Here is a 57,671-nt window from a genome sequence, read left to right as displayed (position 1 = left end):
TCTTCGGGCTGATGGAGGCACCGCCGAACTGGACGTGAGTGTCCGTCTTCGGGCGCTTCTTGGGGTCGATGTTGGCCTTCTGGACCTTCTTGACCGAGTCCTCGAGCTCCTTGACCTTCCTCTTGTCGAAGGTCGTGTAGATCGAGTAGCCGCCCTTCTGCAGGTCGTCCTCAGTGATCTTCGTGTTGTTGACCAGATACGCCTTGGCCAGGTCGACGAGATAGCCCACCTGGCCGCTCAGCGCGGCGTTCGAACGCGGACTCTGGGTCTTGGGAAGCTCGGTGTACTTGGCCCGCGTCGCGGCATCCAGATGGTCGTACTCGACCATCTTGTCCAAGGTGTCCTGCATCTGGATCTTTGCGCGCCGCTTGTTCGCCTCGGCACTGGCCCCGACCGGGTCGATGGAGGGCGAACCCGCCGGGTCGTAGTACGTGGCGCCCTTGAGCGTCGCTGCCAGGAAGGCACACTCGCCTTCGTTCAGGTCGAAGGCGTCCTTGTTGAAGTACGCGCGTGCGGCCGCCTGGATGCCGTAGGCCCCGCGGCCGTAGTAGCCGGAGTTCAGGTAGCCGGCCATGATCTCGTCCTTGGAGAGCTTCGCTCCCACCTTGATCGAGACGAAGATCTCCTGGAACTTCCGGGAGACGGTCTGCGACTGGTCGTTGAGCATCGCGTTCTTGACGTACTGCTGGGTGATCGTGGATCCACCCTGCGTCTCGCCGCCCCTGGCCATGTTGAACACGGCCCGGCCGATGCCCTTCAGGTCGATGCCGTTGTCGGAGTAGAAGGTCTTGTTCTCCTGGGAGATGACCGCGTACTGCATCGCCTTGGGGATCTGCGAGAGGTTGACGATCTGGCGGTTCGTCTCGCCACCCGTGGAGACCATCTCGCTGCCGTCGGCCCAGTAGAAGACGTTGTTCTGCGCCTCGGCGGTCTTCTGGATGTCGGGGACGCCCACCATCGCGTAGCCGATGCCCGCCACGGCCACCAGGCTGCCGAAGAAGCCGATGCACAGGCCGGAGACGAGCTTCCAGGAGGGCACCCAGCGGCGCCACCCGTACTTACCGGCCCGGGGGTAGTCGACGAGCCTCTTCCGGCCAGGAGGAGCCGGTCGCCCTCTTCCTCGTCCAGGACCGTTCGGACCGCCGGGGAGGGCGCCTCGGCCGCCCCGGCCGGGGTCGGCCGCTCTGCGGCGGCCGCCTGTGCTTCTCTGGGCCGCACGCCGGGCCTCGGCGCGGCCGCCGTACGGCCGCTCCTCTGCTCCCGACCCGGAACCCGACCCGTACGAGTCGGAAGGAGACCCGGTTACGCCCCGCGGTGCCGCGCGGCGGCCGGTGGGCAAGCTGGACTGGCCGCGTCGGGCCGCGGCACGTCCGCCTCCCTGCGGCTGCGGCGGTTTGCGACGGTGCTCGCTCATCGAACGACTACTCCTAGGGCAGGCGCACCGTGGCGCGCCTGGAAACGGCGGCAGGTTTCCGGTCCCCCCGAAGTACGGATGTGGTCGGTCCTGCATTCACCCGTACTGCACCGGGGACGAGGACGCCCCCAGACGTCACTCGGTTCCCGGTGGTCTGCATGCCGCACAGACTACGCACCGTCAAAACCCACCTAGCGCCGAAGTTCACCCCAAAACCGGCAACTTACTTCCTACGAATCGGTGATGTGATCCCGTTCACCGTCCTCCCTCTTGTCCCATCCGGAAGGCCGTTCTATCGTCTGGATGTATCGAGTCGATACATCAGCTCGGCATAAGGACCGTCAGGGCGCCCGTCGCACGGGCCGCGGCAGAGAGGAGGCGACGATGAGCCGGCGTTCCGGGATCCTCGAGTTCGCCGTACTCGGCCTGCTTCGCGAATCCCCGATGCACGGATACGAGCTGCGCAAACGACTCAACACGTCACTGGGTGTGTTCCGTGCGTTCAGCTACGGGACGCTCTATCCCTGCCTCAAGACGCTGGTCGCCAACGGCTGGTTGATCGAAGAGCCGGGGAACACCACCGAGGACGCCCTCGCCGCGCCCCTCACCGGCCGCCGCGCCAAGATCGTCTACCGGCTGACGGCGGAAGGTAAGGAGCACTTCGAGGAACTGCTCTCGCAGACCGGGCCCGATGTGTACGAGGACGAGCACTTCGCCGCTCGCTTCGCCTTCTTCGGGCAGACGTCGCGCGACGTACGCATGCGCGTACTCGAGGGGCGACGCAGCCGGCTGGAGGAGCGCCTGGAGAAGATGCGCGCCTCTCTGGCGCGCACCCGGGAGCGCCTCGACGACTACACGCTCGAGCTCCAGCGCCACGGGATGGAGTCCGTGGAGCGCGAAGTGCGCTGGCTGAACGAGCTCATTGAAAGTGAGCGGGCGGGCCGGGACCTGAAGGGTCCCGCCCACGGAGAAGCCGCTCGCGACACCACAGAGGGAGCGCCGGGCGTCCTGCCCCGGCCCGGGGACGCCCCCGGGCCGGATACGCCCGGCGACACCACCACGTGAGACCCCTGCCAGGGCCTCACTCGTACACACAGGGAGCAACCGGAATGGGTTCGGTTCGCGTAGCCGTCGTCGGCGTGGGCAACTGCGCCGCGTCGCTGGTGCAGGGAGTCGAGTACTACAAGGACGCCGATCCGGCGTCGAAGGTGCCCGGCCTCATGCACGTGCAGTTCGGCGAGTACCACGTCCGTGACGTGGAGTTCGTCGCCGCGTTCGATGTCGATGCCAAGAAGGTCGGCCTCGACCTCGCGGACGCCATCGGCGCCTCCGAGAACAACACCATCAAGATCTGCGACGTGCCGAACACCGGTGTGACCGTCCAGCGCGGCCACACCCTCGACGGCCTCGGCAAGTACTACCGCGAGACCATCGAGGAGTCCGCCGAGACCCCGGTCGACGTCGTCCAGATCCTCAAGGACAAGCAGGTCGACGTCCTCGTCTGCTACCTGCCCGTCGGTTCCGAGGACGCGGCGAAGTTCTACGCCCAGTGCGCCATCGACGCCAGGGTGGCCTTCGTCAACGCCCTCCCGGTCTTCATCGCCGGCACCAAGGAATGGGCGGACAAGTTCACCGAGGCGGGCGTGCCGATCGTCGGCGACGACATCAAGTCGCAGGTCGGCGCCACCATCACGCACCGCGTCATGGCGAAGCTGTTCGAGGACCGCGGCGTCGTCCTCGACCGCACGATGCAGCTGAACGTCGGCGGCAACATGGACTTCAAGAACATGCTCGAGCGCGACCGCCTCGAGTCGAAGAAGATCTCCAAGACGCAGGCCGTCACCTCCCAGATCCGCGACCGCGACATGGGCGCGGACAACGTCCACATCGGCCCGTCCGACTACGTGGCCTGGCTGGACGACCGCAAGTGGGCGTACGTCCGACTCGAGGGCCGCGCCTTCGGTGACGTCCCGCTGAACCTGGAGTACAAGCTCGAGGTCTGGGACTCCCCGAACTCCGCCGGCGTCATCATCGACGCCCTGCGCGCCGCGAAGATCGCCAAGGACCGCGGCATCGGCGGCCCGATCCTGTCGGCGTCGAGCTACTTCATGAAGTCCCCGCCGGTCCAGTACTACGACGACGAGGCCCGCGAGAACGTCGAGAAGTTCATCCAGGGTGAGGTCGAGCGCTAAAGACCCAGGTCCAGCCCGATGGTGAGGGTCCCCGAGGCATTCCGCCCGGGGACCCTCCCCGTATGTGAGGCTGTGCCCCATGGCCGTCGTCCGTGACCTGCGCGTCCTCCTGCGCTTCCAGGGCTTCCGGCGCCTGCTCGCCGTACGCCTGCTGTCCCAGGGGGCCGACGGCGTCTACCAGGTCGCACTCGCTTCCTACGTCGTCTTCTCGCCGGAGAAACAGACGTCGGCCGCCGCGATCGCCTCCGCGATGGCGGTCCTGCTCCTGCCGTACTCCCTGGTCGGCCCCTTCGCCGGCGTCCTGCTGGACCGCTGGCGCCGCCGTCAGGTCCTCCTGTACTGCAGCCTGCTGCGCGCCCTGTTGGCGACGGCGACGGCCGCCCTGATCGTCAGCGACGTCCCGGACTGGCTGTTCTACGTCTCCGCCCTGTGCGTCACCGCCGTCAACCGCTTCGTCCTGTCGGGCCTGTCCGCCGCGCTGCCGCGCCTTGTCGACGCCGACCGGCTGGTGATCGCCAACTCCCTGTCCCCGACCGCCGGAACGCTCGCCGCGACCGCCGGCGGCGGCCTCGCCTTTCTCGTACGACTGCTGGGCGCCGACTCCGACGCGGCCGTGGTGCTGCTGGGCGCCGTGCTGTATCTGTGCGCCGGGCTGGCTTCGCTGAGCATGGCCCGCGACCTGCTGGGTCCCGACCGGGAGCTGGTCCAGCCCCGTCTCACCACCGCACTGTCCGGCACCGCACGCGACCTGGCGGCAGGTGTACGTCATCTCGCCGCGCCGCAGCGCCGGCAGGCGACGTGGGCACTGTGCGCGATGACGATGATGCGGTTCTGCTACGGCGCCCTGACGGTCATGCTGCTGATGCTCTGCCGGTACGCCTTCACGTCCACCTCGGAGGACGGACTCGCCCTGCTGGGACTGGCGTTGGGCATTTCCGGTGCCGGCTTCTTCGCGGCGGCGGTCCTGACGCCCTGGGCGGCGGGACGACTCGGCCCCGGCCGCTGGATCGTCGTGTGTGCCGCGGCGGCCGCGGTGCTGGAACTCGCCCTCGGCCTGCCCTTCGCCGCGGCTCCCATGCTGGTCGCGGCATTCGTCCTGGGCCTCAGCACGCAGGGGGCGAAGATCGCCACGGACACGATCGTGCAGTCCTCGGTCGACGACGGCTTCCGCGGTCGCGTCTTCTCCGTGTACGACGTCCTGTTCAACGCCGCCTTCGTCGGCGCCGCCGCGGTGGCCGCCGTGATGCTGCCGCCGGACGGCCGGTCGGCGGCGCTGGTGGTCACGGTGGCCGTTATCTACGGGGCAGTTGCCGCCACTATGGCCCGCTTTGGACGCCAGTAAGTGTCACATCAGTGCCACAGAGTCCCTGTCGGATACGGAGTTGTCAGTGGAGGCCGATAGCTTACGTGCGTCTTATTTCGACGCCATGTCCGCGTCACGCATCCTTTTCAGGGGGACCCCAGTGACAACTCCGCCGCCCCAGGGCCAGAACCCGTTCGCGCAGGGCCAGAACCCTTACGGCCAGCCGCAGGGCCAGGCTCCGTACCCGCCCCAGGGCGGCTATCCGCAGCAGCCGGGCCAGCCCGGCGTCCCCCAGCAGCCGGGCTTCCCGCAGCAGGGCGGCTCGCCCTACGCGTCGGTCCCGCCGCAGCCGTCCGGCCGCAAGCTCAGCTTTAAGACGATCAAGAACATCGTGATCGGCGTGGTGGTCATTGGCGTGATCATCGGCGGCTTCCTTGCCAGCCGGGATGACGCCAACAGCGCCGCGGTGGGCGACTGCATGCACCGCGGCAGCACCAGCAACAGCAATCCGGACCTCGAGGTCGTCGAGTGCGGCTCTGCGGACGCCCAGTACGTGGTGCTGGCCAAGATCGAAGGCTCGTACACCACTGACGCCGTGGCCAGCTCCAAGTGCGAGGCCAAGGCCAAGGACTTCCAGTACGTGTACACCGAGAGTGGCGACGGCAGTGACTTCCTGCTCTGCCTGAAGGACTACGCCAAGTAGGGCAGACATCGAGAGGGGCGATGTTTCACGTGAAACATCGCCCCTCTCGTGCGTTCTGAACGGGGTCATGTTTCACGTGAAACATGACCCCGTTCCACAACCTCAGCCCTGCTCGGCCCACCACTCCTTGAGTGCCGCCACCGCCGCGTCATGTTCCATCGGCCCGTTCTCCAGCCGAAGCTCCAGCATGTGCTGGTACGCACGCCCGACGACCGGCCCCGGTCCGACTCCCAGGATCTCCATGATCTGGTTGCCGTCGAGGTCGGGGCGGATCGCGTCCAGCTCCTCCTGCTCCTGGAGTTGAGCGATGCGGTCCTCCAGTCCGTCGTACGCCCGCGCCAGGGCCGCCGCCCGGCGCTTGTTGCGGGTCGTGCAGTCCGAGCGGGTCAGCTTGTGCAGGCGGTCGAGGAGAGGGCCGGCATCACGGACGTAGCGGCGGACAGCGGAATCCGTCCACTCTCCGGTGCCGTAGCCGTGGAAGCGGAGGTGGAGTTCGACCAGACGGGAGACATCCTTCACGAGCTCGTTGGAGTACTTCAGCGCCGTCATCCGCTTCTTGGTCATCTTCGCGCCGACCACTTCGTGGTGGTGGAAGGAGACCCGGCCATCGCTCTCGAAGCGACGAGTGCGGGGCTTGCCGATGTCATGCAGCAGCGCGGCGAGGCGGAGGGTGAGGTCGGGGCCGTCGTCCTCGAGCGCGATCGCCTGTTCCAGAACGATCAGCGTGTGGTCGTAGACATCCTTGTGCCGGTGGTGCTCGTCGCGCTCCAGTCGGAGTGCCGGGAGCTCCGGCAGTACATGGTCGGCGAGTCCGGTGTCGACCAGCAGCGTCAGCCCCTTGCGCGGGTGCGCGGCAAGGATCAGCTTGTTCAGCTCGTCCCGGACCCGCTCGGCCGAGACGATCTCAATGCGCCCGGCCATCTCGTTCATCGCCGTGACGACCTCGGGAGCCACCTCGAAGTCGAGCTGCGCGGCGAAGCGTGCGGCCCGCATCATCCGCAGCGGATCGTCCGAGAAGGACTCCTCCGGTGTGCCCGGAGTACGCAGCACACGCTCCGCGAGGTCCTCGAGTCCACCGTGTGGGTCGATGAACTCCTTCTCCGGAAGCGCGACCGCCATCGCGTTCACCGTGAAGTCGCGCCGGACGAGGTCCTCCTCGATGGAGTCGCCGTACGACACCTCGGGCTTGCGTGAGGTCCGGTCGTACGCCTCGGACCGGTAGGTGGTCACCTCGATCTGAAAGCGTCGATCAGAATCTCCGACGCGAGCGTCCTTCTGCACCCCGACGGTCCCGAAGGCGATCCCGACCTCCCACACGGCGTCCGCCCACGGACGCACGATCTTCAGTACGTCCTCGGGGCGGGCATCGGTCGTGAAGTCAAGGTCGTTGCCGAGCCGGCCGAGCAACGCGTCCCTGACCGATCCGCCGACCAGAGCGAGTGAGAACCCGGCTTTCTGGAAGCGGCGGGCGAGGTCGTCGGCGACAGGAGCGATCTGCAGCAGTTCACTCACCGCGCGGTGCTGCACCTGGCTCAGGGCACTGAGGTTGTCTTCGTTGGCGTTCGGCACAACAGAAGAGGGTACGTGGCCCGGGCGACCCCGAGCGCCCCCATTAAAAGGGGGAAGACATCACAGCCCAAAGCGGACGGACACCTCGCCTCCCTGATATGCGCACAAGATCTGTCCGTGCGGCGAGCGGAGACGCTCCTCCTTTATACGGGCACATACGGGACAGCCCGGTGCCGTCCACCGATCTTGTGGAGCGGTCCGCGGCACTTCCCCTCAGCGCGCATCGTTACCATGCGTGGGCGGACATTCCGACGACCACTGACGACGACGAGGGACGGACGAGCGCGTGGCCGAGGCGGCAGAATTCCAGGGGACCAGTCCCTCACCTGCCCGCCGGTGGCTGCGGCGCACGGCAGCACTGCTCGCCGGCGCGCCCCTGCTGACCGGGCTGCTCCAGCTGCCCGCCGCCACGCCTGCGGACGCCGCCGGACAGACTTCCCTGAAGGCCGCCTCCGGCTCGAGCACGGTGGCCATCGCCGTCGACTCGCTCACCCCCGTCGCCCCCGCCGAGGGCGACACCCTGACCGTCTCCGGCACGGTGACCAACAACGGCAAGCAGGCCGTCACCGGCGCCGAGGTCGATCTGCGTCTGGGCCCCCGGCTGACCACCCGCTCGTCCATCGACAGCGCCGCCCAGCGCACCGGCTACCAAGTGGGCGCCGACGGCTCACCGGTCGGCGGTGAGTACGTCGAGGAGTTCTCGAAGCTCACGCCCGGCGTCTCCGAGCACTTCAGCATCTCCGTGCCGGTCGACAAGCTGGATCTCGGCGCGGACGGGGTCTACCAGTTCGCCGTCTCACTCTCCGGCGAGACGTCCGCGCAACCGTGGGACCAGGTGCTCGGCATCCAGCGGACCTTCCTGCCCTGGCAGTCCGGCGAGGCCGACACCAGGACGAAGACAACCGTCCTGTGGCCCCTCATCTCCACGGTCCATATGACGGCGGAGACGGGATCGAACGAGCAGCAGACTCCGGTCTTCCTCAATGACGATCTGGCCAAGGAGATCTCCCCGGGCGGCCGGCTGAACCAGCTCCTGTCCCTGGGCAAGAACCTCGACGTCACCTGGGTGATCGACCCGGACCTGCTGGCATCGGTCGACGCGATGACGCGCGGCTACCGGGTGAAGAACGAGGACGGCACGACCACGGCCGGGGCCCATCAGGCGGTCGCGAAGAAGTGGCTCGCCTCGCTGCAGGAGGCGGTCGTCGACAAGGAGGTCGTCGCTCTTCCCTTCGCCGACCCGGACCTGGCCTCCATCGCCCACAGCGGCACCAGCGTCACCGGCTCGCTGAGCCACCTCAAGGAAGCCACCGACGTCGTCGCCGGCACCGTCGAGACGATCCTCCACGTGGAACCGGTCACGGACTTCGCCTGGCCCGTGGACGGCGCCGTCGACCCGTCGATCGTCAAGGTCGCCACCTCGGCCGGAGCGGACAAGGTGATCGCGCGCAGCGACAGCCTGGAGGAGACGGGCGGACTGCCGTACACGCCCTCGGCGGCGCGGCCCATCGGCGGAGGCATCACCGCGGTGGTCGCGGACACACGGCTGTCGACGGCCTTCCAGGGCGATCTGACGAAGGCCTCGGCCTCCACGCTGGCCGTGCAGAGGTTCCTCGCCCAGAGCCTCACGATGAACCTCCAGACGGACAAGCAGCGCAGCGTCGTCGTCGCCCCGCAGCGCATGCCGACGGCACGGCAGGCCCGGGCGATGGCCGAGGCGGTGACAGCGCTCCAGGGCGGCGCCTGGTCCGAGTCCCAGGAGCTCACGGCCGCCGCAGCAGCCGAGCCGGACGAGGGCGCCACCACGAAGGTGCCGTCGAGTTCCGCCTACCCCGCGTCCCTGCGGAAGCAGGAGCTGCCCCGGTCGGCCTTCCAGCAGATCGCGACGACGCAGGACAAGCTCGACAAGTTCAAGGTGATCCTCAACGACCAGTCCCGTGTCGTGACCCCCTTCGGGCGGGCAATGAACCGCGAGATGTCCACCTCCTGGCGCGGCCGGGCCGAGGAGGCGAAGAGCTTCCGCGAGGACGTGGAGAAGTATCTCGACAGCCTCGCCGGCCAGGTCACGCTGATCGACAAGTCCGAGACCAAGCTCTCCGGACGCAGCGCCACCATCCCCGTCACCGTGCAGAACAACCTGGTGCAGGGCGTCGACCACCTGGTTCTGCGGCTCACGTCGACAAGCCCGAACCGGCTCGAGATCGGCGGCGATTCCTACGAGGAACAGCCCGTCACGGTCTCCGGCGGCCACAGCCAGACGGTGAAGTTCACCACCTCGGCCAAGGCCAACGGCCGCGCGACGGTGATCGCCCAGCTGTACACGGAGGACGGCCAGCCGTACGGCTGGCCGGTCACCTTCGACGTGAAGGTCACCGAGTTCACGGCCACGGTCATGCTGGTCATCGGCGGTGGTGTCCTGCTGCTCGTCCTCGCCGGCTTCCGGATGTACACCCAGCGCAAGCGCGCCGCCGCCCGCGAGGCCGACGGAGACGGCCCCGACGAGGCGAGCGAAGGCGACGACACCCCGCAGAACCCCGAGGGCCCCGAAGACCGTCTCCAGGAGGAGTCCGGCACCCGGACCCGGGCAGGCGACCCGGAGCAGCCGAGTGACCCGGCACCGGACACCCCAGCGGAAAGCGCAGACCCGTCCGGCACGGGTGAGAGAGTGGACCGTTGAGGATGTCGTGGCCGGTGGGCCCGGGACGATGAGGTGGGGTAACCATGAACGCGCCGCACGACGGTGACCGCGGCCAGGCCGCGGGCAACTCGGGGCACCCCGAGGGCCCGCCGCCCGAGCACGGCCAGGTGCCGCCGCAGCCCCCCGCGGACATGTACCTCCAGGACGCCTACGACCAGGATCCCTACCGGGCGCAGGACCTGTCGGCCCAGGACCCGGTCGCCGAAGCGCTCTACGACCGCGCCGCGCACCCCCCGCCGCCCCCCGGCACCTATCCGCCGCCGCAACAGCTCTACGCCCAGCCGCCGCAGTCCCCGTACCCTCCCGACCCGCGCGTCTGGGCCCAGACCCCGCCCCCCGAACCGGACGGCCCGACGCAGTACCTGCCGTACGGCGACGATCCCCGCACCACCCAGTACGTCGGCGTCGACGACCTCGTCACCCACTCCTCCGAGGAGCGCCACGAGCCGGACGCCTTCGCGCATCTCTTCCGGGACCAGCAGCAGGGCAGCGGCCATCCGCAGTACGAGGCCGCGTCAGTACCCGGCCAGTACCCGGCGCAGGGACAGTACGGCCAGTACCCCGCGGCGACCCCGCCGCCGCCCGCGCCTGAGGCCCCCGCTCCCGCGCCCGCCGCGGCGGCGACCAAGAAGGGCGGCCGGGCGGGCGGTCTGCTGAAGTCCAGCGCCGTGATGGCGGCGGGCACGATGGTGTCCCGCCTCACCGGCTTCATCCGCTCCGCGCTGATCGTCTCGGCGCTGGGCGTCGGCCTCCTCGGTGACACCTTCCAGGTCGCCTACCAGCTGCCGACGATGATCTACATCCTCACCGTCGGTGGCGGCTTGAACTCCGTCTTCGTGCCGCAACTCGTGCGGGCGATGAAGGAGGACGACGACGGTGGCGAAGCGTACGCCAACCGACTGCTGACCTTGGTGATGGTGGCGCTGGGCGCGCTCACCGCGCTCTCGATCTTCGGCGCACCCCTGCTGATCCGGCTGCTGTCCGACTCCGTCGCCGGCGACCCTGCTGCCAACCAGGTCGGCGTCACCTTCGTCCAGTACTTCCTGCCCTCGATCTTCTTCATGGGCATCCACGTGGTGATGGGTCAGATCCTCAACGCGCGCGGGAAGTTCGGCGCGATGATGTGGACGCCGGTCCTGAACAACATCGTCATCATCATGACGCTCGGGATGTTCATCTGGGTCTACGGCACCGCCGAGCACTCCGGCATGACAGTCACCAACATTCCGCCGGAGGGGCAGCGCCTCCTCGGCATCGGCGTCCTCCTCGGCCTCGTCGTACAGGCGCTGGCGATGATCCCGTATCTGCGGGAGACCGGCTTCCGGCTGCGGCTGCGCTTCGACTGGAAGGGCCACGGCCTCGGCAAAGCCGTCACGCTCGCCAAGTGGACGTTCCTGTTCGTCCTCGCCAACCAGGCCGGCGCCCTAGTCGTCACACAGCTGTCCACCGCGGCGGGCAAGGAATCCCCCCTCGACGGCACCGGCTTCGCCGCCTACGCCAACGCCCAGCTGATCTGGGGCCTGCCGCAAGCGATCATCACAGTCTCGCTGATGGCTGCCCTGTTGCCGCGTCTCTCGCGTTCGGCCGCAGAAGACGACAGCGGGGCTGTCCGGGACGACATCTCCCAGGGCCTGCGGACGACGGCCGTGGCCATCGTCCCCATCTCCTTCGGGTTCCTGGCTCTGGGTATCCCCATGTGCACGCTGATGTTCGGCTCCTCGGGCACGAGCGAGGCCACGAACATGGGCTTCATGCTGATGGCCTTCGGCATCGGCCTGATCCCGTACTCCGTGCAGTACGTCGTCCTGCGTGCCTTCTACGCCTACGAGGACACCCGCACCCCCTTCTACAACACGGTCATCGTGGCCGCCGTCAACGCCGTCGCCTCGGCCGCCTGCTACTTCGTCATCCCGGCCCGCTGGGCCGTGGTCGGCATGGCGGCCTCGTACGGCCTGGCCTACGCGATCGGCGTCGGCGTCGCCTGGAACCGGCTGCGCAAGAAGCTGGGCGGGGACCTCGACGGGACTCGCGTGATGCGGACGTACGCCAGACTGTGCATCGCCTCGGTGCCCGCGGCGCTGCTCAGCGGCGCTGCCTGCTATGGCATCAGCCGCTCGCTCGGCCAGGGCGTCGTCGGTTCCTTCGCCGCGCTCCTCGCCGGCGGAGCCGTACTGCTGGGCATCTTCTACGTAGCGGCCCGTCGCATGCGCATCGAGGAGCTCAACTCGCTCGTCGGCATGGTCCGCGGGCGTCTGGGGCGCTAGGGCTGGGGTACGCGCACAACCATCGGCCCCCACCGTGTGTCGTGCATAGCGGCGGACTGTGGGCACAATTGGTTTCGGCGTCGGACGGCGCGCACGGCAGTCGAACGGCGCGCAATGGATGGGGAGGCAGGAACGACGGTGGCGGAACGGAGCACAGCTGCCGTCGACGTGGCAGACAACAGCGGCGACGAGCCGCTGACCGCTCAGGCGGACCAGTCCACGGCCGACGGGGTGGCCACGAATCGGGAGCTGGACACGGACATCGACGAGGCACAGGGGAGCGGCGGGACCGAGGATCCCGGAAAAGCCTCACCGCCCGAACTGCACAGCGGCCACAAACTCGCCAGACGCTACCGGCTTGAGGAATGCGTCACCCGTCTGGACGGATTCAGCAGCTGGCGCGCGGTGGACGAGAAGCTCCGTCGCGCGGTCGGCGTGCACATCCTGCCCGCGGACCACACCCGGGCGCGTTCCGTCCTGGCAGCGGCCCGCTCCTCCGCCCTGCTCGGCGATCCCCGGTTCGTCCAGGTCCTCGACGCCGTCGAGGAGAACGACCTCGTCTACGTCGTCCACGAGTGGCTGCCCGACGCCGTCGAGCTGACCGCGCTCCTCGCACCAGGGCCGCTGGAGCCGCACGACGCCTACCAGATGGTCAGCCAGGTGGCGGCCGCGATGGCCGCCGCCCACCGCGAGGGCCTCGCCCATCTGCGTCTGAACCCCAACGCCGTCCTGCGCACCTCGTCCGGTCAGTGGCGTATCCGCGGCCTCGCCGTGAACGCGGCGCTGCGCGGCATCAGTTCCGAGACCCCACAGCGCACCGACACGGAGTCCGTCGGCGCCCTGCTGTACGCGGCGCTCACCCAGCGCTGGCCGTACGAGAGCGACGCCTACGGCCTGTCCGGGCTGCCCAAGGACGTCGGTCTGATCGCCCCCGACCAGGTGCGCGCCGGCGTCCACCGCGGTCTGTCCGAGCTCGCCATGCGCGCACTCGCCAACGACGGCGCTACCGCCTCCCGGCACGAGTCCCCGTGCACCACGCCGGAGGAGCTGGTGAAGGCGATCGGCGAGATGCCCCGCATCCGTCCGCCGGAGCCTGCGTTCACGGCCCCGCCCGAGTATCAGCGCACGACCTACCAGCAGGGCACGTACGGCCGTCAGGCGCCGCACCCCGGAGCCACCATGCCGGTGCAGGCACCCCCGCCTCCGCTGCAGAGCCGCACCGGCAAGGCGTTGAAGTGGGCTGTCTCGGCTCTCCTGATCGCGGCCCTGGGCCTGGGTAGTTGGCAGCTCGCCGATGCGCTCATGGACCAGGGCAACAAGTCCGAGGACACCAACCAGACGCAGACGGAAGACAACGAAAAGAACGGCGACAAGACCAAGCCGGTCAAGCCGCTCGCCATCGAGGGTGCCGAGGAGTACGTGGCCGAAGGCGACGCCCAGCATCCCGGCGACGTGGACCTGACGTACGACAGCAGCACCACGACGGGATGGCGCACCAACAGCTACAACGACGGCCCTAAAATAGTGATCAAGCCCGGTGTCGGCATCGTCTACGACCTCGGCTCCGCCCAGGAGGTGTCCACCGCGACGCTCTCCCTCCGCTACGGCGGCCCTCACACCACCGTCAAGCTGTACGCGACCGACTCGCTGGGTTCGTCCACACCGCTGAGCTCGATGAAGGAGCTGGGCGAGGCGACCACGAGCGGCACCTCCGCAAAGGTGGCGGTCGACAAGCCGGAGAAGAGCCGCTACGTGCTGGTCTGGCTGACAGCGATGCCGTATTCGGGAGAGGATTCCGCCAACTACAGCAGCGCCGGTTACAAGCAGGCCATCACCGACGTGAAGTTCACCGGCTGACAGCTCACCGCATCTCAGGGGAGGGGGTCCGATGGCAGATGGCACCGCATACGGCGACGCAAGCGATCAGGACCTCCTCGCTCGCCATGTGGACGGCGACCCCGACGCCTTCGGCGAGCTTGTACGGCGCCACCGTGATCGGCTCTGGGCCGTGGCCCTGCGGACGCTCGGGGACCGCGAGGAGGCCGCTGACGCGGTCCAGGACGCCCTCGTCTCCGCCTATCGGGCCGCCCACACATTCCGCGGCCAGTCTGCCGTCACGACATGGCTCCACCGCATCACGGTGAACGCCTGCCTCGACCGCGCCCGCAAGGCGGCGTCGCGCAAGACCTCTCCCGTCGATGACACCGAGCGCCTGGAGCAGCTGCTGGAGCCGCATGAGTCGGCCTCGGCTCCCGCGGAGCGCAACGATCTGAACCGCCAGCTCCTCGAAGCGCTCGGTACCCTTCCACCCGACCAGCGCGCGGCCCTCGTCCTGGTGGATATGCAGGGCTACCCAGTCGCCGAAGCCGCCCGTGTCCTCGACGTGCCGACCGGCACGGTGAAGAGCCGCTGTGCCCGGGGCAGAGCCCGGCTTCTGCCCCTTCTCTCTCATCTGCGGCCCGAGAACGCCGACGACGACAGAGAAACCGGCCGGGGACGGAACCGTGCGCACGGGACATCCGTCCCACCGGCAGCGGATCCGCAGAATGCCGGTTCCCGCGATACAGGACCCAGTGATTCAGCTGCTGTGAAGGGCGGAGGTGGGCGAGCGTGACATCCACGACAGACACGGCCGGGCACCCGGACGTCGCCGAGATCTCCGACCTCACCGAGGGCCTGCTACCTCCGGACCGGACGGCGGGCGTACAGCGGCATCTGGACGAGTGCGAGCTCTGCGCGGATGTGCGCGCATCGCTCGAAGAGATCCGGGGCCTCCTCGGCACACTGCCCGGTTCACAGCGCATGCCTGACGATGTTGCGAGCCGTATCGATGCCGCCCTTGCCGCTGAGGCTCTTCTCCAGGCCACCGCACCCGACACCGGGGACGAGCCGGCACCGGTCGACGCTTCCACGCCCGACCACCGTGCTCATGTTTCACGTGAAACATCGGTCTCCGCAGCCCGTCCCGCAGGGCACGCCCGCACCGCGTCCACGGGCCCTGGCCGCAAGGAACGCAAGCGGGGCGTGCGCCGCAGGGCCACCGTCCTCGGCGCCGTTTTCGCAGTGGCCGCTCTGGGTCTCGGTTCCGTGCTGGTGGCGTATCTGAACGACGGCAAGCCGTCCGACGACACGACCGCCGCGTCCGACACGTTCTCCGAGGGGAAGCTGGAGAACCAGGTCGCCGATCTCCTTGCCGAGAATCAGAGCGCCGGCAAGGGCTCCCGCTCCCCGAACAGTCTCGGTATGGAGAAGACCCCCGACAGCGCGAGCCCCCGGGTCTTCAGGGAGCCCACGGTCCCGCCGTGCATCCAGCAGGGCATCGGCACCAACGACACGGCGATCGCGACCCAGAAGGGCACCTTCCAGGGAACGGACGCCATGCTCGTGGTGCTGCTCGACCCGGCCGACACCACTCGGGTCGTTGCCTACGTCATGGATGCCACCTGTGTCGCCCACCCGTCGTCCGGCACAGCCAAGGTCCTGCTGAAGGACTCCTACACGCGCTCCTGAGCCCGAACGCTTCGTTTCTGTCCTGCGTGGTATCCCGTACCGTGTCCACTCTCCGTGTGCCCGGGTACACCGGGAATGCACGCCCCTTAGGATCCGTTGGGTGGGGTGAGAGTTCCGAAAGGGCTCCACTGGCCGTACTGACGCAGTCCAGAGACGAGGAATCAAGCCGTGAGCGACGTCCGTAACGTGATCATCATCGGCTCAGGGCCCGCCGGCTACACGGCGGCGCTGTACACCGCACGCGCGTCGCTGAAGCCGCTGGTGTTCGAGGGCGCCGTCACGGCGGGTGGTGCCCTGATGAACACCACCGACGTGGAGAACTTCCCGGGCTTCCAGGACGGCATCATGGGCCCCGAGCTCATGGACAACATGCGCGCCCAGGCCGAGCGCTTCGGTGCCGAGCTCATCCCGGACGATGTGGTGGCCGTCGACCTGTCCGGTGAGATCAAGACCGTCACGGACACCGCGGGCACGGTCCACCAGGCGAAGGCCGTGATCATCGCCACCGGCTCGCAGCACCGCAAGCTGGGCCTGCCGAACGAGGACGCTCTCTCCGGGCGGGGCGTCTCCTGGTGTGCCACGTGCGACGGCTTCTTCTTCAAGGAGCAGGACATCGCCGTGATCGGTGGCGGCGACACCGCGATGGAGGAGGCGACCTTCCTCTCCCGCTTCGCAAAGTCCGTGACGATCGTCCACCGCCGTGACACTCTGCGCGCCTCCAAGGCGATGCAGGAGCGCGCCTTCGCCGACCCGAAGATCAAGTTCGTCTGGGACAGCGAGGTGGCCGAGGTCCAGGGCGACCAGAAGCTGTCCGGTCTGAAGCTGCGCAACGTCAAGACCGGCGAGCTCTCGGACCTGCCGGTGACCGGCCTGTTCATCGCGATCGGCCACGACCCGCGCACCGAGCTCTTCAAGGGCCAGCTCGACCTGGACGACGAGGGCTACCTGAAGGTCGACGCCCCCTCGACGCGCACCAACCTGACCGGTGTCTTCGGCGCCGGTGATGTCGTGGACCACACCTACCGCCAGGCGATCACCGCGGCCGGCACCGGCTGTTCCGCCGCTCTCGACGCCGAGCGTTTCCTCTCCGCCCTGGCGGACGAGGAGCAGGCCGAGCCCGAGAAGACCGCTGTCTGACCCCCTTCCGCCCCACGCACCAACCAGTTAAGGAGCCCGCCGTGGCCGGCACCCTGAAGCATGTAACCGACGACTCTTTCGAGCAGGACGTCCTCAAGAGCGACAAGCCCGTTCTGGTGGACTTCTGGGCCGCTTGGTGCGGTCCGTGCCGCCAGATCGCGCCGTCCCTCGAGGCGATCGCCGCCGAGTACGGCGACAAGATCGAGATCGTCAAGCTGAACATCGATGAGAACCCGGGTACGGCCGCCAAGTACGGCGTCATGTCCATCCCGACGCTGAACGTCTACCAGAACGGCGAGGTCGCCAAGACCATCGTCGGCGCGAAGCCGAAGGCCGCGATCGTCCGCGACCTCGAGGACTTCATCGCCGAGTAGTCGATGTTTCACGTGAAACACGAATGGGCCAGCCTCTGAGGGGGCTGGCCCATTCGCTTGTCGTAGAGGTCTCTACAGCGGCCGCAGCACCGGCTCCTTCTGAACCGCCCCCAGCAATCGGTCCAACGCCATTTCCACGTCTTCCTTCCAGGAGAGCGTCGTCCGCAGCTCCAGACGCAGTCGTGGATAGGTGGGGTGAGGCCGGACCGTCTTGAAGCCCACGGCCGTCAAATGGTCGGCAGGCAGCACGCAGGCCGGCTCCGACCAACGAGCGTCCCCGAAGGCTTCGATCGCTTTGAAGCCCCGGCGCAGCAGATCCTTCGCGACCGTCTGCACCATCACCCGGCCCAGCCCTTGGCCCTGGTAGCCCGGCATGATGAAAGCGGTCATCAGCTGGACGGCATCAGGGGAGACAGGGCTCGTGGGAAACGCCGTCGACCGGGGGACGTAGGCGGGAGGGGCGTACAGCACGAAACCCACGGGCACTTCATCGACGTACACGACTCGGCCGCAGGATCCCCAGTCCAGCAGGACGGCGGAGATCCAGGCTTCCTTCTCCAGCGCCGGGGTGCCCGCCTTTACCGCGGCTTCGCCACTGACTGGGTCCAGCTCCCAGAAGACACACGTGCGACAGCGCTTGGGAAGGTCCTGAAGGTTGTCCAGCGTGAGCGGTACGAGCCGGCGCCCCATGAAGGCTGTTCCTCGCTTCCTTCGCCTGCCGCGTCGCGGGCGGCCGTCAGGGCGCTTCGTTCCCGGAGCAGGCTGCCGACGAATCCGCCGACCGCGCCCAGCCCGAGGCCCGCGCTCACCAGTCCGGTGCGGCTCACCGTTCGCATGGCCTCTGCCTCCCCTGAGAGGTGCTGCCGGGTGGATGCGCCATACCCGAACGCATCGTATCCACGATTGCGATTCGATCGATACTGCCAAAAAGCAAAGAGCGGACCGTGTTCCGGTACACACCGGACACGGCCCGCTCTGCAGACCGCCCAAGGCACAACGACCGGGCGGCCGGAGGATCAGTCCTCGGAGTCCTCAGCGTCGTCCTCGTCCAGAAGACTCTTCTGCAGGACAGGACCCTCGCCGGGAGCAAGCGAGCCGAGGATGCGCTCAAGATCCTCTATCGAGGCGAACTCGACCGTGATCTTGCCCTTCTTCTGTCCCAGGTCCACCTTCACCCGCGTCTCGAAGCGGTCCGAGAGACGGGACGCCAGATCGGTCAGAGCCGGGGAGACCCGGGCTCCGGCCCGGGGTCCCTTGGAACGCTGGGCCTTCTGCGGGCGGGAGCCCATCAGGGTCACGATCTCTTCGACAGAGCGAACCGAGAGCCCCTCGGCCACCACCCGGTAAGCCAGCCTCTCCTGCTCCTCCGGGTCGTCGACGGACAGGAGCGCCCGCGCATGCCCGGCGGAGAGCACACCGGCGGCCACCCGATTCTGGACCTTCGGCGAGAGCTTCAACAGGCGCAGGGTGTTGGAGACCTGAGGGCGGGACCGGCCGATGCGGTCCGCCAGCTGATCGTGCGTGCAGTTGAAGTCCTTCAGTAGCTGATCGTAGGCAGCCGCCTCTTCGATCGGGTTCAGCTGAGCACGGTGCAGGTTCTCCAGGAGGGCATCCAGGAGGAGCTTCTCGTCGTCCGTGGCCCGCACGATCGCCGGGATCGCCTCGAGCCCCGCCTCACGGCAGGCCCGCCAGCGCCGCTCGCCCATGATGAGCTCGTAACGGGCAGGGCCGATCTGCCGTACGACGACCGGCTGAAGGAGACCGACCTCCTTGATGGAGGTGACGAGTTCCTGCAACGCATCCTCGTCGAAGACCTCACGCGGCTGACGCGGGTTCGGCGTGATGGCGTCGAGAGGGATCTCGGCGAAGTGGGCGCCCATGGGAGACGCGGGCGCCTCCGCCACGCCGTTCACCGACGGCTCCTCGGTTTCACGTGAAACAGGCGGCAGCGTGGCCACCTTGGCCGCGGCCACTCCACGGTCGCTCGTCAGCACCGGCACCGCTGTGGGGGACGCGGAAGCAGCGCCCCCCACCACTGGAGGCACCGTCTTCTCCGTCGGGGCTGCAGGGATCAGTGCGCCGAGACCACGGCCCAACCCCCTCCGTCGCTCGCTCACTGGATCCCCTCCACCATGTTCGGGTCGCTCTGAGCACCGATGTGGGCGTGCGTCGCTTCGTAGGTGACGCCCACGCCCTTCAGTGCGATTTCTCGTGCCGCCTCAAGATAGGACAGCGCACCGCTCGATCCGGGATCGTAGGTCAGCACCGTCTGTCCATAGCTCGGTGCCTCGGAGATGCGGACCGAGCGAGGAATGCTCGTCCGCAGCACCTCGCCCCCGAAGTGGCTGCGCACCTCGTCCGCGACCTGGGATGCAAGGCGCGTCCGGCCGTCGTACATGGTGAGCAGGATCGTCGATACATGCAGGGTGGGGTTGAGGTGCCCCCGCACCAGGTCGACGTTGCGCAGCAGCTGGCCCAGGCCTTCCAGCGCGTAGTACTCGCACTGGATGGGGATGAGGACCTCCGCGCCGGCCACCAGCGCATTGACCGTCAAGAGGCCGAGCGAGGGCGGGCAGTCGATGAGGATGTAGTCCAGCGGCTGCTCGTAGGCCTGGATGGCTCGCTGCAGCCGGCTCTCTCGTGCCACCAGGGACACCAACTCGATCTCCGCACCGGCGAGATCGATCGTGGCGGGTGCACAGAAGAGGCCCTCGACATCAGGGACCGGCTGAACGACTTCCGAGAGCGGCTTGCTCTCGACCAACACGTCGTAGATGGAAGGAACTTCGGCGTGATGGTCGATTCCCAGGGCGGTGGACGCATTGCCCTGGGGGTCGAGGTCGATCACCAGGACACGGCCACCATGCAGGGCCAGCGAAGCGGCAAGATTGACGGTCGTCGTTGTCTTGCCCACGCCCCCCTTCTGGTTGGCGACCACCATGACCCGGGTCTGCTCAGGCCGTGGCAGGCCCTCGCCGGCGCGGCCCAGAGCCTCCACCGCCAATTGGGCAGCACGACCGATGGGAGTGTCGTCCATCGGGGGCGGTGTTTCACGTGAAACATCGTCCCCCATCGACTCGGTACGGGGACCGGGGACCGGATCGGTCATCGGTCCCGCGATGTTGGCGTCGGACCGCAAGGATTCACTCTCCTCGACTTCAGGCTCGCAATGAACAGAGCCTCCCATGTCTTCGGGGTCGTGAACCAGTGAGGCCTGTTGTTCTGTGGAGAATTCCACCTCTGTGGACAACTCCGTGCCCCCCGAGGGGGACCGAGAGCCGCCGGAATCGGAAGCTGGCGCCTCACCGAGTGATCCGAGAGGCTTTCGGTCGCGAGGTTCGGCCGCGGCGCGGCCGCGACTGATGATGCCGTGCAGCAATGAGCGACGTTTCACGTGAAACACGATGCACAGCCGCCCTGGCCGGAGTGTCGCGACACTCCGGCCTGCGTAGGTTTGGCAGCTTGTGTGGAGTACGTGTCGTCGTCAGGACGGATCAGCGGCGCACCTCACGCACCCACTCATCTCAACGGCGTCGACGTGCCCGCCCCGTCCGCGCCGCCTTCGCACGCTTCGCCGCGAAGCGCACGCCTCCGGGGCTCTCTCCGACCTCTACGCGGACGACGGTGGACATCGGATCCACCACTCCCTCGCCCACATGGAGGATGGACGTCTCCACGGCCCCGAGCTTGCTCAGCGCCGTGGACGCGCTCTTGAGCTCCTCCTCGGCCGTATCACCCTTGAGCGCAAGCATCTCGCCGTACGGGCGCAGCAGCGGGATGCCCCACGTGGCCAATCGGTCCAGTGGTGCCACGGCCCGTGCTGTGACGACATGCACCGGCGTCAGCTTCCCCATGACTTCCTCGGCTCGGCCGCGCACCACCGTCACATGATCGAGCCCCAGCAGCTCCACGACCTCGGTCAGGAAGGTGGTGCGGCGCAGCAGCGGCTCCAGCAGCGTGATTTTCAGGTCCTCCCGGACGAGTGCCAGAGGAATGCCGGGCAGGCCGGCGCCCGAGCCGACATCGCACACGGTCACCCCCTCGGGCACGACCTCGGAGAGCACAGCGCAGTTCAGCAGGTGCCGCTCCCACAGCCGGGGCACCTCGCGTGGGCCGATCAGACCGCGCTGCACGCCCGCCTCGGCGAGCAGCTCGGCATAGCGCACGGCATCACCGAAGCGATCGCCGAACACCTCGCGCGCCTGCTCCGGCACAGGGGGAAGCTCCACTGCCTCCGTCACGGGGACCGTCCTTCCGTACCGCCTCGGCGCACCGAACGCCGACCACGAGAACCACCAGAACTATCAGGCTGACAAAGTTCGGCCCCGCCTGCCGGGCAGACGGGGCCGGAGAACCGCAGGGACCGATCAGGCGGGAAGTACAACGACGAACCGCTGCGGCTCCTCGCCCTCGGACTCACTGCGCAGACCCGCGGCCTTGACCGCGTCGTGCACGACCTTGCGCTCGAAAGGACTCATCGGCTTCAGCTTCATGGGCTCACCGCTGCTCCTGACCTCAGCAGCCGCCTTCGCGCCCAGCTCGGAGAGCTCCGCACGCTTCCTGGCCCGGTAGCCCGCGATGTCCAGCATCAGGCGGCTGCGATCCCCGGTCTCCCGGTGCACGGCCAGCCGCGTGAGCTCCTGGAGGGCCTCCAACACCTCACCGTCACGGCCGACCAGCTTCTGCAGGTCACGGGTCCCGGAGTCGCTGATGATCGACACAGCCGCGCGGTCAGCCTCGACATCCATATCGATGTCGCCGTCGAGATCGGCGATGTCCAGCAGACCCTCAAGGTAGTCCGCCGCGATCTCGCCCTCCTGCTCCAGGCGGGTCAGGGTGTCTGCGCCCTCGGCAGCGGCGGAGGTGGTGCCTTCCGTCACGGGATGGACTCCTTCTTACTTCTTGGTCGGGGACTTGGGCCGCTGCGGACCCTTGCGCTGCCCGGACTGGGCCTTGCTGCGGCCACCGCCACCGGGCTTCTGCGCGGCCTTCTTCGCGGCGGGCTTGGCGTCCTCGGGCTCATCGGACTTACTCAGTGACGTCTTCGGCTCGGAGGACTCGCCGGCCGCCTTTGCTGCGCCGCCCTGCCGCTGGGACTTGGACTGCCGCTTCGGCTGCTGGCGCCTGGGCGTGGCGGTCGTCGGCGTACCGTCCTCGCTCTGCACGACGGTCGCGGTCTCGCCCTTCACCACGGTGCCGTCAGCCTGAGCCGCGAGGCCCGCCTTGCTCAGGCCGTTGATGAACTTCCGCTCGTACTCGTTGCGGTCACGGCCCTTGGCCACGATGGCCTTGACGATGGCCTTCTCACCACGGCCACGCGTCTTGCCGTGGTGCGTGACGTGCTTGTACAGGCGCTCCAGGTACGCGGCCTGCGCCTTGGAACCCGGAGTCGGGTTGTTGCGGATGACGTACATCTGCTGGCCCATGGTCCACACGTTGGTGGTCAGCCAGTAGAGGAGGACACCGACCGGGAAGTTGATGCCGAAGACGGCGAACATGACCGGGAAGATGTACATCAGCATCTTCTGCTGCTGCATGAACGGCGTCTTCACCGTGGTGTCGACGTTCTTCGTCATCAGCTGGCGCTGCGTGTAGAACTGCGACGCCGACATCATGACGATCATGACCGCGGTGATGATGCGGACAGTGGTCAGCGAGGCGTCGAGGGCGGCGACGTCCGAGGCGCTGTCGGTGAACTTCGCGGCCAACGGAGCGCCGAAGATGTGTGCCTTCTGCGCGCTGTCCAGCAGGTTCTGGTTGATGGAACCGATGGTGTCGTTGTTCGCGATGCTGTTGAGCACGTGGTACAGAGCGAAGAAGAACGGCGACTGCGCCAGGATGGGAAGGCACGAGGAGAGCGGGTTGGTACCCGTCTCCTTGTACAGCTTCATCATCTCTTCGGACTGACGCTGTTTGTCGTTCTTGTAGCGTTCCTGGATCTTCTTCATCTCGGGCTGCAGCGTCTGCATCGCCCGGGTCGCCTTGATCTGCTTCACGAAGAGCGGGATCAGGCAGATACGGATCAGAATCACCAAGGACACGATGGACAGGCCCCAGGCCCACCCGGTGTCTTCGCCGAAGATGGCGCCGTACACCGTGTGGAACTGGACGATGACCCAGGAGACAGGTGTCGTGATGAAGCTGAAGAAGCTGGCAATCGTGTCCACTAATCATGCTCCTTGGGCATGGGACGGGGTCTCTGCGGCCGGGCTCGAAGGAGTCTGCCCCTCGGTGGCCGTTACGGCGGCGGAGTTCCCGCCCCTGCGTGTGCGCCAGGCGTCACGCAGCATTTCGTGCCACCGCGGGCGCTTGCGCGGCGGGACATGGTCCACACCGCCCAGCGACCACGGATTGCACCGCAGGATGCGCCAAGCGGTGAGTGCCGTTCCCTTGATCGCACCGTGCCGGTCGATGGCCGTATAGCCGTAGTGGGAGCACGACGGGTAGTACTTGCAGACCGGCCCGAGCAGCGGACTGATCGTCCACTGGTAGAGCTTGATCAGAGCCAGTAGCGGGTACTTCATCGTGCGCCCCCTCCCAGCAGCCGCCGCAGAGCGGCATCCAGGTCTTGGGCCAGTTGTCCATGGTCGGCGTCGCCCGCGCCGGGCAACGCTCGTACGACTACCAGGCTACCGGGGGGCAACAGGGCGACTCGCTCCCGCATCAGATGACGGAGTCTGCGCTTCACCTTGTTCCGGACGACCGCGCCGCCCACCGCCTTGCTCACGACGAAACCCGCACGCGTCGGGGGAGCGCTCTCCCCAGGCGCGTGCGGGTCCGTGGCACCGCTTCGAAGGTGGACGACGAGAGTCGGGCGACCGGCCCTGCGTCCTCGTCGTACCGCGGTCGCGAAGTCCTCGCGCCGCCTCAGCCGGTTCTCGGTGGGCAGCACGACGTCATGACCTGACCGGGATCAGGCGGACAGACGGGCGCGACCCTTGCCACGGCGGGACGCGAGAATCGCGCGGCCGGCACGGGTGCGCATACGCAGCCGGAAGCCGTGGGTCTTCGCGCGACGACGGTTGTTCGGCTGGAAGGTGCGCTTGCTCACTCGGGGGCTCCAGAAATCAATCGGTGGTGGCGGGTGCCGTCCTGGCTGTCACCGTGCGCCCACGAGTAGCTCGCATCACGCCCGAGTGCACCGCTTCCCGATCACCTTCAGCGATCTGTGCCCATCGGAGGCAGGCGGCAGCAGCCATCGACAACTCGACCTGGTCACGGTACGCGGGGCTACGCCATCCGGTCAAACCAACGGCCCACAGGAGACACTATCCACAGCCTGGGGACAACAACTTGAACCGCACCCGTCGCCCTGACTACCTTGGCTGGACTCCGATTCGCCCGTCCCATCCGATGTGAATCCCAATCCGTCCCACAACCACACGTTCGTGGGACCCACGAGAGAGCGTGCCCTGTGGCTGACGTACCTGCCGATCTTGCCGCAGTGTGGCCACGAGTACTGGAGCAGCTCCTCGGGGAGGGCCGCGGGCAGGGCGTCGAAGCGAAGGACGAGCGCTGGATCCGCCGCTGCCAGCCCCTGGCGCTGGTCGCGGACACCGCCCTGCTCGCCGTACCGAACGAATTTGCGAAGGGCGTACTGGAGGGCCGTCTCGCACCGATCGTCAGCGAGACGCTGAGCCGCGAATGCGGCCGCCCGATCCGTATCGCGATCACCGTCGACGACTCCGTCGGCGAACCCCCGGCCCCGCCCGCGCGCCCCCGGTACGAAGAGCCGGAACTCCCCTCCTCCCAGTACGAGGGCTACGGCCGCCACCGCGCCGACGACCGCTCCGGCACCCCGAGCGACCAGCTGCCCCCGCCCCGCACGGACCAGCTCCCGACGGCCCGCCCCGCGTACCCCTCGGAATACCAGCGCCCCGAACCCGGCGCCTGGCCCCGCGGATCCCAGGACGACTACGGCTGGCAGCAGCAGCGGCTCGGCTTCCCGGAGCGCGACCCGTACGCGTCGCCCTCACAGGACTCGTACCGGTCCCAGGACTCCTACGGCTCGCAGGACTCGTACTCCCCGCCGTCCCAGGACTCGTACCACCAGCCCTCCCAGGACTACCGTCCGCAGTCCATGGAGCGCCCCTCCTACGACACGCAGCGCTCCGACTACGACCAGTCCCGCTCCGACTACGACCAGCGTGACGTCCGCCGGGAGCGGCCCGAGCCGCCGTCCGGGTCCGGGCATGTGCATCGCGGCGGACCGGTCGGACCCACGCTCCCCACGACCGGCGCCCCTGGCCCACTGGCCGCGCAGCCCGCGCCGGCGACCGGCCCCGGCGAGCCGACCGCACGACTGAACCCGAAGTACCTCTTCGACACGTTCGTCATCGGTGCCTCCAACCGCTTCGCGCACGCGGCCGCGGTGGCCGTCGCCGAGGCACCGGCGAAGGCGTACAACCCTCTCTTCATCTATGGGGAGTCGGGGCTCGGCAAGACGCACCTGCTGCACGCGATCGGGCACTACGCGCGCAGCCTCTACCCGGGCACGCGTGTGCGGTATGTGAGCTCGGAGGAGTTCACCAACGAGTTCATCAACTCCATCCGCGACGGCAAGGGCGACAGCTTCCGCAAGCGGTACCGGGAGATGGACATCCTGCTCGTCGACGACATCCAGTTCCTCGCGGACAAGGAGTCGACGCAGGAGGAGTTCTTCCACACCTTCAACACGCTCCACAACGCCAACAAGCAGATCGTGCTCTCCAGCGACCGGCCGCCGAAGCAGCTGGTGACCCTGGAGGACCGGCTGCGGAACCGTTTCGAATGGGGCCTGATCACCGACGTCCAGCCGCCCGAGCTGGAGACCCGTATCGCCATCCTCCGCAAGAAGGCGGTGCAGGAGCAGCTCAACGCCCCGCCGGAGGTACTTGAGTTCATCGCCTCCCGGATCTCGCGCAACATCCGCGAGCTGGAGGGCGCGCTGATCCGGGTGACGGCGTTCGCGTCGCTCAACCGGCAGCCGGTGGACCTGGGCCTGACCGAGATCGTCCTCAAGGACCTCATCCCCGGCGGTGAGGACTCGACGCCGGAGATCACCTCGACGGCCATCATGAGCGCGACCGCCGACTACTTCGGTCTCACGGTCGAGGATCTGTGCGGCAGTTCGCGCGGCCGCCAGCTCGTCACGGCCCGCCAGATCGCCATGTACCTGTGCCGTGAGCTCACGGACCTGTCGCTGCCGAAGATCGGCGCGCTGTTCGGCGGCCGCGACCATACGACGGTGATGCACGCCGACCGCAAGATCCGCAATCTGATGGCCGAGCGGCGCTCCATCTACAACCAGGTGACCGAGCTGACGAACCGCATCAAGAACGGCTGACGACCACAGGGTCACGGCACCGAGGGCGCCCTCCGGAGGAGATCCGGAGGGCGCCCTTCGTTATGCCGCAGCCACCTGGTGTTCGATTACGTGCCGGGTTACGGCCACTCTCCACAGATTCGGTGATTTTCTGCCGTCCACACCCTGGGGACTGGGGAGTTGTCCAGATCCTGTCCACAGCGGACTCCGCTGACAGACCATCAAGCCAGCTCACGTGGTTGTGGATCGGTGGACGAACGATCTCCACAGACTGTGGACAGCGAAAAGATCCACAGGGTGTGTACGAAGTTGTCCACCGGCAACCCACAGACTGGGGCGAGTTGTCCCCAAGGATGGCCCGCTTCTCCACACCGCTGTCCACTGTTCGGCAACGCGACGCGCCTCCTCACCGGGACGAGTGAAAGGCGTCACATCAAGGTGCCAGGCAGGTCTGTGGGAAAGCTGCCCAAACCTGGGGACGGCACTGGGGAGAAGTCACCCCAGGCTGTGCATGGGGTGTGCAGAACTTTCCGTTCTCCACAGATTTGCTTGGTTGTCCACCGGTGTCACCCACAGGGTCCGTGGACAAAATCTCGCCGCTGACCTGGGAAAACAGGGTTATCCACGGTATCCACAGCCCCTACTACTACTCCCAACTAGAGAGAGAGCGGAATTCGCTTCGAAGGGGGTCCTGTGCACAACTCGCTCTTCGGCGCCCGACTGCCCCTCGTCACGACTTGACCCCGAGAGGCACCTACTGTCAGTGCCGTGCGTCAGACTGTTCTCCGGTGTCCTTCCCCTCACCGGGACCGACCACACCGAGACAGACGACGAAGCCAGGCAGGCCGAGAAGCGCCGGCAACAGCAGGAGGCGGCAACAGTGAAGATCCGGGTGGAACGCGACGTACTCGCGGAGGCAGTGGCCTGGGCGGCGCGCAGCCTCCCGGCCCGTCCGCCGGCGCCTGTCCTCGCGGGCCTTCTGCTGAAGGCCGAGGACGGCCAGCTGAGCCTGTCCAGCTTCGACTACGAGGTCTCCGCACGCGTGTCGGTGGAAGCCGAGGTCGAGGAGGAGGGCACGGTCCTCGTCTCCGGCAGGCTGCTCGCCGACATCTCCCGCGCCCTCCCCAACCGCCCGGTGGAGATTTCCACAGACGGTGTACGGGCGACGGTGGTCTGCGGCTCCTCACGGTTCACACTCCACACACTGCCTGTGGAGGAGTACCCGGCGCTGCCGCAGATGCCGTCGGCGACCGGCACCGTCCCCGGTGAGGTCTTCGCCTCCGCCGCCTCCCAGGTGGCCATCGCCGCAGGCCGTGACGACACCCTGCCCGTCCTCACCGGTGTGCGCATCGAGATCGAGGGCGACCGGGTCACCCTGGCCTCCACCGACCGCTACCGCTTCGCGGTCCGTGAGTTCCTGTGGAAACCGGAGAACCCGGAAGCGTCCGCGGTCGCCCTGGTCCCCGCCAAGACGCTCCTGGACACCGCCAAGGCGCTGACCAGCGGCGACAGCGTGATCCTGGCGCTGTCCGGCTCGGGCGCGGGCGAGGGCCTGATCGGTTTCGAGGGCGCCGGCCGGCGTACGACGACGCGGCTGCTGGAGGGCGACCTCCCGAAGTACCGCTCGCTGTTCCCGACGGAGTTCAACTCGGTCGCCGTGATCGAGACCGCCCCCTTCGTGGAGGCCGTCAAGCGCGTGGCCCTGGTCGCCGAGCGCAACACTCCTGTGCGGCTGAGCTTCGAGCAGGGCGTGCTGATCCTTGAGGCCGGTTCCAGCGACGATGCACAGGCTGTGGAACGGGTGGACGCCCAGCTGGAGGGCGATGACGTATCGATCGCCTTCAACCCGACCTTCCTGCTGGACGGCCTGAGCGCCATCGACTCCCCGGTCGCGCAGCTGTCCTTCACGACATCCACGAAGCCCGCGCTGCTCAGCGGCAAGCCGGCGCTGGACGCCGAGGCGGACGAGGCCTACAAGTACCTGATCATGCCGGTCCGCCTCAGCGGCTGACCGCGACCGACGAGAACACCGCAGGTCGGGGCATACGTTTGAGCGCGTATGCCCACAGGTGTGCGTGAGAGTCCGGGTTTAGGCTCGGACATGGGTACGAAGGTGCCTCACACGCCACACAGCAACCTAAGGAACAACTGATGGAGCTCGGTCTCGTCGGCCTCGGCAAGATGGGCGGCAACATGCGCGAGCGGATCCGCCGCGCAGGCCACACCGTCATCGGATACGACCGCAACCCGGATCTCGCCGATGTCCACAGCCTGGAAGAGCTTGTGGGCAAGCTCGCGGGCCCGCGCGTCGTATGGGTGATGGTCCCGGCCGGTGCGCCCACCCAGTCGACCATCGACGAGCTGGCCGAACTGCTGGAGCCCGGTGATGTCGTCGTGGACGGCGGCAACTCGCGCTGGACGGACGACGAGAAGCACGCGGAGGAGCTGGCCGCCAAGGGCATCGGTTTTGTCGACTGCGGTGTCTCCGGTGGCGTCTGGGGCCTGGAGAACGGCTATGCGCTGATGTACGGCGGCGACGCGGAGAACGTCGCCAAGGTGCAGCAGGTCTTCGACGCACTCAAGCCGGAGGGCGACTTCGGTGCGGTGCACGCCGGCAAGGTCGGTGCCGGCCACTTCGCGAAGATGGTCCACAACGGCATTGAGTACGCGATGATGCAGGCCTACGCCGAGGGCTGGGAGCTCCTGGAGAAGGTCGACTCCGTGACCGACGTCCGGGAGGTGTTCCGTTCCTGGCAGGAGGGCACGGTCATCCGCTCCTGGCTGCTCGACCTCGCGGTGAACGCCCTGGACGAGGACGAGCACCTTCAGAAGCTGCGCGGTTATGCACAGGACTCCGGGGAAGGCCGCTGGACTGTGGAAGCCGCCATCGACCACGCCGTGCCGCTGCCGGCGATCACGGCGTCCCTGTTCGCGCGGTTCGCCTCGCGGCAGGAGGACTCTCCACAGATGAAGATGATCGCGGCGCTGCGGAACCAGTTCGGTGGCCACGCGGTCGAGACGAAGTAATCCACAGGGCTGCTGAGCGGTCCACGACACTGGGGGAGGTCGGCGAACGACCATGCACGTCACGCATCTGTCGCTGGCCGACTTCCGCTCGTACGCCCGGGTCGAAGTTCCGCTCGACCCGGGTGTCACCGCCTTCGTCGGCCCCAATGGGCAGGGCAAGACGAACCTCGTCGAGGCGATCGGCTACCTCGCCACCCTGGGCAGTCACCGTGTCGCCTCCGACGCGCCTCTCGTCCGGATGGGCGCCGACCGCGCGGTCATCCGCGCGCAGGTCAAGCAGGGCGAGCGGCAGCAGCTGGTCGAGCTGGAGCTGAACCCGGGCAGGGCGAACCGCGCCCGCATCAACAGGTCCTCGCAGGTCAGACCCCGCGATGTGCTGGGCATCGTACGGACTGTGCTGTTCGCGCCCGAGGACCTCGCTCTGGTCAAGGGCGATCCCGGGGAGCGCCGCCGCTTTCTCGACGAGCTGATCACCGCCCGGTCTCCGCGTATGGCCGGTGTGCGCTCGGACTACGAGCGGGTCCTCAAGCAGCGGAACACCCTGTTGAAAAGTGCTGCGTTGGCTCGTCGGCACGGCGGTCGTTCGATGGATCTGTCCACCCTCGACGTCTGGGATCAGCACCTTGCGGCCGTGGGCGCCGAGTTGCTTGCTCAGCGCCTGGACCTGATAGCCGCGATCCAGCCGCTGGCCGACAAGGCGTACGAGCAACTGGCACCCGGTGGCGGCCCGGTGGCCCTGGAGTACAAGCCGTCGGCGCCGGGTGAGGCGCACACACGCGAGGACCTCTACACGCAGGTGATGGCGGCGCTCGCCGATGCGCGCAAGCAGGAGATCGAGCGGGGCGTCACCCTCGTAGGGCCTCATCGAGACGATTTGAATCTCAAACTCGGTCAGATGCCGGCCAAGGGATACGCGTCCCACGGTGAGTCCTGGTCGTTTGCGCTGGCGTTGCGGCTGGCGTCGTACGACCTGCTCAGGGCCGAGGGCAATGAGCCGGTGCTGATCCTCGACGATGTGTTCGCCGAGCTGGACACCCGGCGGCGCGAGCGGCTGGCCGAACTGGTGGCGCCCGGTGAGCAGGTGCTGGTGACGGCCGCGGTGGACGACGACGTACCGCACGTGCTGACGGGAACGCGGTACACGGTGTCGGACGGGACGGTGGAGCGCGCATGACGACCGACGATCCCAAGAAGGCAGCCGAGCAGGGGGCACCCGAGCCGTCCGGGGTGGACCTCGCGCGCGTGGCGTTGCGCGCGGCGAAGGAACAGGCACGCGCGCGTGGCGATGCCGTGCAGCAGAAGAAGCAGGCGCGTCGCGGTGGCCTGCGCTCCGGCGCGGGTGCCGATGGACGCGACCCCATGGCGCTCGGCGCCGCGATCAACCGCCTGATCACCGAGCGGGGTTGGGAGGCCCCGGCCGCGGTGGGCGGGGTGATGGGCCGCTGGCCGCAGATCGTCGGCGAGGACGTCGCCAAGCACTGTGTGCCGGAGCGGTACGACGAGGACGAGCATGTACTCGTCGTGCGCTGCGACTCCACGGCCTGGGCGACGAACCTGCGTCTGCTCGCCCCCACGCTGGTCGCCCGGCTCAACGAGGACCTGGGCCACGGGACGGTGCGGTTGATCAAGGTGAACGGCCCTGGTGGTCCCCCTCGCCGCTACGGTCCGCTGCGTGCTCCGGGCAGCACGGGTCCCGGCGACACCTATGGGTGACGGACATCACGTCCAGGGAAGCGATCAACGCGCGTCGACGTCCGCGAAGTACCGGCGGACGCGGTTGCGAATCGCGACCTGACTCCGAAGTAGCCATGGGTTGACAGCCGAAAGCGCTGAGTGCCGCTGTGAGCCTCTTGGAGCCCCGCTCCGTATATGGGGACCCGGCGGAGACCGATTCAGGGCGCCACATGAGGACTCAGGTACCGGCAAACCCCCATCACTGTCGGCGCTACCGGTAGACTGGAAGCTAATCCCGCCCCATCCGTGGGGACCGTCCGGGAAAAGCTGAGCAACGCTGATCAAGGCTTACCAACGCAACATGCCGCAGCCGCTCCGGCAACCTGCCGGCGAGCCTGGCTCGTGCTGTGCCAGAAAGGGCGCTTCGTGGCCGATTCCGGCAACCCCAACGAGAACATCCCGTCCACCGACGCCGGCGCCAACGGCGCGGTGATTTCGTCGAACGGCGAGGTCACCGCCTCGTACGACGCCAGCGCCATCACCGTCCTCGAGGGTCTGGACGCGGTCCGCAAGCGACCCGGTATGTACATCGGCTCGACCGGTGAGCGCGGACTGCACCACCTCGTGTACGAGGTGGTCGACAACTCCGTCGACGAGGCGCTGGCCGGCCACGCGGACACCATCGACGTGACGATCCTGGCCGACGGCGGCGTCCGCGTGGTCGACAACGGCCGTGGCATCCCGGTGGGGATCGTGGCCTCCGAGGGCAAGCCTGCCCTCGAGGTCGTGCTGACCGTGCTGCACGCGGGCGGCAAGTTCGGCGGCGGCGGCTACGCGGTCTCCGGTGGTCTGCACGGCGTGGGTGTCTCCGTCGTGAACGCGCTGTCCTCGAAGGTCGCCGTAGAGGTCAAGACCGACGGGTACCGCCACACGCAGGACTACAAGATGGGCGTCCCCACGGCGCCCTTGGTCAAGCACGAGGCCACGGACGAGACCGGCACGTCGGTCACCTTCTGGGCCGACGCCGACATCTTCGAGACCACGGAGTACTCCTTCGAGACGCTCTCGCGGCGCTTCCAGGAGATGGCGTTCCTCAACAAGGGTCTGACGATCAGGCTCACCGACGAGCGTGAGTCGGCGAAGGCCACCTCCGGGGCGGACGAGGCGGGCGCCGACGAGACCGCCGAGGTCAAGACCGTCACGTACCACTACGAGGGCGGCATCGTCGACTTCGTGAAGTACCTCAACTCCCGTAAGGGAGAGGCGGTGCACCCGACGGTGATCGACCTCGAGGCCGAGGACAAGGACAAGGCCCTCTCCCTCGAAGTCGCCATGCAGTGGAACAGCGGCTACAGCGAGGGCGTGTACTCCTTCGCCAACATCATCCACACCCACGAGGGCGGCACCCACGAAGAGGGATTCCGCTCGGCGCTGACGAACCTGATCAACAAGTACGCGCGCGACAAGAAGCTGCTCCGTGAGAAGGACGACAACCTCACGGGTGACGACATCCGCGAGGGTCTGACCGCGATCATCTCGGTGAAGCTGAGCGAGCCGCAGTTCGAGGGCCAGACCAAGACCAAGCTGGGCAACACGGAGGCGAAGACCTTCGTCCAGAAGGCGGTCTACGAGCACCTCAACGACTGGCTGGACCGCAACCCGAACGAGGCGGCGGACATCGTCCGCAAGGGCATCCAGGCCGCCACCGCGCGCGTGGCCGCCCGCAAGGCGCGCGACCTGACCCGCCGCAAGGGCCTGCTGGAGTCGGCGTCCCTGCCGGGCAAGCTCTCCGACTGCCAGTCGAACGACCCCACCAAGTGCGAGATCTTCATCGTCGAGGGTGACTCCGCCGGCGGCTCGGCCAAGTCCGGCCGCAACCCGGAATACCAGGCGATCCTCCCGATCCGCGGCAAGATCCTGAACGTGGAGAAGGCCAGGATCGACAAGATCCTGCAGAACCAGGAGATCCAGGCGCTGATCTCGGCCTTCGGTACCGGAGTCCACGAGGACTTCGACATCGAGAGGCTGCGCTACCACAAGATCATCCTGATGGCGGACGCCGACGTCGACGGCCAGCACATCAGCACTCTGCTGCTGACCTTCCTGTTCCGCTTCATGCGGCCGCTGGTCGAGGCCGGGCACGTGTACCTCTCCCGTCCCCCGCTGTACAAGATCAAGTGGGGCCGGGACGACCTCGAGTACGCCTACTCGGACCGCGAGCGCGACGCGCTGATCGAGATGGGCCGCCAGCGCGGCAAGCGCATCCGCGAGGACTCGATCCAGCGCTTCAAGGGTCTTGGCGAGATGAACGCCGAGGAGCTGCGCATCACCACGATGGACCAGGAGCACCGCGTCCTCGGCCAGGTCACCCTCGACGACGCCGCGCAGGCCGACGACCTGTTCTCGGTCCTCATGGGCGAGGACGTCGAGGCACGCCGCGCGTTCATCCAGCGCAATGCCAAGGACGTCCGCTTCCTCGACATCTGAGTCGGTCTCAGCTGACCGCACCAGGAAGGATCTTCACCAGCAATGGCCGACGAGAACACTCCCTTCACGCCTGAAGAAGGCGGCGACATCGCCCAGCGTGTCGAGCCCGTCGGGCTCGAGACGGAGATGCAGCGCTCGTACCTCGACTACGCGATGTCCGTCATCGTCTCCCGTGCGCTGCCGGACGTCCGGGACGGGCTCAAGCCCGTCCACCGCCGCGTCCTGTACGCCATGTACGACGGCGGCTACCGCCCCGAGCGCGGCTTCTACAAGTGCGCCCGCGTGGTCGGCGACGTCATGGGCAACTACCACCCCCACGGCGACTCCTCGATCTACGACGCCCTGGTCCGCCTCGCCCAGCCGTGGTCGATGCGCATGCCGCTCGTCGACTCCAACGGCAACTTCGGCTCTCCGGGCAACGACCCCGCGGCCGCCATGCGGTACACCGAGTGCAAGATGGCGCCGCTGTCGATGGAGATGGTCCGTGACATCGACGAGGAGACCGTCGACTTCACGGACAACTACGACGGCCGCTCCCAGGAGCCGACCGTCCTGCCCGCCCGGTTCCCGAACCTGCTGATCAACGGCTCGGCCGGTATCGCGGTCGGCATGGCGACGAACATCCCGCCGCACAACCTGCGCGAGGTCGCGTCCGGCGCCCAGTGGTACCTGGAGAACCCGGAGGCGTCGCACGAGGAACTGCTCGACGCCCTCATCGAGCGCATCAAGGGCCCGGACTTCCCGACCGGGGCGCTCGTCGTCGGCCGCAAGGGCATCGAGGAGGCGTACCGCACGGGGCGTGGCTCGATCACGATGCGCGCGGTCGTCGAGGTGGAGGAGATCCAGGGCCGCCAGTGCCTGGTGGTGACGGAGCTGCCGTACCAGGTCAATCCCGACAACCTGGCGCAGAAGATCGCCGACCTGGTGAAGGACGGCAAGGTCGGCGGTATCGCGGACGTCCGTGACGAGACCTCGTCACGCACCGGCCAGCGACTCGTCATCGTGCTGAAGCGGGACGCGGTCGCCAAGGTCGTTCTGAACAACCTCTACAAGCACACCGACCTGCAGACCAACTTCGGCGCCAACATGCTGGCCCTGGTCGACGGCGTGCCCCGCACCCTCTCCCTGGACGCGTTCATCCGCCACTGGGTGACGCACCAGATCGAGGTCATCGTCCGCCGGACGCGCTTCCGCCTGCGCAAGGCCGAGGAGCGCGCCCACATCCTCCGCGGCCTCCTCAAGGCCCTGGACGCCATCGACGAGGTCATCGCGCTGATCCGGCGCAGCGACACCGTCGAGATCGCGCGCGGCGGCCTGATGCAGCTCCTGGAGATCGACGAGATCCAGGCCAACGCCATCCTCGAGATGCAGCTGCGCCGCCTCGCCGCCCTGGAGCGTCAGAAGATCGTCCAGGAGCACGACGAACTCCAGGCGAAGATCAACGAGTACAACGAGATCCTCGCCTCGCCGGTCCGCCAGCGCGGCATCGTCAGCGCGGAGCTGGCCGCGATCGTCGAGAAGTACGGCGACGACCGCAAGACCATGCTGGTGCCCTACGACGGCGACATGTCCATCGAGGACCTCATCGCCGAAGAGGACATCGTGGTGACCGTCACACGTGGCGGTTACGTCAAGCGCACCAAGACCGTGGACTACCGCGCCCAGAAGCGCGGCGGCAAGGGCGTGCGCGGCGCGAAGCTCAAGGAAGACGACATCGTCGACCACTTCTTCGTGTCCACCACCCACCACTGGCTGCTGTTCTTCACCAACAAGGGCCGGGTCTACCGGGCGAAGGCGTACGAGCTGCCGGACGCCGGCCGTGACGCGCGCGGCCAGCACGTGGCCAACCTGCTCGCCTTCCAGCCGGACGAGGCGATCGCCGAGATCCTCGCGATCCGTGACTACGAGGCGGCGCCCCACCTGGTGCTCGCCACCAAGGGCGGTCTGGTCAAGAAGACGCCTCTGAAGGATTACGATTCGCCGCGTTCCGGTGGCGTCATCGCGATCAACCTCCGTGAGACAGCGGACGGTTCCGATGACGAACTGATCGGAGCCGAACTCGTATCGCCCGATGACGATCTGCTTCTGATCAGCAAGAAGGCGCAATCGATTAGGTTCACTGCCACGGACGACGCTCTGCGTCCCATGGGCCGTGCCACCTCGGGTGTCAAGGGCATGAGTTTCCGCGAGGGCGACGAGCTGCTCTCGATGAATGTTGTTCGACCCGGTACGTTCGTGTTCACTGCCACCGACGGCGGGTACGCGAAGCGGACCGCTGTCGACGAGTACCGCGTCCAGGGACGCGGCGGCCTCGGCATCAAGGCCGCCAAGATCGTGGAGGACCGCGGATCGCTCGTCGGTGCGCTGGTGGTCGAGGAGACCGACGAGATCCTCGCCATCACGCTGTCCGGCGGTGTGATTCGTACGCGAGTCAACGAGATCAGGGAGACAGGCCGTGACACCATGGGCGTCCAACTGATCAACCTGGGCAAGCGCGATGCCGTCGTCGGTATCGCACGCAACGCCGAGGCGGGACGCGAGGCAGAGGAAGTCGACGGCGACGTGGCCGTGGACGAGACCGCCGAGGGTGTCGCGACCACCGGCACGGACGAGGGCGAGGCGCCTTCGGACGAGTAAGCGAGGAGTGAGTCATCGTGAGCGGAGCCACGGGCGCCGGACCGACCGGTACGGACACGGACGGCGGCGGCAGTGGCTCCGCCGCGCGTGTGACGGACTCGCACACGACCAACCTGCAAGCGATCAAGTCGTCCCCGACCGACTCGCACTCGCCTGACACTCATGGATCCCAGGGGGGAACTGTGACGGACACCCGTGGCTCGCAGACCCAGCAGCACGCGGCTGGGGCGGGCTCGGCCGCTGCGGGCTCCCAGCCCCGGCCGTCGGACCGGCAAGCCGCCCAGGCGGCGCCGCAGCCGTCGGCCTCTCCGCTGCCGGGAGAGCGCCAGCCACAGCAGCCTGCCGGCCCGTACCACCCGCCGCAGGCCTACCCGGCGGCGGCGCCCGCCGGTGCCGTACGCCGGCCCCGCACGGGCGCGCGTACGACACCCCGCACCCGCAAGGCCCGGCTGCGCGTGGCGAAGGCCGACCCCTGGTCGGTCATGAAGGTGAGCTTCCTGCTCTCCATCGCCCTGGGCATCTGCACGATCGTCGCGTCGGCGGTGCTGTGGATGGTCATGGACGCGATGGGCGTCTTCTCGACGGTCGGCGGCACGATCTCCGAGGCCACCGGCTCGAACGAGTCGAACGGCTTCGACCTCCAGTCCTTCCTGTCCCTCCCGAACGTCCTGATGTTCACGTCGATCATCGCGGTCATCGACGTCGTCCTCGCGACGGCCCTGGCGACCCTCGGCGCGTTCATCTACAACCTGTCGGCGGGCTTCGTGGGCGGCGTCGAGCTGACGCTCGCCGAGGACGAGTGACATTAACCGGCAACGCCCTTTCAAACCTCGGGCGACGGTCCTCTGACTATCGATTTTGGGACTGCCCACGTCGTGCGCTAATCTTCAGGGGTCAGCGCGCGGGACATACACCGCAGAGCGCGGCGGGGCTATAGCTCAGTTGGTTAGAGCGCATCCCTGATAAGGATGAGGCCACAGGTTCAAATCCTGTTAGCCCCACAGCGGCACAGCGCCAGGTGAGAAGCCCGGTAGATCTCCAGGATCTACCGGGCTTCTGCGTGTGTGGGTCTCGGCACCTGCCGCTGTCCCGTGACGTGTTCGTGAGAAAGGCCCGGCCGCTCGAGTCGAGCGGCCGGGCCTTGGTCCGGGCGGTGCTGTACGCAAGTTCGCCGTTGCGGGATGGGGGAGGAAGAAGCGCGCCGGGGGTCAGCGCTGGAGGGGCGTGAGGGGCTCGGCCGGATCGCAGAGGGCGGCGGCTTCGAGTGCCGCGTCCGCAACCGTGTCCGTCTGCGGTCGGTGCCGGCAGCTGGGGGACTTTCCGTGGGCCTCGGCGCGGATGCGTTGCTTCATGGTGGGGGGCAGCGAGCGGGACCAGGCCCAGGGGATCGGCGGCGCCGTCACGTGCGTGACGCTGTTGCTCGCGGCCTCGGACTGCGGTACGGCCGCGTTCGCGGTCGTGGTGGCGAATCCGAGCGCCGTGCACAGCGCGAGGAAGGCGGTGACGATGGCGGTCCACAGCTTCATGACCTTGTTCCTGGCCATGGCCCCTCACTTTCGGGTTGGGCGATTTGCGTACTTTCCTCATGATGTTTATGTGGGTCACGAAGTGGTGGACCGACGCCCCTTGCGCGTCGATGTTCCGATCAACACCACACGAATGGGTGCAGAGCGGATGAAAAGTGCAAGGAGGGTCATAAAGTCGCCGTCCGTGTCGGTGTGATCACCCTCCGATCGGAGCGATGTCGTCCGCTTCTACTGCGGTGTTCCGGACGGGAGTTGGCTGCGGACGCAGGTCACCGATCGATATCGATCGGTGTGTATAGTCGGGCGGCAGAGGTCCCCTACGTCAAGGAAAGACGAGGTCGCGCGGTGAAGAAGCTTCTCCTGGTCGCACTGGCCGCCATCGGCGGGCTCCTCGTGTACCGCCAGATCCAGGCGGATCGCGCCGAGCAGGATCTGTGGACGGAGGCGACTGACTCCGTGCCCACGGGTTCGTGAGTATCGACATCGGATTCTGAAAACCCCGGCCGCCGAGCGGTCGGGGTTTTGTGTTGCGGGACATCCCCGGATGTGCGAGGGGGTGCGATGTGCCACCAGGTGCCTTCGAGGCGGGCGTTTCGGCCGCTCGTACGGATTGCGCGGATGACATACCCCCGAGCGGGGCAGGATGGGCCACGGTCCCGGGTCCGGCGACGACGAGGGGTGGCGTGTCATGGGGCGGCGGCGTACGACGTGGGGGCGTGCGAGGGGATGGCCCGGTCGTCGACCCTGTCCGCCGCGGTACGTGCGCGTGGCTGTCGTGGCAGCCGTCCTGTGCGCGGCGACAGCTCTGCCGGGGGGCGCGGCGCTCGCCGCAGGGGTGACGCCCGGCTCCAACTCCTTCGGAACGCCCGGCTCGTACGCCTTCGACGAGAACGCCCGGTCCGTCAAGGGGGCGGCAGTCACCACGGAGGCCGACCGGCTGGACGTGGCCACGACGTACCGCAGTTCCCTCCCCCAGGGCAGCAAGCTCTTCTACCGCCTCGAACTCGACGCCACCTCGGACGTGTACGTCTCCGTGACCGCCGTCCCGCGCGCGGGCACCACAGTGACCCCCACCGACAGCCTCAAGGTGTCGGTACAGGACGCCAACGGCCGCTCCTGTTCGTACGACACCGCCACCTTCGGGAGCCGCAGCCCGCACCCGATCGCCGCCTGGGGGGAGCGTGAGGCCGCCACGAGCGACTCCTCCTGCGAAGGCGCGGGCACCTATTACGTGGTCGTCGAGCGCGTCGACCGGAGCGGTTCCTCACCCGACGCCTGGGACCTGGAGCTGGTCCCCGTCTCCGAACCACGGCTGAGGCAGACCGGTGCGACCGAGACCGAAGCACCCAAGGGCTGGAACTCCGCCTCGCCCACACCACTGCTGAGCGAGGCCGAGGACCGCGACGGCGGCGGCGGCTTCACCCGGGCCACATCCATCGGTCAAGGCGTCTGGCGCGACGACCTGCGGCCCGGGCAGACCCTCTTCTACAAGGTGCCGGTCGACTGGGGACAGCAGCTCTACGCCACCGCCGAGCTGGGCAGTACGAGCAGCGACGGCAGCCTCGTGGCCGCCGCCCTGGACATGTCCCTCTACAACCCCGTACGCGCCCAGGTCGACGACGTCAGCCTGCACTACAACGGCAGCCAGAAGGCGGAGTCGATCGATCCGCTGCCGCCGGTCGCCTACGCCAACCGCTACGCCAGTCCCTCCGACCCGGTCAGCGGCATGCGGTTCGCCGGCTCGTACTACCTCGTCGTCCATCTCGCGGAGCAGGTGGCCGGACAGTTCGGCGACGGGCCCTTCGGACTGACGCTGCGGATCCGTGTCAGCGGTGCGGCCGAGGCCGAGCCCGGTTATGCGGGGAAAGCCGAGCCACCGAACCTCATCGACGTCACGGCCCAGGACCAGGAGGCCGTCATCGGGGGCGGCTCCGGGGTGTCCGGGAGCGGCGACGCCGCGATGACGGTGATCGCCGTGGGCGGGATCGGCGCGGGCACGGTGCTGGTGGCGGTGCTCGGGGTGTGGACGCTCGTGGCGCGGAGGCGGGCCGGGGCCTGGTAGAGCGGCTGTGCCCGCGGGCCGGGGCTCAGATGCGGGTCAGCGCCCAGAACCCCACCGCGTAGCAGGCCAGCGCGAGCAGCAGCAGCGGGACGGCCACCTTCGCCGGCGGGCCGGGACGGCGGGGTCGGCGTGCTGCCCGGTGACGCGGCTGCGAAATTGCCTGCGCGGAAGGTGGAACCTGTGGGTCCTGAGCGGTGTACGAAGCAGTAGAGGCATCGGCGCGGTGATGCGATGCCGGTGTCAGGGCCTGAGTGGAGTGGCGCGGCGGCGTGGGCGGCTGGGGGGAGGACAGGACATGCGTGGAGTCGTAGGGGGAGAAGAGGGCGGGGCTGTGGTGGCTGCCCTCGGGTGGCGGGGGCTGCGAATGTGGGTGCTGGTGCAGTTGGGGATGCGGCTGAGCTTGCGCTTGTGGCGGCTGCTGGGGGCGCCGCTGGGCTTGGGCATCCACCTGCTGCGGCCGAGGGGAGGAGCCGGTGGGCTGAGGGGGCGGCAGATGGAAGCTGCCGGTGTCCGACATGCTGGGCGGCTGCGACCCCGTCGGCTGCCGTGGATCGGTCTCCTGCCGCAGATCAGCCCGTACGACGGCTGCGTCCGCGTCGGCCGGGCCAGAACCCGTGCCGGAGCTGTGCGGCCCGGAGTCCGTATCAGAGCCGTCCGGCACGTAGCCCGTTTCGCCGGGCTCGGCAGCCGGGCCCGGCCCGCCCCTGGTCGGCTCCACTCCCCTTGCCGGCTTGAGTGGGCCTTCAGGGCCGAACCCCGGGGGAAGCGGGCCGATTTGGTCGAAGATCTCGATCAGTTCGTCGTCCGGGCCGCCCTCCGGAAGGAGCTCCGCGGCCGAGGCGAGGGCCTTGCGCGCCCCCGTGGCCGTGCGGAAGCGCGCCTGGGGATCCGGCTGCAGCAGCGTGGCCACGACCTGCCACAGCGGCTCGGGAATGCCCTTCGGCGCCCCCGGAGTCCCGTGCTCCGCGAAGTACTGGATGAGGGCCTTGGCATCCGGCTTGGCACCCTCCAGCAGATACAGCGCCACCAGCCCTACGGCGAACAGGTCCGCGGCGAAGTCCGGCTCCGCGCCCATCATCTGCTCGGGCGCCAGATAACCGGGCGTGCCCACCACGAGATTGGTCTCCGTCAACCGCGGCTCGCCCAGGCGCATGGCGATACCGAAGTCGGACAGCCGCAGCCGCGGCCTGCCCGTGCCGGTGGCCTCCAACAGGACGTTGGCGGGCTTGATGTCTCGGTGCACGACGTCCTCCGCGTGCACCGCGGCCAGCCCCGACAGGAGCTGGTCGAGCAGGGTGCAGACGAAGGGCGCCGGCAGGGGGCCGTAGTCCCCGATCAGATGGACCAGCGAACCGCCGGCGACCAGATCCATGGTGAACAGGACCTTGTCGTCGTCAGCGGCCCAGCTGGCCGGCGCGAGCACATGAGGGTGATCGATCCGCAACGCCTGCTCCCGCACGAAGCGCAACAGCGAGTGCGCGTCGCTCTGTTGCAGCACCTTGGCGGCGACATAGCGGCGCCTGCGGTGATCCCAGGCACGCCACACAGCGCCCACGCCGCCGCGTCCGATCGGGTCGGCCAGTTCATACCGGCCGGCGAAGACCTCACCCATGGCTGTGCGTCGCTCCTCCCCCTCAGCCTGTCCCCCTTGCTTCCCCCTCGATGAGCGATACGACTCCTGCCGCCCCCTGTGCGATGAGCGATACCCCCGTTGATCGCGGCCCCCGTGTCCCACGAACCCTTGCGTCCACTCCTCGGCCGTCGACCCGGCTACCGAACCCCCTTCGGTGACCGGGGCGCCGGTTCAGCTCTGGTGGGACTGGTAGTGCGCGACCGCGTCGGAGGTGCGGCCCGCGCCGTACACCCGGAGGAACTCTGCCAGTTCCGGGTGGGTCGGGGCGAGGGTGTCCGCCGCCTCGATGATGTCTCCCGCCGCCGCCACCGAGCGCAGCAGCGACTGGATCTCGCGGACCACCCGCTTGACCGTGGGCGCCCCCGAACTGCTGGTCGTGGTCGTGGTGTTGCTGAGCACCGAGCCCCCCTGCGACTTCTTGATCTCTTCCATGCGCTCGGTCGCCTCGGCCGCACTCACGCTGCCGTCCGCGACCTGCCCCGCCAGATCCTGCAGCAGCTGCACCCGCTGGACCACGGCGGGATTGCCGATCTTCGCCCGCTGGCCGCTCATCAGCTGCGACAGCATCGGTGCGGACAGGCCCAGTACCCCCGCGAGACGAGCCTGGTTGAGACCAAGATCGTCTATCAGCTTACGGAAGAGCGCCCCCAACGGCTCCCCGTACCAGTTCCGCTGCAGTTCCCGCGCTCTTGCGGTGGCTTCCTGCTGTGCGGCGTCCATTGCGTCTCCCCATCGCTTTCCCCAAAACGGCGGTTCGCTGTCGCGAACCACGCCGAGCATCTTACGGAGAGTGGCGGTCCATCGGGACCCCCAATCTTTTTGCGAGATACGGGGGGCGACCCGGTACTCTGGTCTGCGGCGCCCGCCGGTATGTGGTTCTTCCGGTCGGACGCTCATCTTCCGGGGCCTTAGCTCAGTTGGTAGAGCGCTGTCTTTGCATGGCAGATGTCAGGGGTTCGACTCCCCTAGGCTCCACACCTCGGACCGGCCAGGTGCCTCAGCGGCGCCTGGCCGGTTCTTTTGTTGGGCCCGTCTCCAGGGGTGACGTGCGTCACGTGGGGCGGTCCGATGGCGTTGCAGTTCTTTGCGCAAACGGATGAGGTCGGCGAGGGCGGCGCGGTGGTCGCCGACCGTGACCGAGGGCGTATGAGGGAGCGTGCTCCGGCGTGCAGGCCGTGTGAGCTGGTGGGAACGGTTCCAGGTAGCCAGGGGAATACGTTCCGTTAAGGAAGTCTGTGCCGAACCTGCACAACCAGGCCGTTGCAAACGTCATCGGGAGCGGGGTGTGTAAACACGTGCCCAGGCTCGACGCCTGTTCCACGTGAAACATGACAGTGGGGCGGGAGACCCTCAAGTCTCCCGCCCCACCGCACAGTTGGCGCGACCGGCCGGAACGCTCACCGACCCTCGTCGCGCTTGGCGGCCTCCTCCTCAGCCTCCTTGGCCTGTACCTCGGGATCGAGCACGTCCTGAGCGCTGCCGTCCACCGAGGTCAGCCGGCCGCCCTCGGGCACCTCCGTCGCGGCGGGCGGCTCGACCAGCCAGTCGGGGTTGGCCTGCTTGTCCCACCACTTCCAGGCGGCGAAAGCACCGCCAGCCAACACGCCGAGAACCGCCAGCGCCTTGGCGACACGGCCGGCTCGAGCACGCCGCTCGTGTCGACGGGCCAACTTATGGATGTCCTCGGCCGAGACATGGCTGCGCAGCGCAGCCAGCGCGGCGGCACTCCGGGCAGCGGCCTCGTCCTTGACGGGCGCGGCCACAGCCACCGCCTGCTCAAGCCGCGGCTTGGAGTAGTCGGCGGCCTGCCGAGCAGCCTTGCGGGTGCGGACGGCGGCCTCATGGGCGGCCTGGTCGACCTTCGGCGGTACATGGGTGCGGGCCTGCTCCAGACGCGGCACGACATGCGTGCCGTACTGAGCGCGCGCCTGCTCGGCGGCCAGCGACACCTTCGGCGCGAGCCGTACGCGTGCCTCGTGCGCATAGTGCGTGGCCCTGTCCTTGGCCGTGTCGGCGTAGGGCGCCACCACTTCCGCGGCGTGCAGCACGCTGTCCTTCGCCGAGCCGGTCGCGGCGCGCACGCTGTCGATGCGGGTCACGGGATCCTCCTCCTCGGTGGCGTACGGTATTTCGGCTATCCACCCTTTTACGGATCATGCCTGCAAGGCAGCCCCTGGGCATGTGAGGGCGGGCATCCGGGTCATCGATCAAGTGCAATAGGGGATGAATACGGGGCAACGGGAGCTTGTCGTCGACAATGCCACGGATCGCCGCTTCGCGCCCCCGACCCGAGGCCACTCGCCCGGATTTCTCCCCAGCGACACGCAGGCAAACCGGTGCGGAACCGGGCGACGGGCGACGTACGGCGTGGACCATGCGAGGATCAGGGGGTCACAGGAAGACAACGGAAGGCAGATCGTGGCTGAGCAGCTCTACGCCACCCTGAAGACCAACAACGGCGACATCGAAGTCCGGCTCCTGCCGAACCACGCGCCCAAGACGGTCCGGAACTTTGTCGAGCTCGCCAAGGGCGAGCGTGAATGGACCAACCCCGCCACCGGCGAGCGGTCCACCAACAAGCTCTACGACGGCACGGTCTTCCACCGGGTGATCAGCGGCTTCATGATCCAGGGCGGTGACCCGCTGGGCAACGGCACCGGCGGACCGGGGTACCAGTTCGAGGACGAGTTCCACCCGGACCTCTCCTTCGACAAGCCCTACCTCCTGGCCATGGCCAACGCCGGTCCGGGCACCAACGGCTCGCAGTTCTTCATCACGGTCGCCCCGACGACTTGGCTGAACCGCAAGCACACCATCTTCGGCGAAGTCATCGACGGCGCGAGCCAGAAGGTCATCGACGCCATCGTGTCCGCGCAGACCAACCCGCGCACCGACCGCCCGGTCAACGACGTCGTCATCGAGTCGGTCGTCGTCGAGACCCGCGAAGGCTAGGACAGACCCCGGGTCCGAAGGGCCCGGTACCTCCCGCAGGGAACCAAACGCCCCGCTCATCCGTAAGGATGGGCGGGGCGGTTCAGCTGCGTACGAGACGAGGGGATCCCATGGACCAGGCGCCAGGCAGCCCACAGGGCCCGGAGGACCAGGGCCCCGCGCAGAGCGCGCCCGTCTGCTACCGGCACCCGGACCGCGAGACCGGCGTGCGCTGCACCCGCTGCGAGCGCCCCATCTGCCCCGAGTGCATGGTCAGCGCCTCCGTCGGCTTCCAATGCCCCAACTGCGTCCGCGAAGGCACCGGCACCGGCGTCTCGCCCACCGCATCCCGGCCCCGCACCATCGCCGGCGGCACCGTCACCGCCGACCCCCGACTGCTCACCAAGATCCTCATCGGGATCAACCTCGCGGTCTTCATCGCCGTCCAGTCATCGTCGACGCTCCTGGGCGATCTGTACCTCATCGGCGAATGGCCCCCCGCCCCCTTCACGCCCACCGAAGGCGTCGCCGCAGGCGAGTGGTACCGCCTGTTCACCTCGATGTTCACGCACGAGGAAATCTGGCACATCGCCTTCAACATGCTCAGCCTGTGGTGGCTCGGCGGCCCCCTCGAAGCCGCCCTCGGCCGAGCCCGCTACATCTCCCTCTACCTGGTCTCGGGCCTGGCGGGCAGCGCCCTGAGCTATCTGCTCGAGTCCCCGACCACGGCCTCGCTCGGCGCATCCGGCGCGATCTTCGGCCTCTTCGGCGCCACCGCCGTGCTCGTCCGCCGCCTGAACTACGACATGCGGCCGATCATCGCCCTCCTGGTGATCAACCTGATCTTCACCTTCGGCTGGAGCAGCATCGCCTGGCAGGCCCACATCGGCGGACTCGTCGGCGGCCTCCTGATCGGCTACGCCATGGTCCACGCCCCCCGCGAGCGGCGGAACCTCGTCCAGTACGGCAGCTGTGTGCTGCTGCTGGTCGTGATCGTCGGAGTGACTCTGTTGAGGACTGCCCAGCTCACTTGATCCCCAGCGTTGTCCACAGTCTGTGGCGGATCTAGTGCACGCTGTGCGGGAATGGCTGCGCCCCCTGTGCCTGAGCTGCGTTTCCGCAGGTCAGGCACAGGGGGCGAACGTGCTTTCGGTTGCCGGTAGGTCTGTCACACCAGCGTCAACACTCGATGGGTTATCCACAGATCGTCGTTCTTTCCACACTGTGGACGACGCTGTGGATAACTCAGCGGATAGCCCTGGGCAGAACTGTGTTCACCGGCCCGTGGCCGCTACTTCCACTGGGTCGAAACACCGAATCCCGCGGCGATGAAGCCGAAGCCCACGACGATGTTCCAGTTGTCGAGACTGTCGATGGGCAGCGAGCCGTCGGTGACGTAGAACACCACGATCCATGCCAGGCCGAGGAGGAACATGGCCAGCATGACGGGCGCGACCCAGGTGCGGCTGGTGAGCTTGATGGAGGTCGCCTGCTTCGCCGGCGGCGGCGTGTAGTCGGCCTTCTTGCGGATACGTGACTTCGGCACGAGGGTCTCTCCTGTCGATGCGCTGCGTGGCCGCGCAGGGAACTGGGGCGGGCTCCGGGGCTGCGTACAAGGGGACTCTTAGTGCTCCCCCGGGCGTCCGTTAGCGTAGTGCTTCCGCGGCGCCGAAGGAGATAAGGGTACGTTGAGCAATTCTGCCGACTTCCCCGGGACGGGATCCAGCCCTGCCCGCGGACGCCGTTTCCGGCCGGTGCGGGTGCTCACGGTGGGTGTGTTCGCTCTCGCGGGGCTCATTTTCTTCACCAGTTTCAATACTGCCAAAGGCACCAATATCCGCACGGATGACTCCTTGCTGAAGCTGTCCGACCTGATTCAGGAGCGCAGCCACAACAACGGCGAGCTGGATGAGTCCAACGCGGGCCTGCGGGACGACATCGACGCGCTCGCCGAGCGGGACGACGGCAGCAGCAAGGCCGAGGACGACAGGCTGGCGCGCCTGGAGAAGAACGCGGGTACCCAGAAGCTCACCGGTGAGGCGATCACGGTCACCCTCAACGACGCTCCGCCGGACGCCACTGCCAAGCTCCCCGGCTATCCCGAGCCGCAGCCCGACTACCTGGTCATCCACCAGCAGGACCTCCAGGCCGTGGTGAACGCCCTCTGGCAGGGCGGCGCCGAGGGCATCAAGGTCATGGACCAGCGGCTGATCTCCACCAGCGCCGTGCGTTGTGTGGGCAACACCCTGATTCTTCAGGGCCGCGTCTACTCACCGCCGTACAAGATCACGGCGGTCGGGGCCCCGGAGAAGCTGCAGAAGGCGCTCACCGCGTCCCCGGCGATCCAGAACTACATGGTGTACGTCAACGTGTACGGGCTCGGCTGGAAAGTCGAGGAGGACGGGGCGGTGACTCTGCCCGGCTACTCGGGCACAGTGGATCTGCAGTACGCCCAGCCCGTGGAGTGAGTCTGTTCAGGAGCTGCCGGTGCGTGTCGTCGTCAGGACTGTCAGCGAACTCTGTATCACCGTGGGCACCTTGATAGTCCTGTTCGTCGTCTATGTGCTGTTCTGGATCGGCGTGAAGGCCGACAACGTCATGGGCGATCAGATCGACCAGCTCGAGGAGCAGTGGGCGCGCGGGGCGGTGCAGCCCGCGCCGACGGCGGCCCCCGGTGCTTCGGCCGCCCCGGCTGAGCCGACGGCGTACGAGAGTGGCAAGCCTTTCGCGATCATGTACATCCCGCGTCTTGGTTTCACGTGGAACAAGCCCGTGCTCGAAGGCACCGCCACCGGCACGCTCAAGAAGGGCCTCGGCCACTACGCGCGCACTGCCCAGCTCGGTCAGAAGGGCAACTTCTCGGTCGCGGGGCATCGGCGCACGTATGGAGACCCGTTCAAGGACTTTCCCGAGCTGAGGCCGGGGGACGCGGTGGTGCTGACGGACGGGGCGACATGGTTCACGTACAGGATCGACAAAGGGCCCTACAAAACCGTTCCCACGGACGTTGAGGTGATCGATCCTGTGCCACGTAAATCGGGGTACACACGTGCGGGCCGCTATCTCACGCTGACCACCTGCGATCCGGAGTGGGGAAGCAGTCACCGGCTGATCGTCTGGGCTCATCTCGACTCCACCCAGCCTGTGGAGGCCGGGAAACCAGAGGCCCTACGCCGTTAGTCTGGTGCGGGTACGGCGTGAGTCTGGTGCCGTGGTGCGACGGAAGGGACGGCATGTACGGCTGGATCTGGCGGCATCTGCCGGGGAACGCATGGGTGAAGGCGCTGATCTCGCTCATGCTGGTCGTGGCCGTGGTCTACGTCCTCTTCCAGTACGTCTTTCCGTGGGCTGAACCGCTGCTTCCCTTCAACGATGTGACGGTGGACAACCAGTGAGCGCGCGCATTCTCGTCGTCGACAATTACGACAGCTTCGTCTTCAACCTGGTCCAGTACCTGTACCAGCTCGGCGCCGAGTGCGAGGTCCTGCGCAACGACGAGGTGTCGACGGCGCACGCCCAGGACGGTTTCGACGGGGTGCTGCTGTCGCCGGGCCCGGGTACGCCGGAGCATGCCGGGGTCTGTGTGGACATGGTCCGCCACTGCGCCGCCACCGGGGTGCCCGTCTTCGGCGTGTGCCTCGGCATGCAGTCGATGCAGGTGGCGTACGGCGGTGTCGTGGACCGTGCGCCCGAGCTGCTGCACGGCAAGACGTCACTGGTCGAGCATCGGGGCGAGGGCGTTTTCGCGGGGCTGCCGTCGCCCTTCACGGCGACCCGCTACCACTCCCTGGCGGCGGAGCCGGAGACGGTCCCGGCCGAGCTGGAGGTCACCGCCCGTACGCACGACGGCATCATCATGGGCCTGCGTCACCGTGAACTCCCGGTCGAGGGTGTGCAGTTCCACCCCGAGTCGGTGCTGACCGAACACGGTCACCGGATGCTGGCCAACTGGCTGGTGGAGTGCGGTGACCAGGGTGCGGTGGCGAGGTCGGCGGGGCTCGCCCCGGTGGTGGGCAGGGCCTCGGCGTGACCGCCCTGCGCCCCGAGCGCGAGTCCGGCGCGGCCGCTTACGGCAACGCCGGCGACCAGGGGACCTCGTACGGCGAGCAGCCGTACGGGGCGCCGGGTGCGTTCGAGGACTGGCAGGGCGAGGACCCGCAGGGCGAGGACTGGCAGCGCGGGCAGGGGACGTACGGCCAAGGAATGCAGGAGGGGTACGGCCAGGGGCCGCAGGCGTACGCGGCGGGAGAAGCGCAGGCTTACGGGGCCGGGGAGACGCAGGCCTACGGCGTGGAGGAAACACAGGCCTACGCGGCGCAGGAGCCGTACGCGCCGTCGTATCAGGCTTCCGTCGATGACGCCTCGTATCGCACGCCCGTCGACGCGGCCTCGTACGACACCCCTGTGGACGGGCCCGCCATACCGCCGGGCGGTGAGGCCTTCCTGCCTCCCGTCGATGAGGAGACCGTCGCCCTGCGGATACCCGATCCGCCTCCGACAGCCGGCGGCGCGGCCATATCGGCTTCTGGCGCTTCCTCCGCGCCGTCGGCCACCGGACCCGCGCCGGGTGGCCGAGCGGCCCGCAGAAAGGCAGCCAAGCGCCGTCACGGGCGGCATGGCGGGGCGCGGGAGCCGCAGGAGGCGGCGTCACCGGCCGATGCGGAGGGCGAGCGGCCGCTGTCGCGCGTGGAGGCTCGCCGGCGGGCACGGGCGACCAAGCCGAGCGCCGGTGTCATGGCCAGCCGGGCGATCGGCGAGGTGTTCATCACCACCGGCGTGCTGATGCTGCTGTTCGTCACCTACCAGCTGTGGTGGACGAACGTCCGGGCGCATGCACAGGCCGGGAAGGCGGCGAGCAACCTCCAGCAGGACTGGGCGAGCGGGAAACGCGCCCCGGGGAGCTTCGAGCCGGGGCAGGGCTTCGCCCTTCTGTACATCCCGAAGCTGGACGTGGTGGTGCCGATAGCCGAGGGCATCAGCAACAAGAAGGTGCTCGACAAGGGGATGGTCGGCCACTACGCCGAGGGCGCGTTGAAGACGGCGATGCCCAGTGCGAAGACCGGCAACTTCGGGCTGGCGGGGCATCGGAACACGCATGGCGAGCCGTTCCGGTACATCAACAAGCTTCAGCCGGGCGATCCGATCGTCGTCGAGACGCAGGACACGTACTACGTCTACAAGATGGCGTCGATTCTGCCGGTGACCGCGCCGAGCAATGTGAGCGTGCTGGACCCCGTGCCCAAGGCCGGCGGTTTCACCGCGCCGGGCCGCTACATCACGCTGACGACGTGCACGCCGGAGTTCACCAGTAAGTACCGGATGATCGTCTGGGGCAAGATGGTCGAGGAACGGCCGCGCAGCAAGGGGAAGCCGGATGCGCTCGTCTCGTAAGGGCGGATGAACGTGGCAGCGACCACTGACGACACCGAGCACGCAGAGCGCACCGACGCGCCCGGATCCGCGCCCGCCCCGCGCCGCCGCGGTCCCGGGCGGATCGCCATGGCGGTCAGTGTCTTCGGTGAGCTCCTCATCACGGCGGGCCTGGTGCTCGGTCTGTTCGTCGTCTACTCGCTGTGGTGGACGAACGTCATCGCGGACCGGGAGGCCGACAAGCAGGCCGACAAGGTCCGCGACACCTGGGCCCGCGACGGCGATTCCGGCCCCGTCGCCTTCGACAGCAAGAACGGCATCGGCTTCCTGCACGTCCCCGCGATGAGCAAGAGCGAGATCCTCGTCGAGAAGGGCACGTCCTCGAAGAACCTCAACGACGGCGTCGCCGGCTACTACGTCGACCCCGTCAAGGCCACGCTCCCCACCAGCGGCAAGAACGGCAACTTCAGCCTCGCCGCCCACCGTGACGGCCACGGCGCCAAGTTCCACAAGATCGACAAGATCGAGAAGGGCGACCCGATCGTCTTCGAGACGAAGGACAAGTGGTACGTCTACAAGGTCTACGCCGTCCTGCCCGAGACCTCGAAGTACAACGTCAAGGTGCTTGCGCCCATCCCGAGGGAGTCGGGCAAGGAGAAGGCCGGCAAGTACATCACGCTGACGACCTGCACGCCGGTGTTCACGTCTCGGTATCGGTATGTGGTGTGGGGGGAGTTGGAGCGGGTGGACAAGGTGGATGAGGAGCGGACGCCGCCTAAGGAACTGGGGTGAGCTGACTGGGGTCCTGCTGTGCCGACGTTACTCCAGGGCCTTCAGCGTTGCCCCTGAGCTCCACTCCTCCAGCAGTCGGCGGTCTACGGTGGTGATGCTGGCCTCGGCGGCGATGCTCAGGGCGTCAGGGGTGAAGGGGCACGTCGCTACGAATAGAGCCACTTCCGAGGCGTACAGAACCCTGGCTGCCCCGACGAACTTCTGGACCTCGGGGCTGGTAATGGCGAGGTAGGGCGCGAACCTCTTGCACTTCCGACCGCCCTGTACGACGACGTTGGTGCAGCCGTCGCGATGCAGCAGTTCGGCGACGTGTTTCTCGAACTCGCGGCCGTTCATGGCGTCCATGGATGCCATGACTCCGGCGAGAGGCCGGTCCTCGCGCGGGCTCTCCAGTCTTTGCAGTCGGGCGTGGTGCTGTTGCAGTCGCCGCTCGATGCGCTGGACCCCCGTGCGCAGAGCGATCAGCTCCCTGCGGCGCTCACCGGACGTTTCGATCAGCGCGTTGAACATGGGGACGACGGTCCTGATCAGCCATCACGCGGTGGATCCATGCTGAGAGAGCCGGCAGGAGATATCCCTGCCGGCCACTCACCAGAGGCAATATTCGCTCTACTTGATTACCTTCTGGACGGCTCACTTTGTGAAAGCGTGGGGCTAACCGCAGTGGCCGATGTCGAATGCGCCTGCGTACTTCCCGTTGTAGTCGATCTGACCAGTGACCGCTATGCAGCGCCCGGCGGCAGAAATGGAACGCGGCCCAGCGTAATAGAGGTAGTTTCCGTCATCCACCGTAGAGTTGATCGGAGTGCAGCTGCCGGTGTCGACCGTCTGGGAGCACACCACGATCTCGATGCGCATGTGCTTGCTGACGCCGTACCCGCCGGCCGTAGTAGCAACGGTTACGCCGCAGTTCTTACCGGTACTCGAGTCGTAGTAGAGGTAGACCGTGCCGTATCTGATGCCGCCGGAGGCATACATCGGATAGCTGTCGATCTGAGACCCGGCGCATCCGTAAGCGCCGGCAGACGCTGCAGGGGCCAATGCAAGCGTGCCGAGGAACATCGCAATCGCGGCGCCCAGGACGGTCAGGACTTTCTTCACTCGTCCTCCAAAAGGAAGATTGAATTTTTGGTTGAAGAAATATTGCGCGGTGATCGTAGCGATCTTGGTCGCCTGAGTCAATGTTAGGACGACGGAGTATTTTGCTGGCCCTGAGCCGCTATGTATTAAATTGGGGCATTTACTGGTCAATCTCGGTCGGGTTTTTGGGTCAAAATATGGGCTGGCCTCGAGTTTCGGAGTCCGGGCAGGCTGATGGCCCGGCTGTCGCGTCGGGTGGGCGCCGGGTTCCACGGCTCCAGTGGGCTGGTGCTGCTCGCAGGGACGGGAAGATGCTGGTCAGCCGGGGTTCGGGAGGGCGTGGAGTCGTTCTAGGGCTTCGGTGATCACGTGGGTCCAGGGCCAGTGCTTGGCGAGGCGGAGGTAGCGGCGGCGGCCGGTGGTGATGAGCTGGGCGGCGGTGGAGAGCAGCCGCAGCCGACGGGGGTCCCAGAGCCGGGCCTTGCCCGGATCATGCACCGCCCGGGCCTGCCGCCATGGCTCAAGCACCGCCGATATCGCCGCATCCAGGCCGGTCTTGCGAGCCGTCTCGACCAGCAGCACCGCACCGGCCTGCGAAACCACTCCGCGACCGCTGCCCTCGACGCGGACACGCGGGTAGGACCCGATACGCTTCTTGACCTTGAAAGTGCCTCCGGCGGCGGGAGCAAGGACCTCAGCAATCCTCATACGGAAGTGGGCACCGCCGAAGAGTTCCGGCGGTGCCCACTTCCGTATCAGGCGCGGTGATCAGTCGGACTCGTTGCCTCCGATGATCCCGCCGTTGCCGTTGTTACCGCCGTTGCCGAAGCCGACGGTCGTGAGGGTGACCGTCGTGCCGGCGGGGTCGTCGACGCCGCTGTTCTCGTCGGGGTCCTGGTCGATCACGATCGCCGTGTCGCTCTCGTCGCTGCCGTCCGCGAACTGGATGTTCGTGAAGCCGCGCGACTGGAGCAGCTGCCTGGCCTGAGCGACCGTCTGGTTGCGGACGTCCGGGACCTGGGTCTGCTGCTGCGCCTTGCCGATGTTGATCTGGACCGTGGAGCCCTTGTCGAGCGAGGAGCCGGCCGTCGGTGTGGTGTTGATGACCTTGTCGACCAGGTTCGGGTCGGCGGTGTCGACGTCGACGCAGTTGCCGATCAGGTCGCTCTGCTCCATCCGCGCCTTAGCTGCGTCACAGGACTCGCCGGTGACGTCCGGGACTGTGGCCTTCTCCTCGGCCTTGGCGACGGTGAGGGTGATCGTGGTGCCCTTCTCCACTTCCTCGCCCAGATTCGGGTCCTGGTCCAGGACCGTGCCCACTTCCTCGGTCGAGACCTCTTCCTTCTTCTCGACCTTGAACTGGTACTTGTCGTCTTCAAGCGTCGCCTTGGCGTCCTCGAAGCTGTCGCCGAGGACACTCGGCACGGCCACCTTCGGAGAGCCCGTCGACACCACGACCTCGACCGTGCTGCCCTTCTTGACCTCGGTCGGGGGTTCCGGGCTCTGCGAGCAGATGGAGCCCTTGGGCGTCTCCTCGCAGGCCTTCTCCGTGGGGTCGAGGGTCAGCTCCGCGTTCTTGGCCTGCTTCTGGGCGTCTTCCAGCGACAAGTCCACGAAGTTCGGCACCGCCACGGTGTCGTTGCTCGCGCCGCCGGAGCCGTCGACCACCCACTTGCCGATGAGCACCGCACCGACCAGCACCAGCACACCCGCGAGGACCAGCAAGATCGTCGACGTGTTCGACTTCTTCTGGCGTCGCCGGTCCGGGCGGTCGTCGTAGCCGAAGCCGCCGTCGTCCGGGTTCATCGGCGGCAGCATCGATGTGGCGCCCGCGTCGGCGGAGCGCAGGGCGGTGGTGGGCTGGTCGTCCGGGTAGCCGCCGTAGCCGACGGAACCCATGGCCGCCGTGGCGGCGACGGGCTGGCCGTCGAGGCAGGCCTCGATGTCGGCGCGCATCTCGTCGGCGGACTGGTAGCGGTAGTCGGGGTCCTTGGTCAGCGCCTTCAGGACGATCGCGTCCATTTCGGGCGTGATCTCGGGGTCGAAGACGGACGGCGCCTGGGGCTCTTCCCGGACGTGCTGGTACGCGACCGCCACCGGGGAGTCGCCCACGAACGGCGGGCGGACGGTGAGGAGTTCGTACAGCAGGCAGCCGGTCGAGTAGAGGTCCGAGCGGGCATCCACCTGCTCGCCCTTCGCCTGCTCCGGCGACAGGTACTGTGCGGTGCCGATGACGGCGGCGGTCTGGGTCATCGTCATGCCGGAGTCGCCCATGGCGCGGGCGATGCCGAAGTCCATCACCTTGACCTGGCCGTTGCGCGTCAGCATGACGTTGGCGGGCTTGATGTCGCGGTGGACGATGCCGTTGCGGTGGGCGTACTCCAGGCCCTGGAGGATGCCGATGGTCATCTCCATGGCGCGCTCCGGCAGCAGTTTGCGGCCGGAGTGCAGCAGCTCGCGGAGCGTGGAGCCGTCGACGTACTCCATGACGATGTACGGGATCGACACGTTGTCGATGTAGTCCTCGCCCGTGTCGTAGACCGCCACGATCGCGGGGTGGTTGAGCGAGGCGGCCGACTGGGCCTCCCGGCGGAAGCGGGCCTGGAAGGACGGATCGCGTGCGAGGTCCGCGCGCAGCGTCTTCACTGCCACGGTGCGGCCGAGGCGGGTGTCATGGGCGAGGTAGACCTCCGCCATGCCACCGCGGCCGAGCACCTGGCCCAGCTCGTACCGGCCGCCGAGGCGACGCGGCTCTTCCATAAGCTACCTACCAGCCCTCTCCGTCGGTCCCGATCCGCACTCGTGTGCGGACCGGAGGCTGCCGTCCGGGCCTACCGTACCCGGCTCGCTTTGTGTGACCTGGCCAAGCCCGTCAGCCGATACAGGACCGGTATCGCAACGTGCGCCGATGTGAAGGCGACGTGACGGGGTTCTCATCGCTTGCTGTTGATGACCGCCTCCATCACGCTCTTCGCGATGGGCGCCGCGAGGCCACCACCGGAGATGTCTTCACGGACGGCGTTGTCGTCCTCGATGACCACGGCCACGGCGACCGGTGAGCCCTCGTCGGTCTTGGCGTAGGAGATGAACCAGGCGTACGGGTTCTTGCTGTTCCCGACGCCGTGCTGGGCGGTACCGGTCTTGCCGCCCACGGTGACGCCGTCGATCTGTGCGTTCTTGCCCGTGCCTTCGGAGACGACGGTCTCCATCATCGACTGGAGGATCTGGGCGTTCTTCGCCGACAGCGGGCGGCTCATCGGCTCGGGTTCGGTCTTCTCGACGGGGTCGACGTTCGGCGCCTGGAGTTCGTCGACCATGTACGGCTTCATCAGCTCACCGTCGTTGGCGACGGCCGAGGCGACCATGGCCATCTGCAGCGGGCTCGTGGCGGTGTTGAACTGGCCGATGGAGGACAGCGCGGTCTGCGACTTGTTCATGTCGTCGGAGAAGACGGAAGCGCTGGTGCGGACCGGCGTGAACTGCTCCTCGTTGAAGCCGAACTTCTTGGCCTGTTCCAGCATCTTCTCGTTCTCGAGGTCGGAACCGATCTTGCCGAAGACGGTGTTGCAGGACCACTGCAGGGCGACCCGGAGCGTCGCGTTCTTGCAGGGGATGTTCCCGTCGTTCTTCAGCACGGTGGTGGTGCCCGGCATGGTCCACGGCAGCGGCGTGTCCGTCTTGCCGTCGGGGTCCGTGTACAGGCCGTTCTCCAGCGCGGCGGCGGCGGTGACGACCTTGAAGGTGGAGCCGGGCGGGTAGACCTCGCGCAGCGCCCGGTTCAGCATCGGGTCGTCGGGGTTCGCCTTCTTCTGGAGCTTCTTCCACGCTTCTTCGTCCGAGGTGCTGCCGCCGGCGATCGTCGAGGGGTCGTACGACGGGAAGGAGGCCAGCGCCAGGATCTTGCCGGTGGACGGTTCGATCGCGGCGACGGCGCCCTTGCCGCCCTGGGCCTTCAGACCGTCGTACGCGGCTTTCTGCGCGGCGCCGTTGAGGGTGGTGACGACATTGCCGCCCTCCTTCGCCTTGCCGGTGATCATGTCGAGGGTGTTGCGGAAGAAGAGCCGGTCGTCGTTGCCGGTGAGGATGCCGTCCTCGATGGACTCCAGCTGGTTGGCACCGTAGGCCTGGGAGACGAAGCCGGTGACGGGCGCCCACATGGCGCCGTCCTTGTAGGTGCGCTTGTACTTGAAGTCGCCCTTGGTCGTGGCGTGGCCGGTGATGGCCTTGCCGTCGACGATGATGTCGCCGCGCGGGGTGGCGTAGCGGGCGATGGCGACGCGGCGGTTCTTGGGGTCTTCCCTGAGGCTGTCGGCCTGGGCGTACTGCAGCCAGTTGTCCCGGATGAGCAGGGTGAGGATCAGCAGTCCGCAGAAGAGCGCGATCCGGCGCAGGGGCTTGTTCACGGTCGAACCACCTGGGTCATCTCGGCGTCGGGGTTGGGTGCGGGGGCCGGGGCCGGGCGGCGGGCGGTGTCGCTGATTCTGATCAGGATGCCGATGAGCGCCCAGTTGGCGATGACGGAGGAACCGCCGTACGCCAGGAACGGCATGGTCATACCGGTCAGCGGGATCAGGCCCATGACGCCGCCGGCGACGACGAAGACCTGCAGCGCGAAGGCGCCGGACAGGCCGATGGCGAGCAGCTTGCCGAACGGGTCGCGGGCGGCGAGGGCGGTGCGCACACCGCGCTCGACGATCAGGCCGTACAGCAGCAGCAGCGCCATGACGCCGGCCAGGCCCAGTTCCTCGCCGAAGGTGGCGAGGATGAAGTCGGAGTTGGCGGCGAACCGGATGAGCTCGGAGTGGCCCTGGCCCCAGCCGGTGCCGAGGGTGCCGCCGGAGCCGAAGGCCCACAGCGCCTGCATCGCCTGCTCGGAGTGGCCGTAGACGCCTTCCTGGCTGAGCGTGTACTCGCGCATCGGGTCGAGCCAGGCGTCGACGCGCTGTTGGATGTGGGGCTCGAAGCTGGCCACGCCGACAGCGCCGACCGCGGACATCATCAGACCGAAGACGATCCAGCTGGTCCGCTCGGTGGCGACGTACAGCATGATGACGAACATTCCGAAGAACAGCAGCGACGTACCGAGGTCGGTCTCGAAGACCAGGATGAGGATCGAGATCGCCCAGACGACGAGGATCGGGCCGAGGTCGCGGCCGCGCGGCAGGTACAGGCCCATGAAGCGGCGGCTGGCGAGGGCGAGCGCGTCCCGCTTGACCATCAGGTAGCCGGCGAAGAAGACCGCGAGGACGATCTTCGCGAACTCACCGGGCTGAATGGTGAAGGAGCCGATCTTGATCCAGATCTTGGCGCCGAAGACGTCCAGTCCGAGGCCCGGGACGAGCGGCAGGAGCAGCAGGACCAGCGCGCCGACCATGGAGATGTAGGTGTAGCGCTGCAGGACCCGGTGGTCCTTGAGGAAGATCATCACGACGGCGAACAGCGCGATGCCCATGGCCGTGTACAGCAGCTGGTTGGTCGCCTTGCCGCCGGCGACGCCGATCTCGTTCAGCAGCTCGGACTGGTCCAGCCGCCAGATCGCGACGAGCCCGAGGCCGTTGAGCAGTGTGGCCAGGGGCAGCATCAGCGGGTCCGCGTACGGTGCGAACTTGCGTACGACGAGATGGGCGACGCCGGCCAGGAGGCCGAGGCCCAGGCCGTAGCTCAGCAGGCCGGCCGGGATCTCGTCGTTGATGGCGAGGCCGACGTTGGCGTAGGCGAAGACCGGGATGAGGACGGCGAACACCAGCAGGGCGAGCTCGGTGTTGCGCCGGCTCGGGGTGCCGATCGAGCCGATCGTGGACGTGTGGTGCGTCGACGTGTTGGGAGAACTGCTCATCGTGTGACGGGGCCTCTCACGGCTTGCCTACTGCGTACCGCACTGCGAGACGACCTTCTGCTCTTCCTCCGAGAGAGTCGGGCCGGGCGTGGGGGTCGGTGCGGTCGGGGACGTTGATGGATTCGGAGCCGTAGTCCCCGGCGGATTG

Annotated in this window: 51 protein-coding genes, 2 tRNA genes and 1 pseudogene (2 of these 54 running past the window's edge); 31 read left to right on the top strand and 23 right to left on the bottom strand. The window is 67.7% G+C overall.

Annotated features, from left to right (window positions below):
• Positions 1–1,414, bottom strand: the 5' portion of a protein-coding gene (locus OG828_RS25235; protein WP_328502399.1) for a transglycosylase domain-containing protein. 1,274 nt of this gene lie to the left of the window's left edge; the window shows 1,414 of its 2,688 coding nt (coding positions 1–1,414); the start codon lies at positions 1,412–1,414; its stop codon lies beyond the left edge, outside the window.
• A gap of 384 nt (positions 1,415–1,798) precedes the next feature.
• Between OG828_RS25235 and OG828_RS25230 the strand changes: the two genes are divergently transcribed.
• The 4 genes from OG828_RS25230 to OG828_RS25215 all read left to right on the top strand — a co-directional run bounded on the left by OG828_RS25230 (position 1,799) and on the right by OG828_RS25215 (position 5,612).
• A complete protein-coding gene (locus tag OG828_RS25230) occupies positions 1,799–2,479 on the top strand; it encodes a PadR family transcriptional regulator (protein ID WP_328502398.1) in 681 nt (226 codons plus the stop codon).
• Positions 2,480–2,523: 44 nt separating this feature from the next.
• On the top strand, positions 2,524–3,606 hold the full coding sequence (locus tag OG828_RS25225; RefSeq protein WP_328361079.1) for an inositol-3-phosphate synthase: 1,083 nt from the start codon (positions 2,524–2,526) through the stop codon (positions 3,604–3,606).
• Positions 3,607–3,685: 79 nt separating this feature from the next.
• Positions 3,686–4,948, top strand: a complete 1,263-nt coding sequence (locus OG828_RS25220) for an MFS transporter (RefSeq protein WP_328502397.1) — start codon at positions 3,686–3,688, stop codon at positions 4,946–4,948.
• 121 nt (positions 4,949–5,069) lie between these two features.
• Positions 5,070–5,612, top strand: coding sequence for an LppU/SCO3897 family protein (locus OG828_RS25215; RefSeq protein ID WP_328502396.1), 543 nt, complete (start codon positions 5,070–5,072; stop codon positions 5,610–5,612).
• A 102-nt stretch (positions 5,613–5,714) separates the two neighbouring features.
• Here OG828_RS25215 and OG828_RS25210 read toward each other — a convergent pair whose 3' ends face one another.
• Complete coding sequence (locus tag OG828_RS25210; protein WP_328361070.1) at positions 5,715–7,181, bottom strand: CCA tRNA nucleotidyltransferase; 1,467 nt, start codon at positions 7,179–7,181, stop codon at positions 5,715–5,717.
• Between the two features lie 286 nt (positions 7,182–7,467).
• Between OG828_RS25210 and OG828_RS25205 the strand changes: the two genes are divergently transcribed.
• From OG828_RS25205 to trxA, 7 genes are all read left to right on the top strand, one after another.
• Positions 7,468–9,858: a DUF6049 family protein gene (locus tag OG828_RS25205; protein ID WP_328361067.1), complete on the top strand. Its 2,391-nt coding sequence runs from the start codon at positions 7,468–7,470 to the stop codon at positions 9,856–9,858.
• A gap of 44 nt (positions 9,859–9,902) precedes the next feature.
• Positions 9,903–12,143, top strand: coding sequence for a murein biosynthesis integral membrane protein MurJ (murJ, locus tag OG828_RS25200; protein ID WP_328361064.1), 2,241 nt, complete (start codon positions 9,903–9,905; stop codon positions 12,141–12,143).
• Positions 12,144–12,281: 138 nt separating this feature from the next.
• Positions 12,282–14,000, top strand: coding sequence for a protein kinase family protein (locus OG828_RS25195; protein ID WP_328502395.1), 1,719 nt, complete (start codon positions 12,282–12,284; stop codon positions 13,998–14,000).
• Between the two features lie 31 nt (positions 14,001–14,031).
• Positions 14,032–14,757: an RNA polymerase sigma factor SigM gene (sigM, locus tag OG828_RS25190; protein ID WP_328361058.1), complete on the top strand. Its 726-nt coding sequence runs from the start codon at positions 14,032–14,034 to the stop codon at positions 14,755–14,757.
• The gene (locus OG828_RS25185) at positions 14,754–15,653 is read left to right on the top strand and encodes an anti-sigma factor family protein (RefSeq protein ID WP_328502394.1); all 900 of its coding nucleotides are present in this window, start codon (positions 14,754–14,756) and stop codon (positions 15,651–15,653) included. Before sigM ends, OG828_RS25185 begins: the two co-directional genes overlap by 4 nt.
• Positions 15,654–15,821: 168 nt before the next feature.
• The gene (gene trxB, locus OG828_RS25180; RefSeq protein WP_328361051.1) at positions 15,822–16,790 is read left to right on the top strand and encodes a thioredoxin-disulfide reductase; all 969 of its coding nucleotides are present in this window, start codon (positions 15,822–15,824) and stop codon (positions 16,788–16,790) included.
• A gap of 41 nt (positions 16,791–16,831) precedes the next feature.
• Positions 16,832–17,164 (top strand): thioredoxin, encoded by a 333-nt coding sequence (gene trxA / locus OG828_RS25175; protein WP_123998972.1) that lies wholly within the window; start codon positions 16,832–16,834, stop codon positions 17,162–17,164.
• 72 nt (positions 17,165–17,236) lie between these two features.
• Here the strand turns inward: trxA and OG828_RS25170 are convergent, their stop codons facing one another.
• From OG828_RS25170 to rpmH, 9 genes are all read right to left on the bottom strand, one after another.
• On the bottom strand, positions 17,237–17,854 hold the full coding sequence (locus tag OG828_RS25170; RefSeq protein WP_328361048.1) for a GNAT family N-acetyltransferase: 618 nt from the start codon (positions 17,852–17,854) through the stop codon (positions 17,237–17,239).
• Between the two features lie 326 nt (positions 17,855–18,180).
• Entirely contained in the window at positions 18,181–19,281 is a 1,101-nt protein-coding gene (locus OG828_RS25165) for a ParB/RepB/Spo0J family partition protein (protein ID WP_328502393.1), read from the bottom strand.
• Positions 19,278–20,351, bottom strand: a complete 1,074-nt coding sequence (locus OG828_RS25160; protein WP_328372166.1) for a ParA family protein — start codon at positions 20,349–20,351, stop codon at positions 19,278–19,280. Before OG828_RS25160 ends, OG828_RS25165 begins: the two co-directional genes overlap by 4 nt.
• Positions 20,352–20,688: 337 nt before the next feature.
• Positions 20,689–21,405, bottom strand: a complete 717-nt coding sequence (gene rsmG, locus OG828_RS25155) for a 16S rRNA (guanine(527)-N(7))-methyltransferase RsmG (RefSeq protein ID WP_328439680.1) — start codon at positions 21,403–21,405, stop codon at positions 20,689–20,691.
• A gap of 126 nt (positions 21,406–21,531) precedes the next feature.
• Positions 21,532–22,044: a Jag family protein gene (locus tag OG828_RS25150; protein ID WP_210573454.1), complete on the bottom strand. Its 513-nt coding sequence runs from the start codon at positions 22,042–22,044 to the stop codon at positions 21,532–21,534.
• A 15-nt stretch (positions 22,045–22,059) separates the two neighbouring features.
• A complete protein-coding gene (gene yidC / locus OG828_RS25145) occupies positions 22,060–23,331 on the bottom strand; it encodes a membrane protein insertase YidC (RefSeq protein WP_328361039.1) in 1,272 nt (423 codons plus the stop codon).
• A 3-nt stretch (positions 23,332–23,334) separates the two neighbouring features.
• Complete coding sequence (gene yidD / locus OG828_RS25140; RefSeq protein WP_210573436.1) at positions 23,335–23,688, bottom strand: membrane protein insertion efficiency factor YidD; 354 nt, start codon at positions 23,686–23,688, stop codon at positions 23,335–23,337.
• Entirely contained in the window at positions 23,685–24,056 is a 372-nt protein-coding gene (rnpA, locus tag OG828_RS25135; protein ID WP_210573434.1) for a ribonuclease P protein component, read from the bottom strand. The genes yidD and rnpA overlap by 4 nt, the downstream gene beginning before the upstream one ends.
• Before the next feature lie 21 nt (positions 24,057–24,077).
• Positions 24,078–24,215 (bottom strand): 50S ribosomal protein L34, encoded by a 138-nt coding sequence (gene rpmH, locus OG828_RS25130; protein WP_003949374.1) that lies wholly within the window; start codon positions 24,213–24,215, stop codon positions 24,078–24,080.
• 363 nt (positions 24,216–24,578) lie between these two features.
• On the opposite strand from rpmH, the gene dnaA reads away from it, so the two are divergent.
• The 9 genes from dnaA (at position 24,579) to OG828_RS25085 (ending at position 37,294) form a co-directional block, all read left to right on the top strand.
• Positions 24,579–26,489 carry a chromosomal replication initiator protein DnaA gene (gene dnaA, locus OG828_RS25125; RefSeq protein ID WP_328361034.1) on the top strand — a complete coding sequence of 637 codons (1,911 nt, stop codon included), beginning with the start codon at positions 24,579–24,581 and terminating at the stop codon, positions 26,487–26,489.
• An 859-nt stretch (positions 26,490–27,348) separates the two neighbouring features.
• Positions 27,349–28,479: a DNA polymerase III subunit beta gene (gene dnaN / locus OG828_RS25120; protein ID WP_210573431.1), complete on the top strand. Its 1,131-nt coding sequence runs from the start codon at positions 27,349–27,351 to the stop codon at positions 28,477–28,479.
• A 140-nt stretch (positions 28,480–28,619) separates the two neighbouring features.
• On the top strand, positions 28,620–29,495 hold the full coding sequence (gene gnd / locus OG828_RS25115; protein WP_328502392.1) for a phosphogluconate dehydrogenase (NAD(+)-dependent, decarboxylating): 876 nt from the start codon (positions 28,620–28,622) through the stop codon (positions 29,493–29,495).
• A gap of 52 nt (positions 29,496–29,547) precedes the next feature.
• A complete protein-coding gene (gene recF / locus OG828_RS25110; protein WP_328439678.1) occupies positions 29,548–30,669 on the top strand; it encodes a DNA replication/repair protein RecF in 1,122 nt (373 codons plus the stop codon).
• Positions 30,666–31,208, top strand: coding sequence for a DUF721 domain-containing protein (locus OG828_RS25105; RefSeq protein ID WP_328361025.1), 543 nt, complete (start codon positions 30,666–30,668; stop codon positions 31,206–31,208). Before recF ends, OG828_RS25105 begins: the two co-directional genes overlap by 4 nt.
• Positions 31,209–31,595: 387 nt before the next feature.
• A complete protein-coding gene (gene gyrB / locus OG828_RS25100) occupies positions 31,596–33,656 on the top strand; it encodes a DNA topoisomerase (ATP-hydrolyzing) subunit B (RefSeq protein WP_328361022.1) in 2,061 nt (686 codons plus the stop codon).
• A gap of 42 nt (positions 33,657–33,698) precedes the next feature.
• Positions 33,699–36,293 (top strand): DNA gyrase subunit A, encoded by a 2,595-nt coding sequence (gyrA, locus tag OG828_RS25095; protein ID WP_328361019.1) that lies wholly within the window; start codon positions 33,699–33,701, stop codon positions 36,291–36,293.
• Positions 36,294–36,310: 17 nt separating this feature from the next.
• The gene (locus tag OG828_RS25090) at positions 36,311–37,096 is read left to right on the top strand and encodes a DUF3566 domain-containing protein (RefSeq protein ID WP_328439676.1); all 786 of its coding nucleotides are present in this window, start codon (positions 36,311–36,313) and stop codon (positions 37,094–37,096) included.
• A 124-nt stretch (positions 37,097–37,220) separates the two neighbouring features.
• Positions 37,221–37,294: transfer RNA gene (locus OG828_RS25085), tRNA-Ile, on the top strand.
• Positions 37,295–37,501: 207 nt separating this feature from the next.
• Here OG828_RS25085 and OG828_RS25080 read toward each other — a convergent pair.
• A complete protein-coding gene (locus OG828_RS25080; RefSeq protein WP_328361014.1) occupies positions 37,502–37,837 on the bottom strand; it encodes a DUF6344 domain-containing protein in 336 nt (111 codons plus the stop codon).
• 327 nt (positions 37,838–38,164) lie between these two features.
• Between OG828_RS25080 and OG828_RS25075 the strand changes: the two genes are divergently transcribed.
• Together OG828_RS25075 and OG828_RS25070 are read left to right on the top strand one after the other, a co-directional pair.
• Positions 38,165–38,293 (top strand): DLW-39 family protein, encoded by a 129-nt coding sequence (locus OG828_RS25075; RefSeq protein WP_003999697.1) that lies wholly within the window; start codon positions 38,165–38,167, stop codon positions 38,291–38,293.
• Between the two features lie 292 nt (positions 38,294–38,585).
• Complete coding sequence (locus tag OG828_RS25070; protein WP_328502391.1) at positions 38,586–39,881, top strand: hypothetical protein; 1,296 nt, start codon at positions 38,586–38,588, stop codon at positions 39,879–39,881.
• A 25-nt stretch (positions 39,882–39,906) separates the two neighbouring features.
• Here OG828_RS25070 and OG828_RS25065 read toward each other — a convergent pair whose 3' ends face one another.
• Together OG828_RS25065 and OG828_RS25060 are read right to left on the bottom strand one after the other, a co-directional pair.
• Positions 39,907–41,493: a serine/threonine-protein kinase gene (locus OG828_RS25065; RefSeq protein ID WP_328502390.1), complete on the bottom strand. Its 1,587-nt coding sequence runs from the start codon at positions 41,491–41,493 to the stop codon at positions 39,907–39,909.
• A 192-nt stretch (positions 41,494–41,685) separates the two neighbouring features.
• Entirely contained in the window at positions 41,686–42,234 is a 549-nt protein-coding gene (locus tag OG828_RS25060) for a helix-turn-helix domain-containing protein (protein ID WP_210573411.1), read from the bottom strand.
• A gap of 182 nt (positions 42,235–42,416) precedes the next feature.
• On the opposite strand from OG828_RS25060, the gene OG828_RS25055 reads away from it, so the two are divergent.
• Positions 42,417–42,489: transfer RNA gene (locus OG828_RS25055), tRNA-Ala, on the top strand.
• Positions 42,490–42,911: 422 nt separating this feature from the next.
• Here OG828_RS25055 and OG828_RS25050 read toward each other — a convergent pair.
• A complete protein-coding gene (locus tag OG828_RS25050) occupies positions 42,912–43,613 on the bottom strand; it encodes a DUF5324 family protein (RefSeq protein WP_328361003.1) in 702 nt (233 codons plus the stop codon).
• A gap of 319 nt (positions 43,614–43,932) precedes the next feature.
• Between OG828_RS25050 and OG828_RS25045 the strand changes: the two genes are divergently transcribed.
• Both OG828_RS25045 and OG828_RS25040 read left to right on the top strand, forming a co-directional pair.
• Positions 43,933–44,466, top strand: a complete 534-nt coding sequence (locus tag OG828_RS25045; protein ID WP_328361000.1) for a peptidylprolyl isomerase — start codon at positions 43,933–43,935, stop codon at positions 44,464–44,466.
• Between the two features lie 110 nt (positions 44,467–44,576).
• Positions 44,577–45,479 carry a rhomboid family intramembrane serine protease gene (locus tag OG828_RS25040; RefSeq protein WP_328502389.1) on the top strand — a complete coding sequence of 301 codons (903 nt, stop codon included), beginning with the start codon at positions 44,577–44,579 and terminating at the stop codon, positions 45,477–45,479.
• Between the two features lie 257 nt (positions 45,480–45,736).
• Here OG828_RS25040 and crgA read toward each other — a convergent pair whose 3' ends face one another.
• A complete protein-coding gene (gene crgA / locus OG828_RS25035) occupies positions 45,737–45,991 on the bottom strand; it encodes a cell division protein CrgA (RefSeq protein WP_210573403.1) in 255 nt (84 codons plus the stop codon).
• Positions 45,992–46,133: 142 nt separating this feature from the next.
• Here crgA and OG828_RS25030 point away from each other — a divergent pair, with 142 nt between their 5' ends.
• From OG828_RS25030 to OG828_RS25005, 6 genes are read left to right on the top strand one after another with little or no spacing between them, the layout of a single operon-like run.
• Positions 46,134–46,913 (top strand): DUF881 domain-containing protein, encoded by a 780-nt coding sequence (locus OG828_RS25030; protein ID WP_328439668.1) that lies wholly within the window; start codon positions 46,134–46,136, stop codon positions 46,911–46,913.
• A 19-nt stretch (positions 46,914–46,932) separates the two neighbouring features.
• A complete protein-coding gene (locus OG828_RS25025; protein ID WP_328439666.1) occupies positions 46,933–47,625 on the top strand; it encodes a class E sortase in 693 nt (230 codons plus the stop codon).
• A 17-nt stretch (positions 47,626–47,642) separates the two neighbouring features.
• Entirely contained in the window at positions 47,643–47,840 is a 198-nt protein-coding gene (locus tag OG828_RS25020; RefSeq protein WP_210573855.1) for a hypothetical protein, read from the top strand.
• Positions 47,837–48,475, top strand: a complete 639-nt coding sequence (locus OG828_RS25015; protein WP_210573397.1) for an aminodeoxychorismate/anthranilate synthase component II — start codon at positions 47,837–47,839, stop codon at positions 48,473–48,475. The genes OG828_RS25020 and OG828_RS25015 overlap by 4 nt, the downstream gene beginning before the upstream one ends.
• Positions 48,472–49,836 carry a class E sortase gene (locus tag OG828_RS25010; RefSeq protein WP_328502388.1) on the top strand — a complete coding sequence of 455 codons (1,365 nt, stop codon included), beginning with the start codon at positions 48,472–48,474 and terminating at the stop codon, positions 49,834–49,836. The genes OG828_RS25015 and OG828_RS25010 overlap by 4 nt, the downstream gene beginning before the upstream one ends.
• Before the next feature lie 6 nt (positions 49,837–49,842).
• A complete protein-coding gene (locus OG828_RS25005; RefSeq protein WP_328360977.1) occupies positions 49,843–50,607 on the top strand; it encodes a class E sortase in 765 nt (254 codons plus the stop codon).
• A 27-nt stretch (positions 50,608–50,634) separates the two neighbouring features.
• Here the strand turns inward: OG828_RS25005 and OG828_RS25000 are convergent, their stop codons facing one another.
• The 7 genes and pseudogenes from OG828_RS25000 to OG828_RS24970 form a co-directional block, all read right to left on the bottom strand.
• A complete protein-coding gene (locus OG828_RS25000) occupies positions 50,635–51,117 on the bottom strand; it encodes a restriction endonuclease (RefSeq protein WP_328360974.1) in 483 nt (160 codons plus the stop codon).
• A gap of 144 nt (positions 51,118–51,261) precedes the next feature.
• Positions 51,262–51,789: a hypothetical protein gene (locus OG828_RS24995; protein ID WP_328360971.1), complete on the bottom strand. Its 528-nt coding sequence runs from the start codon at positions 51,787–51,789 to the stop codon at positions 51,262–51,264.
• A 369-nt stretch (positions 51,790–52,158) separates the two neighbouring features.
• Positions 52,159–52,395 (bottom strand): annotated as a pseudogene (locus OG828_RS24990) (transposase); the annotation flags it as partial.
• 60 nt (positions 52,396–52,455) lie between these two features.
• Positions 52,456–54,447 (bottom strand): Stk1 family PASTA domain-containing Ser/Thr kinase, encoded by a 1,992-nt coding sequence (pknB, locus tag OG828_RS24985; RefSeq protein ID WP_328502387.1) that lies wholly within the window; start codon positions 54,445–54,447, stop codon positions 52,456–52,458.
• A 173-nt stretch (positions 54,448–54,620) separates the two neighbouring features.
• On the bottom strand, positions 54,621–56,090 hold the full coding sequence (locus OG828_RS24980; RefSeq protein WP_328360964.1) for a peptidoglycan D,D-transpeptidase FtsI family protein: 1,470 nt from the start codon (positions 56,088–56,090) through the stop codon (positions 54,621–54,623).
• Positions 56,087–57,523, bottom strand: coding sequence for an FtsW/RodA/SpoVE family cell cycle protein (locus OG828_RS24975; RefSeq protein ID WP_328360961.1), 1,437 nt, complete (start codon positions 57,521–57,523; stop codon positions 56,087–56,089). The genes OG828_RS24980 and OG828_RS24975 overlap by 4 nt, the downstream gene beginning before the upstream one ends.
• Before the next feature lie 27 nt (positions 57,524–57,550).
• Positions 57,551–57,671: the 3' end of a Stp1/IreP family PP2C-type Ser/Thr phosphatase gene (locus OG828_RS24970; RefSeq protein ID WP_328360958.1), read on the bottom strand. Its footprint extends 1,418 nt past the window's final position; the window shows 121 of its 1,539 coding nt (coding positions 1,419–1,539); the start codon falls outside the window, past its right edge; the stop codon is at positions 57,551–57,553.

It is taken from the genome of Streptomyces sp. NBC_00457 (genome assembly GCF_036014015.1).
Taxonomy (GTDB): Bacteria; Actinomycetota; Actinomycetes; order Streptomycetales; family Streptomycetaceae; genus Streptomyces.
Note: the sequence above shows the minus strand (reverse complement) of the source record. Positions and strands in the feature narration are given on the sequence as shown.

Coding starts and splice junctions, on each gene's coding strand:
- yidD (WP_210573436.1), bottom strand. CDS start 23,688: ATGAAGTACCCGCTACTGGCTCTGATCAAGCTCTACCAGTGGACGATC.
- OG828_RS24975 (WP_328360961.1), bottom strand. CDS start 57,523: ATGAGCAGTTCTCCCAACACGTCGACGCACCACACGTCCACGATCGGC.
- OG828_RS25105 (WP_328361025.1), top strand. CDS start 30,666: ATGACGACCGACGATCCCAAGAAGGCAGCCGAGCAGGGGGCACCCGAG.
- OG828_RS25040 (WP_328502389.1), top strand. CDS start 44,577: ATGGACCAGGCGCCAGGCAGCCCACAGGGCCCGGAGGACCAGGGCCCC.
- gyrA (WP_328361019.1), top strand. CDS start 33,699: ATGGCCGACGAGAACACTCCCTTCACGCCTGAAGAAGGCGGCGACATC.
- OG828_RS25220 (WP_328502397.1), top strand. CDS start 3,686: ATGGCCGTCGTCCGTGACCTGCGCGTCCTCCTGCGCTTCCAGGGCTTC.
- murJ (WP_328361064.1), top strand. CDS start 9,903: ATGAACGCGCCGCACGACGGTGACCGCGGCCAGGCCGCGGGCAACTCG.
- pknB (WP_328502387.1), bottom strand. CDS start 54,447: ATGGAAGAGCCGCGTCGCCTCGGCGGCCGGTACGAGCTGGGCCAGGTG.
- OG828_RS25065 (WP_328502390.1), bottom strand. CDS start 41,493: ATGGGTGAGGTCTTCGCCGGCCGGTATGAACTGGCCGACCCGATCGGA.
- OG828_RS25005 (WP_328360977.1), top strand. CDS start 49,843: ATGAACGTGGCAGCGACCACTGACGACACCGAGCACGCAGAGCGCACC.
- OG828_RS25225 (WP_328361079.1), top strand. CDS start 2,524: ATGGGTTCGGTTCGCGTAGCCGTCGTCGGCGTGGGCAACTGCGCCGCG.
- OG828_RS25060 (WP_210573411.1), bottom strand. CDS start 42,234: ATGGACGCCGCACAGCAGGAAGCCACCGCAAGAGCGCGGGAACTGCAG.
- gnd (WP_328502392.1), top strand. CDS start 28,620: ATGGAGCTCGGTCTCGTCGGCCTCGGCAAGATGGGCGGCAACATGCGC.
- OG828_RS25080 (WP_328361014.1), bottom strand. CDS start 37,837: ATGGCCAGGAACAAGGTCATGAAGCTGTGGACCGCCATCGTCACCGCC.
- OG828_RS25170 (WP_328361048.1), bottom strand. CDS start 17,854: ATGGGGCGCCGGCTCGTACCGCTCACGCTGGACAACCTTCAGGACCTT.
- OG828_RS25230 (WP_328502398.1), top strand. CDS start 1,799: ATGAGCCGGCGTTCCGGGATCCTCGAGTTCGCCGTACTCGGCCTGCTT.
- OG828_RS25160 (WP_328372166.1), bottom strand. CDS start 20,351: ATGGGAGGCTCTGTTCATTGCGAGCCTGAAGTCGAGGAGAGTGAATCC.
- sigM (WP_328361058.1), top strand. CDS start 14,032: ATGGCAGATGGCACCGCATACGGCGACGCAAGCGATCAGGACCTCCTC.
- OG828_RS25000 (WP_328360974.1), bottom strand. CDS start 51,117: ATGTTCAACGCGCTGATCGAAACGTCCGGTGAGCGCCGCAGGGAGCTG.
- recF (WP_328439678.1), top strand. CDS start 29,548: ATGCACGTCACGCATCTGTCGCTGGCCGACTTCCGCTCGTACGCCCGG.